We start from the raw sequence: 52,147 nt of genomic DNA on the forward strand, positions 1-52,147 counted from the left end.
AAAGTCAAGCCCCGCCTCACTGTTGCATCATTGCCACACTTGGTTTTATTCTATTGTCAAGCTATTTTTTATTATTCTCGTCATTTTTTTTATTTGTGTCGTCGCCTTGCCTGTATTAGCTATACTATGTTTTATTTAAGTATTACTTGGCTGCTGCAAGCCGTCGCATCTCTGCCGATTTCGCAATCCCCACATGCAAACCTGCATAGGTTGTGTAAATTAAATTGCCCTTGTTTTTATTTTAGTCTTGACTTCTCTCCGCCGCGCCCGTAGGCTGTTCCCATCAAACCGGAAACCACGCCTATGACCGATGCCCCTTCTCTCAATCCAAGCCGCTTCCCTGCCCTGCGCGCGGCAGCGCGCAAACCAACATCGGACAAAAGCATGTGCCCGGCTTGACTGGCCTCGGCTATGTGATCCCAAACCGCCCGTATCGGCAGGTCGAGTATTGGCAGCATGGCCAGCGCATAGACCCTGAAATTGGCAAGGCTATATCTGACAGGATTCTTTCTGACTTCATGCGAGAAAACCCATTGCCAACCTAGATTATAATAAACGCATCTTGTATTGTGTTTATTATATTTTAATGGCAGCCAGCTATTGAGCGCTTTGTGCGTTCGAATTGAGGTAAGTCACCATGAGCAACAACACCCCCGAAAAATCAGCTCCGAAGCGTATGGGACGCCCCTCTGTCGTCGCAGATGCTATCCCTCAGTTCGTTGAAGCAGTGAGGGTAATCGAAGATGGTTACGATGATCTGTGGCGGAAAGAATGGGATGAGCGCATCGCAGGCAAGGCGATCTCCACGCGAGCAGCTTATGTCTCCAAGTACAGGACAGCCGTCAAGGACGCCCTCGGAAGTCGTCACCCGTCTCTGCCGCACATCAAAGTGCTGGATCGCACCGAAAGCGAAGAGCAGCTTCGCACGTACACCGCCCGCTCTAATGCAGGGCGGCCGGGCACCCGTCGCGAAGCCATCGAAACATTCACCCTGCACACAAAGCTTTTGAATGACGCTCGCGAGCTAGCCGTCAAAGAAGGGAAAAAGACCCAGCGACAGGCTGACGCCATTTATAAGCGCTCGCTTAGCAAGCTGTGGGCCTCTGAAACCGAAGACTGGCGCGGGAATATCAAACCGACGACGATCCTTTCCACAACCACCCAATACCGCAACGCACTTCGGGAAGCCAACTTTGGCGATGATGTCACCCTCTCGGTCATCATCGCTCCCGAGGATGTTCAGAAGGCCGTCTCCACTGCCTACCGGGATTCCGTAATTGAGCAGCACAACGAGCTAATCGCTGTCCCCCACTGGTTCGAGATGGTCGAGGCCGCCAAGAAGGCGATGCCCGAAACAGACGCGAGTTGGTCAACGCTCCAGCAGGAAGCGCAAAAGGCTGCGGATTCCGCCAAGCGGGCCGATCTCGTTCGGTATGGCGTTGCCTTGGGCCTTTTAACCGGTCGGCGCCCTTATGAAATCTTTTGCCAAGGCTCTATTGCTCCTTTGCCGCTGGCTTTGGAGGGCGTTGCTGGACGCGGCTATGAGAGCTGGCGTGTCATGTTCACCGGACAGGCCAAGACGCGAGGTCGAGAAGGCACGCAGTTCGATCAGGCCTTTCCCATCGCCACGCTTGCCCATGCGAAGGACGTGATATTCACGTGGACCGTTCTGCGGTTGAGCAAAGAGGGGCAAGTCTGGCGAAAAATGTCCAATGAAGAGTTCAAGAATGACCTTCTTCGTGTCCCGAACCCAAATGCGATCTATCCAGCCATCAGGGATGAGCTGCTAGGCCCGCACTGGCCGAAGCCGTTGCCGGGCGATAGCAAGAACGCCATCGAGGGGAAGAGGCTGACCGCCAACAATGTTCGTTCCCTTTATGCGGAGATTGCCGACAATTTTTTCCGCCCGAAATCGAAGTCCAAAGCTGCCTTCTTCGCCGAAGTCCTCGGCCACACCGAGAAAGATATCGAGACGGCCTCGGCGTATATGAAATACTTCCTGCCGGACCAGAAGTCCGCAGGTCCGGGCAAGCGGGTCAAGGGGCGTCTATCGCAAAAGATCACCAACCGACTGGACGAGCTGGGCTTACCTCATGAAACGTCAGATGCGGATAGCGAAGAGGCATGAGCATGGCCAAGGATAAGAACCCCAAGGTTGCCGGACAAATTCTTGACGTAGGTGGCGAGCGGATAGCAATTATCAGGGGACCCCTCGCCGACGCTCTCGATATCAACAATTGGAATATCGTGTCCGATACGACCACCAAACGCTCCCCGGAGGAAGAGGCAGCGGCAAAGCAAAAGCTGGAAGATTGGGAGCGCCACGTCAAAGCGAACCCGCCCAAGCGCATTGTGTAGCGCAGGGTGAATCACGCATAGGATATTATTCCTCTTGACTCTTGCCCTCCGTTGGGTGTTCTCTTTTTGTTCTCATGACAGAAAGTGACCCCTCATGCGCAAGCCGGAGACGATTGAACGGCTCTATTTGGATTTTGATGGCTTCTTCGCCTCGGTTGAACAGCAGTGCGACAAGCGCTTGCGAGGGAGGCCGGTGGGCGTCGTGCCTTTCGAGGGCACAGACAGAACAGCGGTGATCGCCTGTAGCCGAGAGGCAAAGGCCTACGGCGTGAAAAACGTTATGCCCATCAGCGAGGCCAAGCGGCTTTGCCCGGAATTGGTTCTGGTGCCTCAGAAGCCGGACCTCTACCGACGCGCCCACAACGCGCTCTTGTCCGAGATCGAGACCATAATCCCTATCGATGCAGCGAAATCCATTGATGAGCTGACGTGCCGACTTGATGAAACAGGCCGCTCCGATCCGGTTGGTCTCGCAACAGCCATCAAAGACACGATTGCGGATAATATTGGGCCTTGGATTACCTGTTCCATAGGTTTTGCGGCCAATCGACAGCTCGCGAAAATTGCTTGCAAAGAAAGCAAACGGTCTGGTCGCCAGTACGGAAACGGACTGGCGATCTGGCGGCCCGAGGATCTACCCGCACCATTGTTCGCGGTTCAGATGGAAGACATACCGGGCGTCGGTGGGAATATGGCCAAGCGGCTCTATCGCGCCGGAATTTTCACAACCGAACAGCTCTATGCGGTCGAGCCAAAACACATGCGTAAGCTGTGGGGCAACGTTACCGGTGAACGTCTTTGGTATGCCTTGCACGGCTATGACATACAGGCTCCGGCATCTAGTCGAGGCATGTTCGGCCATGGCCGTGTACTGCCTCCCGAGTCGAGGTCTATCGACGGTGCTCATGAGATATCGCGCCTCTTGCTGATCAAGGCTGCGCGCCGCATGCGGCGTGAGGCCTTCTATGCCAACGGCTTATGGCTCTGGCTCTCCATCCGCGATGATTCTTGGATGGGAAAGCGCCGCCTCCCTGTCGTCAATGACGATCAGGCTATACTCGGGGCGCTATCTGAGTTGTGGAGTCAGGTCCGGCGCAAGTTTCCTCGCGGCGTAACCATTTTCAGAATAGGTGTCACCCTCTACGATTTGTCGCCTGCAAACGAAAGGCAGCTCGATCTTCTGCTAAACGATGATCGCTTGCGCCAGCGCTGGGAACGCGCCAGTTCGACCATAGACAGCCTGAATGCTCGGTACTCCAATACGGTTGTCAGCCTCGGCCACTGGAATCCGCCCAAGAGCGGCCATGTCGGCGGCAAAATCAGCTATACGCGCATACCCTCTGCGGAGGACTTCTGGTGACTGGATGGAAAAGTAAAATTCGCGTCAGCGATCTAGCTGATAATCAAAAGCTGGAGGTTCGCTGCCGGAAATGCGGACACGTCCACTACCTCGTGCGTGAGACGATCTGCACAACACCAGAGCGCGAATTTCTGTATCTCGATGAGCTTGAGCGGGAAACCTCTTGTCGGGCGCGAGGCTGTCGCGGCCCGGTGAGACTGTCGATGGTGCGCCTTGACGAGATGAGTGGTTTTGTTGGCGGCCTAGCTTAGCCACGCAAGCTGCTGACCAATCGAGAGTCCCTTCATCGGAACGATGGCACGCTCGCCTAACCAATCGGAGATCGGCTGTCGATATCGCACACCGGCCAGCATCACGATCTGCGCGTCATCACCATGCCCTCGTTCAATGAGTTGCGCCACGACGCGATCACCCCATGCGCGCCGTTGGTGAGCGCTCATGGTTGCCAGTGTTTGATCATAGGTGTAGCGGCTTGCCAACATAAGCGCCTCTGCTCGCAAACATCGGCATTTTCTGCTCGAATTATCTGACAATGGAGCGGGCGTCGTGCTCACGCTCTTTGCCAATGTGCTCGCAAACATCCGGGTCTGCTTGCAAACATCCGCCACGTGCTCAGATTAATTGCCAGCGACGGCATGGTCAAACCGGGACGCCTGCCTGTCGTAGTTGCTCGGTCAGCTGACGGGAATATTCGGGATCAAGGGTGCCCGCCAGGAAGGCGCGGATATCCGACGGCCGAGCATTGAGGTGCGTGACCAGAGCCGTCGCATCGTAACCATTTCGGGTCAACGTCGGTTCGAGATCGTCGATGGCGCGGGACAGGACCTGCTCGACGATTTCGGCGGTAACCGGCTTGGCGCCGAGGCGAAAGCCCTGCTCGAATGCGAGGGTGAGATGCATCTCGATCTGAAGCGGCGTGCGCAAACGTTCGGCGATGAGGTCGATGGCTTCTTCCTCGAGGAGTTCGCCAACCTTTACGCCTTCGGCCGCACAGGCGCCAAGCAGCCAGGCAACATAGTCGCGGCGCGCGGAGCCGATCCCCTCGTAGTCAAAAATGGTCGTGCGGTAGCCAATCTCCTCCATTTGCGGCCGGCGCAGATCATTGCGCAACCGGGGATGCCCGACAAGAAGTACGGAAAGGAGCACGCCGGCGTCGGCGACCACCTCCATCAGTCGCTTCAGGCCGGTTAAGGTCTTGTGGTGCAGGTCATGGGCCTCGTCGACCACGAGGACGATCGGCCGTTTGCCTTTTTTCATGATGTCGCGCAGGTCGCGCTCCCGGCGCTCGGCCTGCTTGGGGATCTTGACCTGCGCACGATCGCCGGGAGACAAGTCGTAGAACAGGGCTTCAATGAGCGATGGCAGCGAAGTGCGCCGCTTGTCGACCGCCAGCGATTTGGCGAGTGCGACCTTGCCGGCTTTGGTGAGTTCGGCCTCGATGCGGCGCAAAAGGTGGGTTTTCCCCGAACCGACCAGGCCGGAGACCACGACAAGCCGACCGGTCTGGACGGCCGCACACACCTCGCGGATGATCGTGCGCTGATGCTCGGTCTCAAAGTTGCCGGCCCCTTGGAAAGGCCGGTCGAGGCCGTAACTGGATTGAACGTCAGCGAGCATCATTCTTCCTTTCTTCGCGCCTGGAAGCGTTCGCGGATACGGGCCGCGATCATCTTTTTGTCGAGTGTTTCTCCAAGCAGTTCATTGATGAAGGCGCGGTCACCGGCATTCATCGCGCCGATCGGCCGGCCGAGCTGGTCGGCGATGGCCCCACGGGCTGCGAGGCCATTTGGATAAGCGGTCTCTATTGCGGGTTCCGGAAACGGTGTCCGCCGTACACTCAGCCCAGCCGTGGTCGGGGGCAGCGAAGGCAATGGACGATCCCCGCCGGTGACCGCGGCGCGGGGGAGCCCAAGTTGGTCTGCCAGGCGCACCACCTTGTCGAGCCGCTCTTCGAGCTTGCTCTTCTGGTATTTGCGATAGCGAAAGAGGGGAACCGCCCCGCGCGAAGGTTGGAATGGACCGAAGCGCTTGCCCTCATGCTCGACGAACAGTTCCTGATCGAACAGGCCCCAGAGCAAGGTCACCGTTTCGCCGGCAAGTTCGGGCTCGACCTCATAGGATGCGCCTTCGACCGATACGGTCGCGTCTCCAGCAACCGTCCGTCGTTCCGGTTCGCGCGCAAAGGCGCAGAACCGCTCCCAGGAGCACATCGCCCGCACCCCGTCAGGAGGAAGATGCCGCAGCCAATCCTCGATGCGTGCATGAGACTCTGTGCGATGGTCGCCGTTATTGTAGGTGACCAAGGCGCGCCTGAGCCAAAGGTTGGCTTCCTCTTCGTCCTTCGGCTTGTGGAAATGATAGAGGGTCTCGTGCACTTCCTTGATCGTGCGAAACGGCCGCTCGACCTTGCCTTTCGCTCGCGCCGGCGTGCGCCGCTCGCTGTCCGACGGGGGCATATGCGTGAGAACCCGGACACCAAGGCTACCCATGACGGACTGGAAAACGCGCGAGCGGCTCACCGGCCCGTTATCCATATGGATGGTCGTTGGAATCCCCTGAAGCGGCAGTTCCGGTTCAGGCTTGGCGGCGAAGGCATTGTAGAGAAAGCGCAAGGCGGACTCCGCGTCCTCGCCGTAGACGGAGCGGTATTCCTGATAGCTCGCGCCGGAGCGATCATCGACCACGGAGAACAGCATCAGCGTCGGCCGGCCGCGCCCTTCCTCGACCCAAAGCGGCGCTTCCACCTGCTTCAGGTCGGACGGGCTCATGTCGAAGTGCCAGAGTTCGTTGGAACGCCGCGCCTGGAATCGGACGGCAGCCACCGGGCGGGTGACGCGCGCATAATCCAGGCCGGAAACACGCAGCAGCCGATCGACCGTTGCGCGTTTCAAGATGCCGGGCGGTGCACGGACCAGGCCATCGGGCGTCACCACGCCGTCTTCCTCAAGCAGCTTGATGGCGCGCGCCGTGGAGATATGCCGCCCCTTCCGGTTCGCCGTTCTGATCTTCAGGGCCGCGATGATTTCGGCATAGGTTTCCATCTCCGGCTGCGGGGCGATCCGGGAGGTTCCGTGATCGGCGCGCCGTACGGATTTCGGGCGGTTCAACTCCCGCAGCGCCCGATACAGGGTCCAGATCGAGATGCCGTAGGCATCGGCGGCACGAGCAACAATCTCGGTACGGCCTGGATCACGGGGAGAAAGCAGCGACAATCGGCGTCGAAGATCGGTAAGCGCGATTTTCGATGCGCCTAGACGGCCTCTTCAGGCGTAATCGCGCACGGGTTCTAGCGGTACCTAGCTTTATTGGGCATTTGCCTTGGAGAAGTTGAACGGCAAAAGGTCGCCGATTTCGGCCGCTTGGCCCCGCTGCGGCAACTCAGTGAGCACGTGGCGTAGCCAGGTGAGCGGGTCGACGCCGCAGGCGCGGCAGGTCAGCATGAGACTGTAGATCACGGCGCTGGCCTTGGCTCCGTCGACGGTATCGCTGAACAGCCACGATTTCCTACCGGTGGCAAAAACTCTGATCTCGCGTTCCAGAATGTTGTTATCGATCGGCATCCTGCCGTCGCTGGTGTAACGTGTCAGGTAATCCCATTGGTTCAGGGTGTAGGACACCGCATCGCCGAGCTTGGTATCCGGCACGATCTTTGGCGCGATATTGTCGAGCCACGCCTTTAGGGCGTTTAGGACAGGCAGGCTGTGCTGCTGGCGGAAACGGCGAATGCAATCGGCCTTTGTCTCCCCTGGATCTGGGGTCTTGTCTCTCGCCTGCCTTTCGATCCGGTAGAGCTGTTCGAAGAACCGGAGTGCCTGCTCCGGCGGTCCGCCTCCATTCTTCCGGGCTTTGAGGGCCTCAACGAAGCGCCGCCGTGAATGGGCCATGCATCCGACATGGGTTGCGCCATTCAATGTGCGCCAGGCGGTGTAGCCATCAGTGACGAGTATGCCACGGTAATCACCAAGGAAGGTCTGCGGGTGGATCTGACCGCGGCCGGGCTGGTAGTCGAGGAGCACGATTGGCTCGTCACTGTCCTCGCTGCTGCGGTACGCCCACATGTACGACGTGCTGGTGGCTTCCTTGCCCTTTTCCTTCAGCACCTGAACCGTCGTCTCATCACCATGAATGAGAGGCTGCGATCGCAACCGCAGCTTCAAGGCATCGTAGATGCGATATAGATGCTTCTCGCTCGAGCCGATGACCCAATGCGCAAGAGCGCCACGGCTGATCGGAACGCCAGCACGCTCGAATGTTTGAGCCACGCGGTAGAGCGGCGTGCCATCGACGTATTTGTGGACGAGAGCAAAGGCGAGCGTCGACGCGGTGGCGATGCTGCCCGGCAGGGGTTGCGTGGGCATGGGCGCGATTACGACGGGCGTGTTAATCCCTGTACGGTCACAGTGCCGGCAGGCGTATTTGAACCGTACGTTCTGCAGGACCTTTGCCTTGATCTCGATATGGAGCTGCTCGCTAACGGCTTCTCCCATGCGATGCATTTGGCTTTTGCAGCACGGGCAAGCCTTCTGATCGTCAGCAAGGTCGTATTCGACACGCTCGCGCGGCAGGTCTGCCGGTAGAGGCCTGCGTCCCCGCTTTTTGCCCGTAGCGCCCCCGGCCGCATGCAAGCCAGTATCCGGAAGCTCGACGTCATCGTCTTCCTCGCTACCACCTTCGACCGCAGCCTCTTCGGCCTCGTTGAAGAGACGATCAATGTGCTTTTCACTGCGCGGGGCAAAGCGGTGCAGCTTTGCCAGTGCCAGTTCTTCTTCAAGCTTGACGACCCGCTGCGAGAGCGCTTCCTTCTCGGCTTTGAGCGCGGCGATTTCGGCAGCATTAGCTGCCAATTGCGCCATCAGTTCTGCAATGCTCGGTTCGCCGGTGCGCGTCATCAGATTCTTGAATCTGAACCGCCCCTGCGCGTCAATCGCAATTTGCCATCCTTAGCCAGCAATCTGATACTGCCGCACGGGATGGCGGACCATCGCATCGATATCGATGCCATCGAGGATCCAGTGAAGTTGCTCTGTCGTCAGCGACACCACCGCAGTTTCCCGGCGGGGCCACCTGAACCGATCTTCCGTTAGCTTCTTCAGGACCATAACAAACCCGGACCGATCAAAGAGCAAGAGCTTCACCCGGTCACGCCTGCGATTGCAGAAGGCAAACACCGATGGAGCAAACGGGTCCAGCTCCATCACCTCTTGCACAAGGACCGCGAGGCTGTTGATGCCCGCGCGGAAGTCGATGGGTTCCCGATGGAGGTAGACCTTCAGATCAGCGCCCAGTCTGAACATGGCTCAACGCTCCTATGATTGCCGCCAGACCATCGACATCGCTGCATTCCAGCGTCAGGCTGATCCCGTTCGGCAGCACCGCGCTCAGCTTGGATGCATGAGATCGCTTGCCGACCGGCTCCACATTCGTCGGTGGACCACTGGCAGAAGAAGACTGCATATCCGTAGCTATCTGAACCGGAACGAACGTAGATACCGCAGGTAAAGCACTAGCTTCTTTGGCTCTCTTTACCCACTTGCGAACGAGATTGGCGTTGACGCCGTGCTCCAGAGCTAGACGCGAAACCGAAACGCCGGGCTCTAAACACGCTGCGACAAGCCGATCTCGGGAGGCAGGGTCATATCGACGGCGGCCGTCGCGGCCAACAAGCCGCACCTGCAGTTTAAGAGTATCGTCCATGATTTGGTGTCCACCTGTTTTTGGTGGACACTTCATGCATCAGAGCACTGCGCTTCAGAAGGCGCATAGAAATTCGCGCTTACGAAGATCGACAAGAGCCTCTCCGGGCGGCCGCTTTCTCCGCTCAGCCATGGACGTCCTCGGATTCCACTGTTTTGGGAGAGCCACCCTTCTTGCCGATATGACGATAGAGGGTTGCAACAGAAACCCCCATGCGCTGCGCAATATTGCGTACCGGTATGCTGCCTTCCTTCATCAGGGCGCGCGCCGCGGCAATATCGCCCGGGCGCATCGCGGGCGGGCGGCCACCCTTGCGGCCACGTTGCCGCGCCTCGACCAGTCCAGCCGTCGTGCGTTCGCGGATCAGAGCACGTTCGAACTGGGCGATCGCACCGAAGACATGGAAGGTCAGCATGCCGCCCGGCGTCGTCGTATCAATGCTCTCGGTCAAGGACACGAGCCCGATCTTCGCGCGCTCCAACTCTTCCGCCGTCGCGATGAGCTTCTTTAGCGATCGCGCCAACCGATCGAGTTTCCAGACAACGAGCGTGTCACCAGTGCGAAGCACGTCGGAGAGAATTCGGCCCAATTCCGGGCGGTCATCGCGAGCGCCTGACCCGCGCTCGGTAAACACCTTCTCGCAACCGGCGCGTCTCAGCGCCTCAAGCTGAAGCTCCGGATTTTGATCGATCGTGCTGACCCTGGCGTACCCGACCCGCATAGCCATCCAAATGTTCTTGAAAGTCGTTGGACACATAGCATTTTGCGACAACCGTTTCTATAACAGTTTTGAGAAGATTCCATCGCGCCATTCAAGGGGCGTGACGGCATGCGCTATGGCATGCTCAAAAACCCTCGTTTATGACAAACGATCCATGGAAACCAACTATGTGTCTGACGGCCGAATATTCGCGACATGGAGCAGGGAACCTTACGCATCGAAAATCGGGCGGTCCCCGATCTTGTCCCCCTTGTATGGGATACTCCGGGAATTGAGGCGGCGATACCAAAGGATGCGGTCGGCCAGGCCGTTACCATGTTCGAGCCGCAGGAATGCGCCAACTACTTCAAATCTTGCGGATATGACCCCGAGTAATGTGGACGTGCTCTAGGTCACCCAGAGGGGCGCTCGCATCGAGTATAACCTTAAGCGCGATTGCTTCCGGTGAACCATCCTCCATATGTACGGGATGTACAGCCCACACAGACTTTTCGAGAACCACATTCTCAACAGAAACCTCATAAAGCCTACCCGACGCGAGCTCATCGAGGACAGTGCTCCTCATCACGATCGAAATGCCGAGACCAGCTCGAACTGCATGCTTCACAGCCTCAGTGCTCCCGACATTGAATGAGATTGGGAATTGCTCTGCCGCTTGGCCGAAGGCCTCGCGGAGCACGGATCCGGTACCGGTTCCACGTTCTCCGCCAATGAGGGACTCTTGAAATAACTCTGCCGCTTCAATTGTTTTTCGCGTCCTCCAATTATGCTGTGGGGATACGATTATTACCAGCTTTTCCTTCCGCCAAAGGCGGGCTTGATATCCTTTTCGATCGTCCCACCATTCGGTAAAGGCTAGATCAATCTCCTTCCTCAAGAGCTTTTCGATGATTTCAGGATTTGAGGCAACGGCCACCTCAGGTGGCCGGCCTTGAGCATCCTGTAAACGCTTCAAGTGGACTGGCAAAATATAGGTACCGATGTTAGTACTGGCACCCAACGTAATCCGGCCGCTGTGCAGGCGGTCCAGAGATCTCTTCGTGACGGTCAAAAGGCTGCGTGCGAATGGCAAGAATACGAGCCCTTGCCGAGTCGGCACACACTTGTCCTTCCTCCTCTCGACCAGCCGCACCCCTAGTATATCCTCCAATCGTTTCACATTATGTGAGACAGTCGGTTGGGATATCTGAAGCCGTCGCGACGCCTCGTGAAAGCTGCCAGTTTCGATTACCTCTATGAATGCTGCGACATGCGAAAGGCTAAACATTACTTTCTCTAATCAAGGAATTAGTTGAACCTCGTTAATTGCCGCACGAGGTCTTCGGCCTTGGACAAAATCTATAATGTTGTCAGCAGCCTCGTGCTCGATAGCCAAACGCGACTTCGCCACTGCTGAGCCTATGTGGGGTGTCAAGATCGAATCATGTTCGCGATTGAGGAGACCCCCGTGGACCTTGTCAGGCCGGTCGGGTCTGGCCCAGTCCTCCATCTCATAAACATCAGCGGCGTAGCCTCCCAAGCGCCCCGCCTGCAATGCAGCGACAACAGCCTCTTCATCAACCACGCTTCCGCGTGCAGGATTAATAAGAAGTGCTCCTTTGGGCATTTTGGCGAGTTGTTCAGCGCCGAGGAGATGCTTCGTTTCGGCCGAAAGCGGGAGTGCACACACAAGAAAGGTAGACGACGAGATCAACTGGTCAAATTCAAGAGGCTTTACGTTCAGTCTGATCTCATCGGCTTTGTCCAGGGATTGACGATCCCAGTACGACACAATGGCGCCGAAGGTACTTAGGCGCTGTGCTATAGCTTTTCCGATCGCTCCCATCCCTAAAATGCCGATTGCTGTGCCCTGCAGCCCAAGGCCGTAAAACCGAGGGCGCCAACCTTTGTAATCCCTCCTGACGCTCTTGTCGCCTGGCAGAATGTGCCGCCCAAGAGCAATCATCAGACCGATTGTAAGTTCGGCTGTCGGGTCAGTGAGAAGATCGGACACTATCGTGACGTGGACTCCACGCTGCGTGCAGGCTTCGATGTCGAAGTTATCGAAGCCTTTCAGCGCACATGCCACAAGTTGAAGATCGGGAGCGTGCGCGAGTACAGACGCGTCGATCATGTCCGGCATGAACGCCATCATCGCCTTGGCGTCGCTCAATTCTGCGAGCAGTTTCTCGCGGGGCCATGTATCATCAGTATCGTTGCAAACTAAACGAGCGTGGGGAGATAGCTTTGAGATAATCTCCTCGTGGACGCGATGGGTGATTACTACCTTTGGGAGCATTTAATTTATCCTTCTATTGCAGCTGGCGGCGGAGGAGAGCGCCGACCTGGTCAACGATGGTGACCATCAGAAGGACAACGAGCATGATCGCAAGAACCTCCTGATAATTCATGATCCGGAGGGATGTCATCAACTCGAAACCGATACCACCAGCTCCCACAGTGCCCAGGATTGTCGAGGCGCGGAAGTTGTACTCCCACCGATAGATGGTCACATCGGCCAATTGCGGTAGAACTTGTGGCAAGATCGCCCGCGTCACGATCTGGAACGGCGACGCACCAGCTGCGCGTGCGGCTTCTATAGGCGCATTATCGCAATGCTCGATCGCCTCCGCAAAGAACTTGCCCACCATGCCAACCGAGTGAAGACCAAGAGCCAGCACGCCTGGGAGCGCTCCAAATCCCACTGCCGCCACGAAGACGATGCCCATAATCAGCTCCGGGATCGACCGTAGACCATTCAACAATCCACGCGAGATCATATAGATGACAGCGTTGGGTGCTGTTTTCCCTGAGGCGAAAAAGCCAACTGGAAGTGATATCAGTACCGCGATCGCAGTCCCAGCTATACTCATCGCCAGAGTGTCGATGAGAGGGCTGATCCACTCCAAGCCTCGGTTGAAATCCGGGGGAAACATTTCCGTACCGAGCTGCCAGAGCGCAGGAAACCCAGATCCCAGACGCTCCAGATCAAGAAGACCGGAGTGATAACTGCTAACAATGATCACACACGCAATTGCCAACGCGATCACGCCAGCTCTGGTCCAAGCTTTGTTTTGATGTTGAAGGATAGAGTCGTAGTCGGCCGACGGCTGTGTCATCACATATCCTGGAAGAAAGGACGCAGGCCAGCGCCTGCGTCGAAAGGTGAGAAACTGTCTCGAACGCGCCTTACTGACTCAGGTCCAAGTTCAGCACTTTACCGAGCTCACGGACGACGTCGTAGGCTTTGTCATCGATCGGAGCGAACCCATCGGCTTTGAAGGATGCCAATACCTTTTCGTCTTTAAGGTCGATGAAGGCTTTGGTGATCGCCTCTTTCAACGAAGTGTCAAGATCCGACCGCATGGTCCAGGGGTACTGCGGGAACGGATCGGACTCGGCGAGGGCGATAACTTTCTTAGGATCAATGGTGCCACGAGCGACCATTGAATTGTAGATGGGCAACGAAAGTCCGCCAATCTGAGCATTGCCATTCTGCACTGCAATAGCCACGGCATCATGCGACCCTACGAAGTTCTCGCTATAGTCTTTTCCAGCCTCAACTCCGGCCTTAAGCAGCATAGATTTCGGGATAAGGTGGCTTGAGGTGGAAGCCACGTCCCCAAACGCGACCTTTTTCCCTTTTGCATCTTCAAGGCTTTCGATGCCAGCCTCTGCATTGGCGACAACTACAGCGCGATAGGTAGTTTCGCCATCCTTCATAAGTGCTGCGAAAGGCTCGATATCAGCCTTGGTTTTCGCGAGCGTGTAAGAGAGCGGCCCGAAATAAGCCAACTCAAGCCGGCCGAAACGCATCGCTTCGATCATTGACGAGTAGTCGGTCGTTACGATCAGTTCAATCTCCCGACCGAGTGTCTTCTCAAGATACTCCTCGAGAGGACGATTGTTTTTGATGACAGTGGCGGCGTTCTCGTCCGGTAGCAACGCGACGCGCAATGTCTCTGGATTTGAGCCAGCATGCGCCAACGAACTCCAGCCAAGAACGGCGAGGAATGCGAGGGACAGAAGCTTCTTCATAATGCGGCCTCCATGGCAGCTAAAGGTTGATCATACTCGTAGTTGGACAAATCTTGTGTTGTGGTCGGATTTCTTGGGGCGCTGCGGTAGATCGACGCACACATTTGATCGGTCAGTTCGTCGACAGCGGCGTCCGCAACCACTTCCCCGTCGCGCATAGCAATGACCCGGTCGCCGAACCGGCGAGCTAGATCGATCTGATGAAGGCTGATCACAGCAGTGATGCCGTCGGCTGTGCATATTTCGCGAAGCTGCGACAGGACCTCGACAGCCGTTTCAGGGTCCAGACTTGCAACGGGCTCATCTGCAAGGACCAGTTGGGGCTTCTGGACCAGCGCGCGCGCAATGCCCACCCGTTGCTGCTGACCGCCGGATAGTTGATCCGCCCTGACGAGAGCCTTATCAAGAAGGCCTACGCGTTCAAGGCATTCCAACCCCAGCCTTCGATCCGAACGCGGCATAGGGAACAACGTACGCCAGCCAGAGTGGTAGCCCAGGCGGCCCGTCATGACGTTGTCGAGCGCGCTCAAGCGCCCTATGAGTTGGTGCTGCTGGAATATCATCCCAGTTCGCCTTCGGTGAATGCGAAGCTTAGTTTCCGCATCCAGAGCACCAATATCGTTAGAAGTGATCGAACCAGACGTCGGCGCAACCAAGCCGTTGAGTGTCCGGATGAGGGTAGATTTGCCTGCGCCGGATCTACCGAGGAGCACGACGAACTGACCCTGGTTGAACGTCAATGTCGTTGTCTTCAAAGCTTGGGTGCCGTTGGCATAGGTCACGGCAACTCCGTTCAGAGCCAGCATCACAATAATCCTGATCGTTAGTGGTGCATCGATTGAATATTTGCATCACTATGGGCGACATATGACGTCCGTTTATCAGGCTCGTGAAACTTCAATGACAGCACTTAAACTCAGCTCTACCTCCTCGCGTAGCTGCGATGGAGAAATTTCACCCAGAGCCGCCTGATCATGACGGCCCGGTCCCAATTCTACACCACCTTGACGGATGCTATCCCATATTCGGCCAGATAAACCGGCCCTTCTCCAGCCGCCGGGTAAAAAGGCAGGCGCCCAGACCATCATGCCAGATGATCTTCAAAATATCCGATCTGCGGCCCCTGAAGACGAAGAGATGCCCTGACAACGGATCATGCTGCAGAACCTCCTGCACCCGAAGCGCCAAGGAGGGAAAGCCACAGCGCATGTCCGTATATCCGCGCCTTCCTGGCGGGCACCCTTGATCCCGAATATTCCCGTCAGCTGACCGAGCAACTACGACAGGCAGGCGTCCCGGTTTGACCATGCCGTCGCTGGCAATTAATCTGAGCACGTGGCGGATGTTTGCAAGCAGACCCGGATGTTTGCGAGCACATTGGCAAAGAGCGTGAGCACGACGCCCGCTCCATTGTCAGATAATTCGAGCAGAAAATGCCGATGTTTGCGAGCAGAGGCGCTTATGTTGGCAAGCCGCTACACATAGGGAGCGACAAGATCATCGGGATCGACAATCCCATGCAAAGCTGAGAGCACATACCAAGGCGCTTGTCGCGCCTCGACGTATGCCCGAGCTTTCCTGAACCAAACAGACTGATAGAGGTTGGCGGCTCGCATTGGCTCGCTCGCCTTTGCTTTAACACAAGCTACCAAATGCAACGGGACAGCCGTTTCGCCTAATGGCTCACCCTGTTTCCAATGATCGAGCATTCCAGTTCGCCCTTACATATTGCCATATCTTTAGTGCTTGACATTTAGCCCGCAATCATTCGTAATGTCAATCGACTGGTGAAATTCCGCCCGGAGGCAAACATGACGAAGAAATACGTTGTGGTCGAAAATGCAGGCTATGAACGTGAATGCGATGTTCATACTGCAAACAGCTATAGCGATGCCCTGAAATGGTGCGATAACCATTACGAAGAAGATGAGATCGAGACGCTTCACGTTGAAATCGCCCGCGAGTTGCCAGATGGCTCTCGGACCTACGAAATCTAATGCCGGATTTTCAGAATGACCGTCGCAAAGATCATTGCCGATGCTTTGGCCGTTCCGACCCGTAACGACAAGGCCCTGTTTAGCGCGGTGCGCGCCCTCGGACTCACAATCAGTAAGCAAGATGGCGAATATCGTATCTCTCGACCCAATCTTACTCGGGAGCGTGCTGAGGCAATCGCATACTACACGAACGACCGGTTCGATGCGTGGGGCACAGCAGAAGAGATGGCTCGCGATGCTGGTATTCTCGACGCCAAGCCGGAGGCAAAGATATGACCGATGAATTTCTGCTTGTTTGGTTGAGCAAGGAAGAAAGTTCCGCTTATGGCGAGTGCCGTGGCGAAGCCTTGGATCGTCTTATTGCAAAGGGCTTTGCCGAGGTCGGCCCTACACCGCCCGGCCGCGACAAGAATTATGCGCGTGTCAGATTGACCGACGCCGGGCGCGAAGCTCTTCCCGAAGCGGAGTCACTGTGATGACAGATTTCAACGGCCCTGCCTCCGTAACCGGGCAGCACGGCAAGGCAATGCAGAAGGGCAGTGGGGTTCTATACAACACTGGCAGCGCCGATGTTCGTGCCCGTATCGAGACAATGCACCGCGATGGCAGCGTAACGGTGCGGGCACTTTTCTATCACAGAGATGGCAAGGACGTGCCGGGCTATCTCGGCTTCAAATACCGCCTTTGGCCTGATGACCCACAAATCGGGCTACGGCCTCTCGACCCTATTTGACGGAGACCCATGTGCCTTGGAAGCTGAAACGAGTACGCCAGTGCGAAAAATGCCCGTGGAAGGTTTCGACCGACCCGCATGAAATCCCGCATGGATATTGTGAAACGAAACACCGCGCTCTTTCCTCCACCATCGCGGACAACACGGGCAACTTAGCTGCGGTGCTCGGCCAAGCTCCCTTGCGGGTGATGGCCTGTCACGAGCACCCAGCGGAACACGAGGCCCACTGTGTAGGCTGGCTGATGCACCAGCTCGGCCCCGGCAATAACATCGCCCTGCGGCTTGCTGTTCGTGACTGTGAAAACATCGGGAGCGTCGTCTTGGATGGCCCACAGCACGAACGGTTCGAAGACACCCTGCCGGAATAGAAGGCAACCAGCTCATGCCCCAGCTCGATGAAACCATCCTTGATTGCCTCGGACGCGCCGTTCACCGCGACCTTGAAAAGGGTGGCCACGGGATCAGGAGCACAAGCGAAATCGCCGAGTGGTGCGGAGTAGCCCTCCGGCGATGCCGGTCTCGCCTTGACGCGCTTTCAGCGCTGGGGCTGATCGACTGGTTCGGTCCTATTGAGGGGCTGGGAAGTGTTCACCATTGGCGGATTGCAGATCCCGCGCCTGATGATGGTGAGCGCGAAGCTCTGCCTCTAGCCGCATAACTCGAAGGGATCGCGATGCCTGTTCTCGGTAGTGTCGATTCAAAAGGGGTGCTTCGGTTTTCGGGCGACATCAATGATTGCCGCACATTCCTGAGATCGTTCGGTCTGGAGTGCACACACAAAGGCTGGGGCAAACCCGGCTGGAATGGAATGATAGAGTTCTGGAAAGGTGAATTTCACGCCGCAGCGTGGCGAGATGACACCGACAGATCAACGAACGTAGGGACACATGAAAAAGGGACAAATAGCCGGAGCAACGGCTGATGACGAAAGCATCTCAGCGCTCAACTATTGCGCTCACGCGATTGAGGATTTGAAGCGCCTGAACGCGCATACGCAGCCTGACTTTGTCCAATCCAAGCGGTCGGTCAGCGCAGTGATAGACCTGCTGCAAGCATCAGTGAAGTTCATCCTGCCAAACTGCGGCGCGCTCCTCGATGTGGATTCATTTTCACAGTCGCATCTCGATCTGCTCAAGCTTCCCTATCCTATCGTGGCTTTCGAGATACCATGGAAGACGGATACTTTGATCGAATCCATAGGCGGAATTAAACAAGTAGTGGCTTCACGCCGCATTGCCCTTTGCTGGGAACCAGAGGCTACGCCTCCAGCTCTGCGAGATTTTGGCCTCAATACTATTCTCGACCACTTCCCACAGGGTGGCGTCTTTGTCTTGCCTGTCACCTATTTCGACAATCACAAAATGTGGACCGTCGGGCTGGGCGGCGCATTCATCCCCTATGACAACAGCTTCACGCCGATAGACGATGGTCGCCTCAACTCGCTCTCTCACCGGTCGTACGAGGCGCTGAAAGAGGTAGGTCTGATCAGCAAGAAAGTCATGAAATTTGACAGCGAGCCGTTCATCATCCAGCCAGAACACTTCGAATCCATGTTTCGGCACAATCCCGAGGAAGGGTTCTACTCGATTTCCAGCGATACCCGCGACGAAGCGTTGGCTCTCCTCCAAGCCTGTGCCGTCTTGAATTGTGAGAACGTCGAGACCGCAGATGTCGAACCGAGCGCCAAGCTCAACAAGGCGCGAATCGCCAGCGGCAAGCAACCGTTCTTTTCCTACAAGGTGCTCACATTATCCGCAGAACGGCCGGGCGGCCGTGCCTCTGCCGATGGAGCTGGTGGCACGCATGCCTCGCCGAGAATGCACCTGCGGCGCGGGCACATCAGAAGGCTTGAGCACAAAAGCGTTTGGGTCCGTGCAGCTATTGTGGGATCGGCGGCGACCGGCGTTGCGCAGAAGGACTACGTTGTTCGGCCAGCTAAAACTGTCGAGTAAAAACCATGCAGTTCGAGTTTGACGATGGCGGCCGGGCAGCGGCAGGCTTCAAAGGTAGTGCGGGAGATTGTGTCTGCCGCTCAATAGCTATCGCAACAGGGCTTCCCTATCGCGAGGTCTACGACGCGCTCAACAACATGGCCGAGGGGGAACGTACCGGTAAGCGGAAGCGCGGCCGATCCTCGGCGCGCACAGGTGTCTATAAGGCCACCTATCGGCGCTATCTTGCCGATCTTGGATGGTGCTGGGTGCCAACCATGCAGATCGGGACTGGATGCACGACACACCTTCGATCTGACGAACTGCCCTCCTCCGGCCGACTGATCGTATGCGTCAGCAGGCACATGACCGCCGTGATCGACGGCGTTATCAGGGATACGCACGATCCATCCCGTGATGGTACACGATGCGTCTACGGCTATTTCAGGATGGAATAAAGGGTGCGCGGCTAGTCACCCTCTCCCGGCTTCCTATAGCTATCTGACAACCTCTTTCCATCATCCAGCAGAACACAGTCCCAAATTGCTTCCAGATCATCTTTGTGGACTGACGAGCATGAGGAAAGGCTGTTTTGGTCGATGGGAGCTACCGTAGCCAACCGGGAAGCAATTTTTTCCAGCCGCTCGATGCATTCGCTTGCGGTCTCATGCGGTGAGGGATGTGCGTGGCAGTAGCGTTGAGCCGCACCTTCCTTCGGCCAGTAAAATGCTACGAGGGAGACCAAAAAGAGCACCACCACTACCGTCCAGATGCGGTGAAGCCGCTTTTCCGGTTTGGAAACTGGCTGTCTAACGCCATAAAGGCTACCAAGGATAGCTTCCACTATGCTGCCAAGCGTCAAAGCCGTCCCCTACTTGGTATAGATGTGCGGCCGACGCTGCCTATCCTCACGAAGCAGGATCGCCCCGAAATTCCGGCGTGCTCGATCAACCTCGGCAAGCGCCATCGGTATAAGCTCACCCGTTGACGAACTCAGGGCTTTGATGGCGTCCTCATATTTGCGCTGTGCGATCCGCCGAGCCTTCGAAGCATCTGGCGGAAGGTAGAGATTGAAGCCGTTCGGCCTCGTGATCCTGCGGTCAAAATCTGAATAGCTCATCTCACAAACTTTGCCATTACCTTTATGTTTGACATTATGCCTTATGTCGTGTCATATTTTCAAGCCTATCGAATGGAAACCCCACGATGCTCAATCAAAACCCAAGTCCAGCAGATTACAAGCGCGCCGCAGATATGAACATCTGGGCCGCAAAGATGATGCGGTTACAAGGGAATGATCGCGCGGCCGAGGCGCACCTAAATTTGGCTGATCTGTATATCAAGCAGGAGTTGCGCCGTTCCGCCAACCCCAACGCCGGGAGAGATCGATGAAAGTCACCGTTGTAGATCGCGATTTGCAGAGAGACCTTTGGGGGAATGGCTACCAAGCCATTGATCAAGTTCTGACCACAGTCGAAATCGCAGATACTTGCCCCTGCTGCGGCGAAAAGCGCGGCAAACCTCACTTGGAACGGTTCTGCGAAGATGGGGAATGGTATTCCGTAAGCGTCTGGTCGAATCCCTGTGGGCACGTCGATAAGTATGGCGCAGTGATCGAGGAAGCGCGCAACCTCGAACTTTCGAACTTACCGGAGGCCTTGCTATGATCATGTACGAACGCGCAGCCGCCGTTATGGGCTGGAAATGGTCAGCAGCCCATGATGGCTACATCAGCGAAAGCCTCAAAGGCCGCAATGGTGCGCCCTTATGGAGCGACTATCATGTCGCGCCAGATGCGGAACAAGCTTGCTTTCTCGACGGCATCGAGAGCCAAGAGCAAGCGGCGCAATTCCTCAAAACTCGACAGGCCGCCTGATATTCCAACGCACGGAGGAAGAATGCGCTTCACCGAAGAAGAGATGGATAAATGCAGAGCCGCGATGGCAAAACCAGCGCCGCTTGATGCCTTGCGGTTGATCGCCTCTGGCCGCGTGCTGATTGAGCTGACCAAAGATAACCGTCATCAACTACGTATCCTTCTGCAACAGCGACTCACCGCACGATGAAAATATGGCGCTCGGACATATATACCGACCATCGGCCGGGCATAGAGTTTGCCCTCCAGCTGGCACTGATTCCAGTTCAGCGTCTCGGGCGGGGTCAGGCCGAGGATGCCGATCGTTACCGGCAGCACCCTGCCCCCGGCGCTGCGCAACTCACGGTTCAGCAGCACGAATGGCGCGACAAAGCCCCGATCCTGCAACGGGGTCTCGCCCAGCCGGGTCAGCATATTGGCCGAAACCACCGGAAAGCGCGCCGCCTGCAGCGCCTCGCTCAGATGCCGCAGCCCATAGTCGAATTCGTGATTGCCAAGCCCGACCGCATCATAGCCGAGCGTATTGAATGCGGATTACGAACGGATCTCGTTGGATATCCGGTTCAGCGATCTGCTGCGCTGAAGAGGTCAGGCTGCCACAACGCAGCGATTGCGCCCGTTCTTCTTGGCCGCATAGAGCGCGTCATCTGCCCGCGCCATCCAATCATCGCGGCTTTCACCCTCTCTGTGTCCAGCTATTCCGATGCTGAGAGTGATACTGCCGCCGGCAATTTCGGGCAAAGCGCGGGCCGCAACCTCGGCGCGAAGGCGGTCGGCAAACGCCAGCGCACCTTGCTCGTCCGTAGTGGGCAAGAGGACTGCGAACTCCTCCCCTCCAAGGCGCCCGAAAGCATCCGTTCGCCGCAGACTGGCCTGAACCGTCGCAGCTAAGCTTTTGAGCACAAGATCGCCAATCGGATGCCCGAAGGTATCATTGACCGATTTGAAGCGGTCAAGATCGATCAGAAGCAACGTTGCCGTCTGTTGCTTTTCAAGCAGGCGGTCCATGCGATCCACGAAAGCGCGGCGGGTCAGGCTGCCCGTCAGGCTGTCCTGTCGCGCAATCAGCCGCAATTCCAGCTGCGACATTACAACCTTGGCGAAACTCGCCAGTACGGCTTCGTCCGCAACGCTGTATTGGCGCGGTTCGGTGTCGAAAACGCAGATCGCGCCGATGTTATAGCCATCGGGGCTGGTCAGAGGCGCACCGAGATACGAGCGGATAGAGGCATCCCCCGTCACGAACGGGTTGTTCATGAAGCGGTGGTCTACGGTGGCATCCTCGACCGCGAGCGGTCTGGTGGCACGGATCGTATGGTCGCAAAAGGCATCTTCCCGGGCGCATTCGAAGACCTCCAGCCCCGCGGCTGCCTTCATCCACTGCCGGTCAACATCGATCAGGTTGATCGCAGCATATTTGGTTTTGAAGATGGACTTCACCAGAGTGACGATCTCGGCAAACTCGACTTCGGGCTTCGTATCGAGGACCTCATACCGGCGAAGAGCTGCAAGTCGTGCCGGTTCGTCGTTCAGATGGAACATATGCTTTATACTTATTGTCCTGACTCCAAGACCGCGACCAGATCTGCCTCGTAGCTGCGCAGTTCGGTCATCGTTCAGGCTTTCGGCAGCGGCCAGACGGCAGTGTCGTGGTCGGGATGCTGGTTGGAAACGACATCGGCGACGAACTCGGCACCTTCGAAGCCCTCGTCGGTACGAACGCGTTTCAGAGAAGCGAGGCCGCCGGTGAAGGGTAGTTCGGCCTCGACGCCATATTGGACGGTCGGAGGCAGAGCCGCCGGATCGTCAAAGGCGCCGCCGGCGATCGACGGCTCAAAGCCATCGGCCTCATAGGTGAGCGGCGTGCCGCAATCGGCGCAGAAGGCGCGCGAGACGTGGTTGGACGAGCGATAGAGCTTGCGACTCCCGCGCGTCCAGGTGACGCCCCCCACCTCGAAGGCCACGAAAGGGGCGAAATAGTTGCCGACGGCTTTCTGGCACATGCGGCAGTGGCAGATCGATACGGAAGAGACCTTGTCGCCATCGCAAGAGAAGCGGATGGCCCCACACTGGCAGCCGCCGGTCAGAATGGTCATGGCGTTTCCTCCCGATGCTTTGGACCGACATTCCCCAAGTGGCCTGCCGCTTGACTTCAAGATCGCCTGATTTTGCTCGCTGGGCAAGCGTTTTTCGCCCCGAGCGGTGTCTGTCGTCGCGCAAACGGCCGAAGTCGGGTGGATCAAGCCTCGAACCCGCAGCATTCTGGCCCGGCAGAGCCGCTTTTCCGCGCGGCAGACGGACCTGTCCTGCCGCTTTCGTTCAGCTTGGGCATGGATCGTGGTCATGCGCATGACGGAGGCGTTCGAAGACGGCGGATGGCGGCAAGGACGGCCCGCACCATCGGGCCGGTGACGGCGACCTCGGCCAACTGGAAGGTAATGGCGCGGGCGTGGCGGACGACGCGGGCGCCGATCTTGATCAGCTTGAGTTGCAGGCTGGTCAACGACCAGTCCGCCATGGCCTCGGGCAGTTCGATGCAGCGCAGGAAGGTTGCCAGGTTGTAGGCCAGCGCGTGCAGTTGCAGCCGCACCTCGTTGTGCCGGAACTTCCGGCATGACAGCCGCGTCCAGCGAAAGGCATATTTGCCTTCCTTGATGTGCTGCTCTGCGGTGCCGCGCTGGTTGTAGAACCTCACCACCCAGTCTGGCTCCATCGGCAGGTTGGTGACGATGAAGCCGACTTTGGGGAACAGCTCGCCCGGATGCCATTCGATCTTGGCGATGACGCGGCGCGGCTTGTCCCAGGACGCCGCCTGATACTCGAAGTCCTCGAAGAACCGTTTGACCTTGGTCAGCGAAGGCCGTCCCACGGGCCGTGTCAGCCGATGCGCGATCTTCTCGCGCAAGACGGCGTTGGCGGGCAGACGGATGGCGTAGAAGAACCTGGCTTCTTCCAGCCGCATATAGATCGCGGGGATCGCGTAGGCAGCGTCGGCCCGGAAGAAGCGTCCACCAAGGTCGCGGCCAGCATATCGGGCAATGACGGGATCAAGGACATCCCGCCAGCCATCGGCGCTGTGGACATTGCCGTTACGCAGGGCGCAGCGCTCCAGCATGCCAAACTGGTTGAACAAGAAGATGGGGTGATAGCAGGTGCAGTCGAAATGCCCGTTCCAGGCAGCACCTTCCTGATCGCCGTGGGTGGGGCTGACCGAGCTGTCCATGTCCAGCACGATGTATTTCAACCCGTTGCGGTCATGAAACCGGTCGATCCATTGGCCGTTCAGATCGGCCAGCGCCGCCCGGTTCGCGGCCAGAGCCAGCGTCTCGGTCTCGAACCGTCCCATCTGCGATGCCGAAGCAGCTTGCGCCTCGACGGCCCTGCCGCCAACGACCTGACGCATCACGGGATCGAGGGCCAAGCGGTCGGCATCGTTCACATCCTCGTATCCGGCCAGTCGTCCGAACACCGATTGCCGGAACAATCCGTCAAGCCGATGGAGCGTGTTCTTCCCGGTGCGGCTGTCTCGCAGCGCCTCCGACGCCAGATTGGACAGGCCGAGCACGTCATCAAGCTCGCGCATCACCAGCAGGCCACCGTCTGAACTGATCTGCGCACCACGGAACTCCAGACGCACACGGCGGTCGAAATCAACCCGATCTCCCCGCGCCAAGCCCGCACCCTCCAGGTGATCCATGAAACGCGCCCCTCGCAGCCGTCAACGCCATGATTTATATGCGAAATATCACGATTACGACAGCGAAATCAGCGACTTACTTGGAGAATGTGGGTTCATGACAGACGGGGCCGAGAGGTCGGGGCCGAGCTATTCGGGACCGATCCATCACGGCCGGTTCGCCAGTTCGCGCCGGGAAGCCGGGAGGATGCAGCCTTCCTGCTCGAAACGCAGCCGGGCACCACTTACACCGCTTCGCTGAAATATCAGGAAATCGTGCTGGTCAAGGATGCGATGGATGCCCTCGCCTACGCCGAGCAGCGCCGGGACATCGGCAGGATACCGGCGCTCGTTGCCTCTACCGGAGGCCTTCGCAGCTCCCTCGAAACTCACATTGTTTCTGATCTCGCCCGCCAGTCGGACAAAGAGACGGGCTTATATACCCGCTATGCTATCGCCTATGACGCCGACGAGGCAGGAGACCACGCGAGCGATGCATTGGCTGGCTGGTTCAGTGAAAGCCGCCGAGTGCATTGGGCAGTACGGCGGGAGAGACCGGCCGAGACAGACTGGACGCAATCGCTTGCCTCGCAGCAGGGGACCGAAATCAAGTTCCAGCAACAGCCGTCATCGCTATCCAGCTATACGATTGATTTCTAGCCGCCCTCCTCCGGGCTAGATGGCGGCATAAGCGGCGATCTTTCTCAATCGATCCGCCATCGCATGGGCGTCTAAATCCACGTCCGCGCCGGTCTCTTCAAGCTTGGCCTTCACATCCTCGGGAAGTTTCGTCCAAAGATCGGCGAGTTCGACACCAATCTCACCCCACAGGTCCGCCGCGTTGTTGAGAGCGGCGGCACCGGGATTCGCTGCATTACCTGACATGAAGGGCTTCTTTCTGCTTGTTAGAACGAGGGGCCGCCAAAGCTGTAGCTGCGGCTGGCCGAGGGCGCTTTCTTCTCTGCCTCGAAAGCTGCGTCGTCTTTCCGAAGGCGTTCCTCAAGTACCGCGTCGGCGACCATCTTGATCTGCTTCGACCAATAACCGGGGTCCATCTCATTCTTCGGATCAGCGCGGTCGATCAATTCGATAACGTCAGGCGTGAAATGCCGATAAGCACTCTGAAGAAGACGGTCTACCTCCTTCAGCTTTTCTGCAATGGCATTCAGCTTTTCAGCCGCTTCGTACTCATCGTATTTTTCTGGCATTTTCTGCCTCTTCTGGAGCCAAGCTCCATTTTGGACGTTCTAGCGTTTGATATCCTCGCCGCAGAACCACAAAACGTCAATATTTCGAGCTGCGCGCTTTGAACAGTTTGACATTCGAATGGAACGCGGCACCATTGTATAATTCGGGAGCCATAGGATGTCACTTGATCAGTTTTTAACGTTAGCACCAGTCATCGTAATCACGGCAACTTTCGGCTTTGTCGCCTTCATGGTGAACAAGCTGGTCAACAGCGGGTATGCAGCCAAAAAGCAGGAAAAGGGCAAGGCGGGCCAACAGCCAGTTCCACCGCCGATGGGAGAGGCCCGAGTAGTCGCGGAAATGTGGGATGTTATCCTCGTGGCCTTTTTGCTGGTCGCGGACGCCGTAATAATGGTCTACGCGCTCACGCTTGGGCCGTCTGATCCTCGCCAAGTCCACGGCTTGATGTGGACCACGGTCGCCTCGCTGGCGCTAGCCGCCTACGTAGTGTGGCGGGTGCACCTGATCGTCAACCGGACAAAGTAACCAACTGACATTCGCCTCGACCTACTCCACCGACATCGCAGTGCGGTGCGGTGCGGTGCGTCGGAGTGATTTATCTCGACATTAATTTTGTCATATGAGATCAATGTGTAATTTAGAAACCAGTCGAGGATTCCACCTTTGTCAGAGAACCCGAAGGAGCCAATTTCACGGTATCGGCTTTCGCTGATCATCTTCGTCAAGCCGATCCTCACCGCTTTAATCGGATTTGGCCTGCTGGTCTGGATATGGATAGGGCAGAAGGACACCCTTTATCGCCTTATGATCGATGTCGGCGGGCCAAACTTTACCAACTGGTACGCTGCCTTTTATCCGAAGCTGATTTTTTACGGCCGGATCGCAACCTCCCTCTTCTCGGTTTTCCTGTTTCTCGTGCTTTTCCAACGCCTCATCGTCTATCTTTCAACCGAGCTGCGCGTGTTTGACGATGCTGTGCTGTGGCGCACTGGTTTTATCCAGCGCAACGTTTTCACCATTGCCATGCCCGAAGTTATCGGCGCGAATTTCAAGCAGTCCGTCTTGGGCCGCCTGCTTGGTTATGGCTCGATCATGATCAGCTCTCGTGGCGATGACCAGATCGCGGCCCACATGATCAGCGGCGCTCCCGCAGCCTCGGCCGAGATCATGGCTCTCAAAGCCAAGGCGTAGTGCCTAGACCTTGACCACTCATCAGCGATCAATCCCGTCTATCGTGGCGTCCATACGCTGAGGAAATAGAGCACAAGTGATATCCCCACAGCCAGAACGATCACCCTGAGCGCTTCTTGCAGCCAACTCTTGCGATAGTACCGTGCACCGGCCTTCATCGTCTTAGAGATCAGCTCCTCGGTATTCCGATCAGCCATATCGTTTCATTCCATGCTTCCACAGTGCTACTCGTGCCAGAGTCGCATGCTTGCCGCACTTACAGACGAGATGCGGGGCAAGCTCCTCCAAGGGCTTATCGAGCGCGCGTTCAGGCAACTCCCTCAAAGGTTTCAGTACGACTCCGCAGCAGATGATTTGGAGATGCGTGTAGCCCTGATCCTTCATTGCACTTGAGACGGTTCCTGTATTCGCCATGGCTGTCATCACCGGTATATTGCCATTTCTTTTGTGCTTGACATCCTGCCCGCAAGCATGAAAATTGTCAATCAGAGAACAGCCCAAGGAGGCGAACAATGTCCGGAACCATGATTGTGATCGATGCAGATGGCCATCGCGACGAGCGTACCCTGAAAGCGGCTCCAAAGCTGGAAGAGCTTCAAAAGATGGTCGGCGGCTATATCCAGCTTGTGCCTTCCTTCAACCGGGTCGCCCATAGCAGCGGCATGCAGAAATGCGTCGTCCTTTGTAATGAGGATGGAAAAAACCTTGATATGCCGGTCAATCAAGAGGCCACTCGACTTTGGCAGTTATCGGCAGGCTCCCAGCGTATCTATGATGTTTTGGTCGGACCTATCGTGATCCTCTTCGGCGATCACGCCTTCATGGCCGAACTTTAGGGACAGGATCGAGATGACTGACATAGCGCCCTATCTCACGCGGCCCACGGCCATCGTCGGAACAACCGGCGCTGGAAAGACCTTTGCCGCAAAGGGAGCCGTAGAGACCCTGCTGAGAGAGAAGCACCGCGTCATCATTATCGATCCTACCGGTGTATGGTATGGGCTAAGGGCGGGGGCGAAAGGCTCGGTAAAAGGTGGCTATCCCGTTCTGATTTTCGGCGGTGAAAACGCCGACATAGAAATCACTCCCGACAGCGGGGACCATCTGGCATCGACGCTGGCCGTCCGTGACGTGCAGGCGATCATCGACGTGTCCGAGATGACCGGGAATGAAAAAACCCGCTTCCTCACCGACTTCCTTCACCGGCTCTACGCATCCAACAAAGCCGCTCTCCATCTGATTGTTGATGAAGCCGACGAGATTGCGCCACAAAATCCGATGCCCGACGAACGCCGCTTGTCGGGTGCGTTCGATAAGATCGTGCGGCGTGGCCGGGTTAGGGGCTTTCGGCCCCTCATGATCACCCAGCGCCCCGCCGTCTTGCATAAAAACGTGCTCTCGCAGATCGGTACGCTGATCGCGCTCAAGCTCACCAGTCCACAAGATCGGAAAGCCATTGAGGATTGGGTTCGCGGTAATGCCGATCTCGATCAGGCGCGTGCGGTCATGCAATCGCTGCCGTCCCTGAAACAAGGAGAAGGCTGGATTTGGTCACCAGAAAGCAATGTTTTGGAGCGCGTGCGGTTTCCCGCGATCAAGACCTTCGATTCCTCACGCACGCCGAACAGCGGCGAGAGCGTCGTTGCCCCCGCCCTCACTGATGTCGATGTCGCCGAATTGCGAGCAGCTATTGCCACGCTCTCTGAAACGCCTGCGCCATCCAAGGCCAAGCGCAGCTCGGCCGCTGATATCGAGGCGGCCGAAAAACGCGGTTATGAGCGAGGTCATGAAGCTGGATATGAGGCCGGTCTGGCGGCCGGTTGGCGACAGGCCATGGATCGCATCTCTGCCGCGATCTCCGCTATCGAAGCCCCCAAAACGACACTCAGCGTAGCGCCCTCACCCATGATCCTATCGGAAAAAGCTCCTCCGGCAGGCCGGAAGAAGGAGAAGGTTGTTCGAACTGATCAAGGGAACGGTCTGAAAGGTCCGCAGCAGATCGTATTGAATGCGTTGGCGTGGTGGAGCGCTGCCGGTAATGACGCGCCGACGAGGCCGATGCTGGCTGCGGTATGTGGATGGTCGATCCGTAGCGGCCACTTGAAAAATGTTCTAGGAGAGTGCCGCTCGTCTGGCCTACTGGATTATCCCTCAAAAGGCACTGTGGCACTCACCAAAGAGGGCCGGGCGCTTGCAACCGTGCCTAGCGGTAACTTGGAAGATCGGCTGCTCAATCTTCTGAATGGACCACAACGCTCGGTCTACTCCGCTTTACGGGGTAATGGCGCTCTCAGTCGCGCCGATCTGGCATCCGCTCTTGGCTGGTCTGCCGAGAGCGGGCATCTGAAAAACGTGCTCGGAAGTCTCCGAACTCTCGATGTCGTGCGATATCCGAAAACTGGCGAGGTAGACCTTACGGAATGGGTCAGGGGCGATGCGTGAGCAGCCTGTAATTCACTGGTCGAAGAAGCGTAGCCCCTTATCCGTCAGGTTGAGAGATCGAACACTGCCGGGCGTGATCACCGGATACGAGATTTCCGCCAACTCATGGTCAAGCAAGATTCGAAGCCTGCGCCACGGCAAGTCCAGCTCCTCGCCGCGAGCAATTAAGGTCAGATCCTCAAGCGCCTCACGCTTCTGCTCTTCGGACAGCGGCCGGGCTGTGTACCAATCGGCGTTGCCTGTCATCTACTTACCCGCCCGTCGAAGCTGGATTGGGCCATCCTCATCCGTCAGGATCAGTGTTGAGCCTTTTAGCTGCAATGTCGTGTCGGTCTGAAATCCGCCAGACGTATCGGCCACACCGCAAGAAAGCCGCATGCGCCAACGGTTGCTCCCATCGGAAATGAGTGACTTAATCGAGCAACCTGTATCTGGCCCTAGATCGACCGACAGGGCTTTAAAATTGATTTCAAACTCATCATCTTCGCTGCGCCAGATACCGGACAGTCCTGAATCAGCACTGGCCGTAGCTGAGAAAGCTGTGAGGATCAGTATCGAAAGGGCAGCGCCAGCGGTCCACGTTGATCTGCTCATTCTCATTTCCTTTTTAAAACAGTCTGATCTTCAAAAGTTGAACACTCTATGCTCCGCGAGCTGCACTGCCTTATCGAGCCGTAGATCGTAGACCTCCATAATCCGCTGCATATTCTTATCGTCATAGGCTGCGGCTACCTCGCGCGAGGACTGTTCCGGCGATACAAAGACCGGATAATCCTCATGATCGAAGGTGTCGCAGACGACGATCATGTGTGTTGCCCCCTGCGCCAGTCCGCGCTCGAACCACCCTTCAATGTCTGTTTTTGTCGCTGCCATGGCGCTATCTTTTGCCTCCTGCGGCTCGTTTCGTCCTTTTCGATCCCTTCAATGCCTTATCTATCCATGTTCTCAACTTGGTGGCGCTCGCCAGAACGTCCTCTGGCACAGCACTCCCCTTCTCGGCCGCAATCTTCTGCGCGAACTCTATTTGCTTATCGCTCGGCCGTGCGTTCGCCAACGCCGCATCGATCCAAGCCTTGAGTTTAGGGGCCGTTGCCAGCGCCGCCTCGGGAACGGTGCTATCCTGATCGGCCGCCAGTTTCCGGGCAAATTCGATCTGCTTCTCAGACGGCCGCGCATTAACGAGCGCCCCATCGATCCATTCGCGTAGCTTTCTGCTGTGCGACAATGCCTCATCGGGGATGCTAATCCCCTGCTCCGCAGCGAGCTTCCGAGCAAGTTCGAGCTGCTTTTCTGATGGTGTGAGCGCAATAATCGGGCCGGGTTGCCCGTTATTGTCCTCGCAAAGGACCTCGCACCCATCACGATAGCCGGTACACCCGAAATACGACCGTCCTTTTTTGCTCCGCGCCAAACGTAAAGGCTTGCCGCAACGCGGGCATGGATAAGAGGGAGTATCTGCTTCGAGCTTCCCCAGCTCTCCGTCGAGGCGTGTATTCAGATCATGCACAACGGGCACATACTGGCTCTTGCCGTCAGCAATGAGATCCAGTTGGGTTTCCAGCTCCTTTGTGAAATCATACTCGGCAAAACCGAAACGGCCGACGAGCTGGCGCACGATAGCTCTTCCCGCCGGCGTCGGAGCGAGAAAGCGTTTCTCGACCTTCACATACCCCTTTCCACAAATGTTCTGGACGATAGCTGCGAACGTGGACGGCCGTCCGATCCCCATCGCTTCCAGCTTTTTGATCAGGCTTGTCTCTGTGTAGCGAGCCGGAGGTTTGGTGACCTTCGGCACAACCTGGCCCCCGGTCGCTCTTACGCCCTGCCCGGCCTGCAGGACGGGCACCTTGCCCGACGAGGCCGCATTATCATCGTCTTCGTCATCGTCCTTGTCATCATCACTGGCAACGACCTTCCAGCCCGGCTTTACGAGAACCGCACTCTTTGCACGGAACTGGAAAGTCTCGGTGCCCTGACGCGCCGCGAGATCGAGCGTCACGCTGTTGTATTCCGCATCGGCGAGCTGTGAGGCAATCGCACGTCGCCATATGAGCCTATAGACTGCCTTCTCGTTATCGTTCTCGCCTGCGTCGAGAACTTCGGGATGTGTAGGCCGGATGGCTTCATGGGCCTCCTGCGCACCCTCCGGCAGCTTCCAGCGGCGTTTCTTTTCGGAGAGCGGCCATCCTCTTTGCTGCGCATAGGCCGCAATCAAGGCCATGCCATCATCCGAAAGGTTAGGATTATCGGTACGGTGATACGTTATATGGCCGTTCTCAAAGAGCTTTTGAGCGCAGGCCTGCGTGATGGCTGGCGGCAGCTTGAGGGTCGCCCCAGCGGCTTGCAAAAGGGCCGAAGTGGTGAAAGGCGCTCCCGGTGCCCTCATAGCTGGCTTCTGGTTTGAGGCAGAAACGGCGAAATCCCGGCAATTCGCCGCACGTTCAGCTAACCCTCTATCGAGGATATATTCGCTTTCCCCGGTCAGGAATGGTTTGGTTTGCCATTCGGCTGTCCATTCGCCATTGTCGAACTGGACCACGGCCGTGAAATGGTCCGTCACCTTGAAATTGTCGATCTCATCCTGCCGCTCGACAACGAGCCGTACGGCCGGAGACTGGCAGCGCCCGGCCGATAACGCCATGCCAGCGGCGTTGCTGATCGGATAGGAAACCCGGTAGCCAATCAGCCGGTCGGCTGCACGCCGTGCCTCTTGGGCATCGACAAGGCGCTTATCGATCTGGCGAGGAGACGACAGTGCGCCGCGAACGCCTGTCTCTGTGATTTCGTTGAAGGTCACACGCTTATAGCTGGTCAGACGCAGGTAATGGCGCAGGTGAGCGGAAATAGCTTCCCCTTCACGATCAGGGTCAGTCGCGAGATAGACCTCATGAGCCGAATCCGCCAAGCCCTTGAGCTTGCCAACCACGCTTTTCCCCCTATCGGAGAGCTGATATTCGAGCTTGTATGATCCCGGTTCTATTGCAATCTTGCCATTCGGCAGATCGGCTATATGGCCGACGCTAGCCTCAACAATCCAGCCGCCCCCTAATATCTGGCGGATTTTCGCAGCCTTCGTCGGGCTTTCAACAATCATGAGGTTGGCCAAAACGACCTCCGAGGATGGTGTTCAACAGAGAAGTTTGATATTGATTTGTCACTCTAAAATAATGTGTTTCTGATCGCAAGGAAGCTGGATAATGGCGCAAAATCAGAAGTCGGTGGGTTGGCTGGAAGTCGGAGTGGCGATGTTCTTCGTTCTCGCCATGCTGACGGTCATGTGGGTGGTGCTGCGCGCCCCTATTGGCTTTCTTTATCGCCATGCCCGGATCGCCGAGACGGGCGGCCTGTGGGGCTGGACCGCGTGGGGGCAATACTTCGCGGATGTTCTACCGCAGAACTATTCGGTGGAATCGATCTTCATCTCCTCAATCCCGTTCGGAGTTCTGTGCGCCGGTCTTATCATGGTGATCGGGCTGTTCATGCGCTACAAGGTCGAAAAGGACCACATCATCAGCCATATCCGGCCGGATAAGCCCATGGAATGGCGTGATCTGATGCTGCGCGTTGCTCCGCGCTATCCGCACAATGAGTTTTTCGTGCGTTTTCCGATGTATCGTTATTCAGCCTCAGACGGGCCTGCCTCCCAGCCGATGTCGGCGCTTGAGCTGCTCTACGCGGCGGGAGCTGTCAGCTTCGCCTCTGATACATCCAATGCAGATGCGGAAGAGACCAAGCCAGCCCAAAGGCGTCCTCTGAAAGAAGATGATACCGGTGAAATGCGCATCGATCTGGATAAGGTTCGAGCCGCATTGGAAGCGCCGTTCGGACCTCTCAACCCGTTTGTCGGCATCGCCGAGATGAAGAACGTCACCGATGTAACGAACGCGGTCAACGACCTGTCGTGGTATACGGCAACGATCCTCTATGCCGCTCTCGTGCGAGTGAACGCGCTCCACGATCCTGATGTCGAGCTTAAAGACGTGGTGGACCAGTCGGAGGAATATCTGCGGGATGTGTGGCGCTGCATCAATGCGGAGAAGCGCAAGCTGGGAGACCGACTGGTCATTGGACCCTACGACTACCCCGACCCTACAAAGAAAGAATCCCCGAAAAAGAAGTCGAAAAAGGGCGAGGCGTCTGCCGAGGCCTCGAAGCAAACCAAGGACACCATCCTGCTCAAAGACCATCTCGCAAAGGTAGGACCAACCTTCAAAACAACGCAGAAGGCGCGGGAGGAGCTGGTAAAGCTACTGGTCAATCCCGCAAAGGGACTCGATCCCAAGAAGCCGGTTAAGGTGCTGGAGCAAATCTGCAAGAGCCATGGATACGTTTTCGGGCTGCTGGCGTCATCGATGACAGATGGCAGAGATGGCATTACGCTTGAAGGTGCTCGCGCCTCCGGCGTCTTTGCACCGAACACCTTCCTATGGCTTCGGTTCGTTGATCGCCAACTCTGGCGCTTTCTGAATTATGTGGGGATGCAGACCCCCTGCCCGGAGGCCGCTGGCATGTACGATCACTGGCAGACCGAGCTTGCCTTGAAAGCGCCTCGCATGGAACCCGAGATCGCCGATACGACGATTACGGCTGTCGTCAATGAGGCGCGAAAACAGTCCCCGCGCTCGATGACGGCCCGCAATTTCGAGGAAATGCGCCAGCGGATCGAGACAAGTACGATTGAAGCAATGGAGCAGATGCAGGCGGCCTCGAAGGCGTGGAATGATGAAAGCATGCCGGTACCGTCCCTCGCCCCAAGAGAGCAATCTTGATGCGGTGATCTTCACACTTCCGTTTTCCACCCTGCCACCGGCTGGGCGAAGAGAAGCGAAGCAACCGCAGGCCGGAACGCGCTTACCCATAGCGCCGTAGTGCAGGCCGGAGGTTGTGGAAAACGGAACGGCAGAACTGCCGTTCGATGATCAACATCAGCAAACCCGCTAAATCCCCTTCGAGTAACGACAGGAAATGCAGCCTTGCCACCGCCCACCATCCAGACAAACAATGCTGGCGGCTATGCAGACCATCTCGGAGTATGGCTTTTAGCGCTGTTGGCTCTTTTTGTGCTGATGGCAGCCTTGCCGTATGTCATCCGCTTCTGCTCATATATATTCTGGCTATTCTCCCCCAGCGGGAGGGCACTAGCGGCCCGTCATGAGGCCGGTCATGCGCTCGTCGCCGTTTTGCTTGATCGAGACTTTACTGCGGCTCGTGTTAGTCTTTCTCGAAAATTCGGGGGCGCGTACGTTCGATTTCTCCCACCTACATGTGGCCCGCAAAACGATGTCGGCTACGTGAGGCGAACATTTATCAGCATAATCACTACTGACTTGGCCGGTGTGATCGCGGAACGAAGATGGAAGGATCGGGCGTCTATCCTTGCTAGATTTAGAACCCAAAAGGATTGGTTCGAAGCCGAACATTTAGCGTTTGTCTTTCAAGCAATCGAGCACAACCCTTTGATTCTGGATGAAATCATTTCGGCTCTGCAAAGCGATATGGCTAATCCCTCTTGGGAAGCTGCGATATTGGAAGCAGCGAATCTCCTTATTCGATCACCAAAAAAAGGGGTTGATCCGAAGTTGTTTTGCGAAATTGTGAAACGCAATACCTTGGAACTCCCGCAGATCAGTAAACATTTGGCAAATTCCGGTTCCATAGATAAGGCGAATAATTCAGCACTCGTCAAAGCGTCCTAACTTACTCAATCATCCCCTTACCTGCCGAAACTTCGACTACTGTCGGGCGTTTGGATGGGGAGGAAAAAGCCAATGGTACGCTCTCGTACAATCGAGCCATCGGCGCTGAAACCAATGGAAGCCGAAGCAGTCACGGAGCTGCCGAGAGGCCCACAATGGTTCTACGAGCCGAAGTATGACGGGTTCCGGTGCATCGCCTACGGGAACGGAAAAGGGGTCGATCTTCGATCCAAGGTACAAAAGCCCCTCGCCCGTTACTTTCCCGAGGTAGCCGCAGGCCTCGCCGATCTCGCAAGCCAGACATTTGTGCTCGATGGCGAGCTGGTGATTGCAGGAGAGCCATTCGAGACACTACAGCTACGGCTTCATCCGGCTGAATCTCGCATTGCAAAGCTTTCGCGCGAATATCCGGCCCGACTGATAGCGTTCGACCTCCTGATGCTCGACGGCCGCCCTTACATAGATCAGCCATTGGGAGAACGGCGAGAGGCCTTGGAAGCGTTCGCGAAGAACGTTGGACGGACATCATGGCTCACGATCTCCAAAGGCACACGGTCACTTCGCACCGCAGAAAGCTGGCTCGGCAAGCATGAGATCGAGGGGATCATGGCAAAAAGGCTGGATCTGACCTACAAGCCCGGCAAACGCGCGATGCGCAAGTTCAAGCTCTGGACGACAGTTGATTGTGTCGTCGGCGGCCTCTACTGGCAACGAGGATCACGCGCAGTCGATTCACTGCTACTCGGACTGTATGATGATGACGGACAGCTCAACTATGTTGGACATGCCCGCGTCGATCAGAAGGACAGCCGCGAGATGGGTGAGTTGCTACAGCCACTCATAGGCGGACAAGGATTTTCCGGCCGCTCGCCGGGAGGCAAGAACCGATGGACCGGCAAGGAGCAATCGGTTGTGCCGCTGCTGCCCAAGCTGGTGGCGGAAGTGAGCGCAGATCGCATCACAGGGCAGCATTTCCGGCATGGGGCGCGCATCTTGCGGTTCCGCGACGACAAGCGCCCACGCGACTGCACTATGGATCAACTACCAGAAACTTAGGTATCTCCAGCCAGCGCCTTCACAAGGCTGACAATTCGCCTGCGAAGGCTTTCATCCTTCACATGACAAAACGCCCGATTGAGAGCGATGCCTTCGGTGGAGCTGACAAACTCCATGAGCTGCCTTCTCTCGGTATCGACCTCGCCGCCCGGCTCTCCAACAGTATCCGACAAGTCGTCAAAGAAAAATGAGACAGGAACTTGCAGCAGATCGGCGATGGCTTGCAGGCGACTTGCGCCCACACGGTTCGTGCCTTTCTCGTACTTCTGTACCTGCTGGAATGTGATACCGAGACCTTCGGCAAGCGTTACCTGACTCATGCCGCGTAGCTGGCGCTGCATCCTGATCCGGCTTCCAACATGAATATCGGTCGGATTCGGTTTCTTGGCGGATGTCGGATGCAGGTACATGGTTACTCCTTCGGCAGCTAATATGATTCTCCCGGCTCTCGTGCTTATCCCATCGACCTCAGTCCAAAATAGGGGCGAAGAGCATGAGTAGTCCGACGAGCGCTAGGGGGCCTCCCGGAAAAGCCAGAACCTTGTTAAGTGCTTCATTAAGTCTTTCTCGGCGCTCGAAGTCCTTTTTTTCCTCGTATGAGTCGAAGATTAGAACTCCTGATGAATTAGTTCGTTCGAAACGCTCTCTATCAATACGATTGTGTTGACGGGTTGCCGTGACAATACCCCATCCCCATACTCCAATGATGATTACGCCAAGAAAGAACATGCTTCAAAACACCTAATACACCAACTCACTCCCCTGCCCTGCCATAAAGCGAGAGCAACTGTGCGGTGGCTGCATCGAACCGGGCTTGCATCTGCGCGGCCGAGGACGATGCCGCCCGGACGTCGAGAGCGCTTTGTCGAGCGATGTCGATCACGATTGAACGCAGCTCTTTATCCGCGTTGGCAACGCCGGACCCCTCGCCTGACAGATAATTGCCGAAGCCTCCTGCAAGCGACGCAGCAGGATCGCTATCGCCGGTACTGATCGGGGTTTCGGCGGGAGATGTTCCCGGCGTGCAGGAATTGGGAAGAGACTGCGAACGCCCGGTTCGAGCGGCGGCATTGCCGACCACTGGAACGCGCTCTTTCAGATACCGCTCCGGGTTCACATAGAACCACGTGTTCGGCGAAGCTGACGCGAGCGATTGCGACGTGGCATAGCCGTTTGGATCGCGCTTGCCGCCACCCACCGGGAAAGCGCAATCATTCGTATCCTGTCCCACGATGCACTTCGTCGATGTGACGGCGCTTTTTGGAACCTGAACCTCAAAATGAAGGTGCGGTTTTCCTGCTGCCCTCTTGTCGCCGATCTTGCCGATCTCTTCACCGGCCTTCACGTCACGAGATTCCGGCATCGAGCTAGAATGCAGGTACAGGGTTCGGAACTGGCTACCATCGACCCGGAGACCCATGCTGCCGACGCCGAGCTTGCCGTCATGCGCGGCATAGAGCGGCTGGCCCATAGAAGCGCCGCCCTGCGCGCCCTGCGGGTAGATATCCGCGCCACGGTGCCAACCGTTATTTCCGCCCGAGACACCCGGTCGATTGAACGCGCCATATTCCGAAAAGATCACCGGGCTTTGAACGGGCTGAGCCACCAAGCAGGAGCCACCGGTTGCGTTGCTGCCATCCGGGCTGCATTGTTGGTTGACCTGATTTTCCGCAACATAGGTTCCGGCGCAGGTGCCGTTTCCATCCACGGCGTCCGAGCCAGTACCGCGATTGGTGCAGTCGCCGCCACTTGTAAGCCAATAGCGCATACCGCCCGCACCTACGAGATGGGAGCCAGCTATCAGGCCAGCGCGCGTAACCTGCACGCCGCCAATGGTCTGGCCGATATATTGCTGCCAGTTGCCGAGATAGCCGAGGTTCTTTTCGCCATAGGACAGAAATGCATCATCCTGCGCCGTGGGGTTATTTAGGTAATCCTCAAGGGAATTGACGCCGTTCTTACCCGTCCAGCTCCCGTCCCGGTTCATATAGCCTGCATCAATCAATGCTGGCTTGCCCATCTGATAGGCCCCATAGAAGCCGTTACCGGTATTGGTCTGGTAATTGCCGGAACCTTCGGACATGCGGATGTTCCGCAGGAAATCCGCGCAGTTGGTCGCCGTCTGTTGCGCTTGGCGCGCAAGGGTGAAAGACGTGGACGCAAGCAGGCCAGCCGATGTAACGGCAATCAGGGCGGCCGTGCCTATGCCGTACCAGCGCGTTCTCATGGGAGCACGACCTTCTTGCCGCAAATCGTCAGTTCGTCGCCTTTGGTTTCGACCTTGTTGATTTCACCGCAGGCCTCGAACGGCTTGCCGCTGGCTTCCACACGATAACCGGATGAAAGCCGGTCAATGCGCCACGTGCAAGAATTGGGAACGCAGCTTGCTCCTCTGAGCGAGGACACGAGAAAAACCTTCCCGCTGATGGTGATCAGCCCGTAGGCGAAGCCATAGGAGCCGAACTCCTGTTTTGCCTCCTCGGCCCACTCGTCCACGAGGATATTCCCGATTGCGTTCTTGGGATCGCGCCACTCGTCCGGCTCATAGGTTTCAGTCAAGGTCAACGACTTGGCCCAAGCTGCACCGGTAAATACGGAGCTGCCGACCGCGACAGCGGCGGCAAGGGCTATGAACTTGCGCAATGCGGGCATGAATCGGCCTCCCCGTCACACGGCTTGGATATTCCGATCTTTGTGCCAGATGCACGAGAGAAAGACAATAATTTGTCACGCAAAAATACTGTGAAACCATCATGGAGTTTGATATGTCTCTCGAAACTGTTTCTCGAAACTGTTTCTCGAAATTGCTAGCGCATTGCAGCAGATCATACGGAAGCGATGGAAGGATCGAAAAACGCATGAAAGCCTTTCGAAAGTGGACCGGAGCCATGCTGTTCCTTCTGACGATTCATGGAGCCGTACATGCGCAGGAAACCAGATCGGGATCTGATCTGGTGGCTCCACCGCCCCCCGTGGTCCTGAAACCGGGAGGCGACGGGAACGTCTCTCAGTATGAATATGCGCCAGAGCAACAGCCAACATGGCAGTATGCCGCCCCCGGATCGGCTGAGGATGCGTGCTCAGCCGAGAACGCGCTTTTGCGGGATCAGGTGCGGGATTTACAGTCGCAAACCATGCAGTTGCAGGCCGAGATAGCCAACCTCAAAGCACGCAATCAGGCTTTGCAGAAAGCCGCCAGTGCGAACCAGTGAGATAGTCGATGACTGACCTTACCCAAATCATCATCAACATATTCTCGTTCAACTCCATCGTCTTCTCGATCATGATCCTTTCGATCACGCTCTTTGGGGTGATTGTCGGGGGTATGGGGTTGATCGAAGGTTATGCATACACCACCGGCAATTCACGGTTCTCCACCCGTCAGGCGAGCTTTTCCGGCGCGTTGATGAAGCTGGCCATCGGAAGTGCTGCTGCTGTTGGTGCGGTGATTTTCTATCAGATCGGTGGAACTTTCTCGCTGGGGCAGAATGAGACGACGAGAAACGTTCTCGACTATGCGCAGAATGGCTCGATCTCCGGCACCTATTGCCAGCAGTTTCATTATTCCGTGACCATTATCTGGATGTTGATCGGGACCGTTGCCTTGTTCAATGCAGCCCGTACTGCCTATAGGAAATCGAACGGTGAAATGATCACATGGGGCCAGCCGATCCTCTACCTGCTCGGCGGGATTATGTGCTATTTCGTCAACGATATCACGTCGATGGCCGCAAACACAATCGGGCTGCAAGTAGGCCTCGACAACCTCTGCAAAGCCTTCGGGATGGCCGGAGCCGGTTAAACCAGAGGGGACGCAAGCGCCCCCTCCCCTCGTCAGTCCACATGTAAGGGCTTCATCGGAACACCGTCATCACCTACGCCTGCGGCGTCCAGCAGGACCTCAATGGTGCGGTCATATGGAAGTCGCAAGTGCTGGGACAGCCGAACCATCCTGTTATAGTCGCGGATCGATAGACGGGCACTGAGCTGCTTGGAGGGGCCTTTAGCCTGAAACTTCTTGGCGACCTCCAGCGGCGTTTGCCGTATCGTATCATTCCTTTCCTCGGCCGCCTTCCGCAGTGCTCGTTCAGCGGCCGGGTCGTCGTCCACTGGCTGTGGCGCAAGCTGGGCGGCGGCTTCCAGCTTCTTGTTGATGTCGTCCATATCCTGCGGAACACGAGCGGATTTTTTCGCGGCTCCGAACCCAAATGTATTGCCGGTCATGCTGCCTGCTCCTTCTTACGCGCCTGAATCTCCATAACGGCCTCGATCATTTCAGCGGCGAGCAGATCGGCGTTGATAATTGCCTTATCGATGCCGTTGTATTCTTCGGGGTCCAATTCTGAGAGTGTCGTTCCCACCATCATTGCTTTGTAAGCCGAGCGCTCGTGGAGATGTGTCTTGAAGGCCGGAATGTCATTTTCCTCGACCTCATCACGAATCTTTCGCTCCACGCGGGTGACAAAATTCGGGGTCGTGCGCGCCCAAAGAACGCGGCGTTCGATTGGACGACCAAGGGTTTCTTCGTCGGTCGCAATGTAGGCAAATGCTGCTGCCGCAAGACGTGCATCTTCCGGGCTTGGCTGCATCGGGATGATAACCAGATCAGCCTTGCTGATGATGGGGGTGCGCATGTCCGAAGTAAAACCGGCCATGTCGATGAATACCCATGTCGAGCGTGCCGTTTCCTCGCGAATGAGACGATGAATATTGGCGCTGTTGGTTTCTTCCACGACACGGATAGCCGAATTGACGGCCTTCTCTCGCCAATTCGCAATCGTGCGCTGAGGGTCGGTATCAATAATTGAGACAGTTGCATTCCGGCGTGCGAGCGCATCGCCGAGCGTGATTAGCGCAGTGCTCTTCGCGGAACCACCTTTTGAATTGAAAGCTGCGATGATTGGCATGGCCATCCCCTCTAAAAGTGCAAATATGTCGCCTTATACCATCGCAAGCTCGCACATGCAAGCGCCTGCCTGCACTATCCATCACATGCCTGTAACTGCATTTGTATGCCTTCCCATGCTTTCAATAGCATTCGCTAGCTATCACATGCAGTTGTTAGCTATCGTATGCATGCGCTGTGTATCTCTGGATGTCATTTGCTAGCGTTTGCTAGCACGCTGAAGGCGCATCGAATCGACCGCCATAGATGCCCGCTGACAGCAAAGAAAAGCCTCGGATGAGGAATTGATCATCCGAGGCGTAAATCGGCTCTCTACGGCCTCCTATGGCCGTTTTAGCATTTTACCGTTTCTTTCTGTTCCGGTGCTTCTCCCAAACCCGGCTTTCAGAAATGATCTCAGATCGAGCCTGCTTCACCTTTTCAGTCCAGAGCATGTAATCCTCCGGAAGGCCGAAAAGGCGACGGTAATCGGCGGCCGTGATCCCATAGTGACGCAAGCTGCGGGTCATGACCTGAAAGCGACCACCGTCCAGCATCGAGACAACATAATCCTCGGTGCTCGCATTCTCGACGGAAACAAGCGGCTTCATGCGCGGCTTAGTCTCCATGCCATCCATCTGCTTCAACAGGCCTTCAAACTCCATGAGCATATAGCCCATGTGAGATAGAAGCGCCTGATATTCCGGTAAGACCAATGGAGTGTCGGGAGGGGAGGGGAGTTCGTTAGATTCTCGCGCAGCAATACGGCTCTCATGCTGTTCCAACTTGGCGACGAGCGCCTGATCGGCTTGAATGAGATTTGCGAACACAGACAGATCTTCCCTCAGAGCGAGCAGAGCATCCGCCATCCTCTGGCGAGTGCGCTGCTCAGCTCTCCTATCGCTTCCGGGCTTCGGACGAGTTTTTCGCTTAGAGCTGACGGTCTCCCCGGCAGCCATCTTCTCGGCACGCTTAGCTTCCGCTTTCTGCGAACGCTTAACGCGGGCACGCTCCTTGCGCTCTTTAACCTTCATGCCGAAGGAAGCCACACGAGCACGGCTCGTATCATTTGAGTCAGCGGACAAGTTATGCCCCATCTGGCCGGTAAGCGTCATTGGTGTTGCAGTCATCGGCTCGGTTAATTTCATCGAGTGCGGGTCCTTCTCTCGCACCCAAACAGGTACAGGTGTAATTTTGTTGCATGATGCGGCTCTCCATCCCCTTGGGGTTGTTTGTTATCGTTGTTCATTGCTTGAAAATAAGCTCCGCAGCTCATCTCTCACGAAATCTCCCAATGGAGCCACGGTCTCATAGAAGCGGCCAGTAACAGCCTGCCACGCCCGATAGCGCATGGCGAAAACGGTCATGAACAAGGGGGCCGAAAGGAGAAGGCCGCCGATGAACATCATGACCGACCCACGAAAGGCGCTGTAAAGCGCTGCGGCGGATACCAGAACGCAGGCGATCACAAACATCATGGTTGCCTGCCGGAGGAAATAATCACGCCTTTTCTCGGGCGAGTAGTGCAGGGTAGGCGCGTTCGCCTGCGCCAATGTGTTCAGAGTAATCACCGTCCCGCATTCAGGATGCGAACAACGGCGGCTCATAGGATCGTCAGCTACGGGTAACAGAACGCCGTCCCTGCCATGGAGCTGGCAATCGGGGCAGGCGGGGCGATCCGTTTTGAAAGCTTCGAGCGCCAGCTTGAGCGAATCAACGTGCTGGCGCTTTACCGGATTATTTGGTGCGAGAAAGCGGGCAAAACGATAAGTCCTGCGACCGGCGCGACGAATCCAGCCGTCCTTAGTTACATAGATTTCATCGGCCTCGTCGGCTTTTTCCGCGCGTTTGCGCCGGAGAGGATTCCACATTGTCATCTCGCCAGCTTATGAATGTGAAAGCGCACTATTGCAGAACAATCAATTCACTCCAAGTGTCGAGGCGGGAACCATCTAAAATTTCCTCGGGAGGAATGGTCCAATTAGCCGTCTCACCCGCATTGGAGATCGTGAGATTCAAGCCATTCGCGCTGAGAGAGAGCGTATTCCGGTCCCCGAGCGCATTGACGAACTCCGTCGAAACTGAGGGATCGTCAGGCTGTACATCGAATGTCAGCCCTTCGGTGCTTATAGCCCCGGCCTGCCTGCCCCAAAGAGAGAATAGGGTCTTAACCGGCTGAGGTGCAAAGGAATCATTCACCAAGGATATCAACCGTGGTGGCAGTGGTTCCCATTCAAGAAGCGGGCTAACGGCCGCCATCGCGCTATCCCTTCGTGTCGCAAAAGTCATCTAAACCCCTTATAGCATAATACTTTTCTAAAGCGTTCACAAGGCATGCAATATTGCTATTGCATGCGCATGCTATCTATATCATGCGCATGATCACAACAGCGTGTGCAAGGCTATACAATCAATCGCTGTACGTGTAATGCTTTTGGGTGATATAAATAGCTTGCAAATTGAACGAACGACATAGAAAAGATAGCGACACGAAATGCGATTTAAGAGCACGTTGGGGTTGAATACGGCGTAAGTCGTAGCATTGGAGGGATGATGGCTCGACGGCCGAAAGCAACGGCGGACGAGACAAACGTTCGAGAGGGGTTTGAGAATTTCACCCTGAGATTGCCTGTTGGGCAATCAGAGAGGATGACGCGATTTACAACCCGTCATCGACTATCCGTGGGTGAACTCTTCACGTTCGGACTGAACGTGGCGAATGTGAAGCCTGACGGATCAGATCGGCGTATGATCGACTACGCGCGGTTGAATAACGAGTTATCGAACGGGGAGGGGGGTGTAATCGCTCATTCAGGGCGCTTCACGCTCACCGAAGCAAATCGGATACGAACGTTCCGCACTCTACACAATCTGTCGATGCCGTATCTTCTCGTGTATCTGATGAACGAAATCGACATAGGCCCTGCTGGAGAAGGCCGTCTCTGGATCGATTTCGAGACGATGACGATCATTCAAAGAGGCACTGACGCGGAAGTGCGCCGCCTACGCAACGGTTAGGCTGTGCGCACCATGCGAGCCTCAAAAGCTGCACGCCTAACGCTCTTGGGCGCATCCAGCTTCGGCAGCATGGACTGTGACGGCATATAGATCAGACCCGCATCCTCAATCACGTTATTCGACCGCATCCGACCGGCGAACTGGATAAGACCGGCTCGACCATGCTGGGCGAGATCGTCACGGATCAAGAGCAGGATTTTGCGGACGGTTGAACCTTTCAGTTTGGCGGTAGCGAATACTTCCCCTTCACCGTCAATCGCAATTGCGATTTCTACGTCAGGCTGGGGCCTGTCCGCCCTGACGATTTCGATACCATCGAGGACATCGGCCGGGCATGTGAACCGGATTGGCATTGTGTTGAGCTTAACGATACGCCGACCCTCGACGTTCTCCGCTCCCATGTTCTTGTGGACTACCATTCGGTTATCCTGCTCAACGATCAAATTGCCTTTCATCATAACCCTCACTTTCGAAGGCTGTAAGATGGTCTGGACTCGTCAGTCTTATCAATCTTTCCGGCCTCAATAAGATCGGCCATAGCGTCTCGAACCCGTTGCCCTGCCCGCTTGCGGTCAATGCCGAAAAGCTCCGCAAATGTCTCAGCAAAAACAGCCGATCTTGCTGCCCCGCCGTCCGACAAGAGATGCACAATCATATCCGCATCACGCCTGCGTTGGGAATTGGGATTCTTCCCGTCACGATAATCACCTTTAACACGCTCAAAAATTGCTTTCGCCTTTTCAAGCTCATGCGCTTCGCCGGTGTGCTTTACCGATTTTGCTGCCATTCTTTCCTGCCATACCAATGTTAAAAACACATGATGGCGAGCATACAAATCGCTGCATAGAATGGCAATGAGAAATGCTCCTATATGCGGCGATTAGGAGGTATTTGGCCCCCCATTATATCGCCCATTCTTGATTCCATTCAGCGGCCTTGGACTATCAATATTCCCCGACTTAGACGGCGCTGGGGCTACCATTTTTCCGTGACTGCTCTCAGCCTTTGATGCACCAAGCTCAAGCTTAAATGCGGCAGCTTTTGCGAGCGCTGATGCGAGCTTCATAACCGATTTTGGAGAGACAGCAGCAACGCTTTCACTACTGGGCTTAACAGGCAATGAGCCTCTGGCTTTACTCCTATTGCCGTATGCGACATGCGCAGTGGTCGCAGCCCTATGGCCCATCGCTCCGGCAACCTCGCCACGGGCATAATCAAGCGTTTTCTTTGCGTCGGCAGAAAACTGATGTCTCGCCTCATAAATACGAGTTCGAGACTGACCCTTGGTGATCGATCCAGCGGCCTTCAATTGTTTCTTTGCGTTATTGAAAGCGCGCCTGATATTCCCCCCGATCCGCTCCCAATCCGCGCCCATTAGATCGTTCAAGAGGCGGCGAATTGACTGAATCTGCTCCTGCGTCAAAATCTCCCAATTTATAATCAATTCGCGGTAAGGACCGTTGCCCGAAATTCCCGGTCGATACTTAGCGTTTTGAACGCGCAGAACATCCCCGTGAAGTTCTGCGCGCGCCCATTCGCACGGCCTTAATCCTACTATTGGACCCGCAATCAGCATGTCCGCAGCGATGCGTTTATTGCGCCCTTTTGGCGTGTTTCTTAACGCATCAACTAGACGCTTGGCCAGCGGTTGCGGCAGCTTCTTTGGAGGTCGTTTTGTTTTCAGTGGTGTGGGCTTGGTAGCGGCGAATAATCGAGTGAATAGCTCTGCTTCCTCGGAGCCATGATGCACGCCAATCCACCACTTGATTGCCGCGCGTAGGAAACGCCAACTCGACGCTGATAATTGACGACCACTGGCTGTCAAGACGCGGACGTATTCCGTCGCACTCGGAGAAACATTTTCCTCCGCTAGAACCCGGTCAAAACGCAGGCCAGCACGACGGTATGCGCGTTCTGTCCTAACTGCGAGTTCCATTCTATCCCCTACGTTTACGTATCGATGCAATAATGCACATATCATCCACAAGGCGGTTAATGCAAGCGCTGTTCGTTCATTGCGCGTGCAATATCATTATTGCATGTGGCTTTTTCGCGCTTTTCATTTTGAAAAATTGTGTGCATAACAATGTGTAATGCAGCTCATGGAGAGGTTTGAGAAATGCGATTTTCAGCAGCTATCGCTTTACTGGCGCTGGCACTTGCCGGATGCCAGACCACCGGGCAAACCAGCACAGATTCGTTCGTGAAGAAGACACTGGAAGAGAACCGCACGACACTTTCGGTTCCCAAGGTCGCCCCTCCCTCCGAAGAATACCCGCCTGCACCGGCAGACACCGCCAATTCCTGATGGGGCAGCTACATGGCTGACCGTCTGGTAACGGTCGCGGTCGATATCGGTTCACTCAGCACAAAGGCGATGGTAAGTGGAAAAGGTCACGCGCGGCGTGTCACGTTTCCAACCCGAATATCGCTGGGTGAGAGAGCACATAGCAGCGGCAGCGAATTGCCCTGTTATGTGGTTATCGGTGACGATATCGCCCGCGTCGGAGATCGATCAGAATATCGCGGTTTTGTGACGGGCGAGCTTGCCGGGGCATTGTCACCGCAGGAGAAGTTAGGCGCACTTCTATCCGCCGCCTTTTCCAAACTAGGCGAGCCTCAATGCGACGTTCTGATGGTGAATGTTTCAGAGCCAACGCTTACCCCATTTGCCGACAGCGTGCGGTATGCTCTTGAGACAGCCCGACCTCGTGCTAGCAACGTGATAAGCGCTGGCCGTATTGGGGTAATGGGGTCTGCAACAGCGCTTGCAGCGGATGTCCTTTTGGATATGCGTGGGGAGCCTGACGACAAATCGGTGCCCCCCGACGGTTTTCTGGCGTGTGTCGATTGTGGGGCGCGTGAATGGCGATATGCGCGTCTGAACTTATCAAAAGGATATCCTCTGCCAGAGGCTTCCGTCGCAGCAGATTTTTATGTCGAGCGCGCAGCCATCAGTGCCATTGAGGAACAGTTTGAAGAACCGGTAGTGGGCGTTTCGGAGACGATGGGATCACGTACCACCTTAGTCAGTGGAATCGAGCGTGACGTGACTGGTCTCATTGATGCCGCCCGCCATAAGGCATGGCGAGAGTTCGGGGCTTCATTCGTACAAAAAGCGCTCGGCGAGGAATGCAAACGTATCTATGCCGGAGGCGGACATGCGACGGCGCTTTCGACAGGAATGATTTCTAAGAAACACATTGATACGCGCGTTGCGAAACAATGTGAAATGAGTATAGTGCGAGGACTTCTCAAAAGCGGGAATCGTTGGGGCAGAGTAGTGGACTGATGGCGGCCGAGCAGGACAGCGAACCAATCGTGGTGACGATCTCTCCGGGTTATCTCGGTGAAACACTCCACGATTATGTCATGGGGCTTCCGCCTCTGCTGAGAGGCACAGAGATCGCGCGGCTGGCATTCGCCGGGTACAAGCGAGAGCATGCAAACGCACAGCGCCGTAAGAAGCCGAGCTTCGTCGCCGGTTCGGCGGTTATCGAGATGGTCGGAAGGAAGATTAAATGGGTCGGTTAGGCATTGTGATGGCGCTGGCGGCGAGCATTTCGGCGACGGCCTTGTCAGCAGCCAGAGCACAAGAAGAACAGTCGCCGGTTCGGCAGAACGTCTACTCCAACGTGCCGAATGCCGGAGCTGCGGCTTATCCCGCATATCCCGCTTATCCTACCTATCCGCCCGTCTACCCCGGATACCCGCCGATGGGCTATCCGCCCGTCTATCCCGGTTATCCTCCGATGGGCTACCCACCGGGCTATCCGCAGATGGATCAGGGGCCAACTGCACTTGGTCCCGGCATGCCGGGTCAAAGTGTTGTTCGCGATCCTTCTACCGGAGAAATGATCACCGCAGGGCAGGGGGCAGACAAACGGATCGAGGTTGATCCGGCGGTCAATCTTCGCGGTCAAACGCCGACATGGCGAGGGCCGCAGGTGCCTCCCGGTTCCGGTCTGGCGGGCCAAGGTCCAGCGCGTGACGAACTGGTGGAAAGGACGGCACGCACGGCCGGAATAAGGGATGGCTATGCGCAGGAAGCCGAGCGGATCAATGCGGCGCTCCTAAAACAGAGTGCATGGCTCGATAGCACGTATCCATTCGCACAGCTTATGATCAACAAGTATGTTGTGCCGCCTGTGGTGGTACTTACCGGAGATCGCGTCGAGAGAAACGGGCCGAATGTTCTCGACCTTACGCTCGGTAGGTTCGAGATCTATTCGCAGGCCCGGCTTACTGCACAACCCCCATCATGGCGCACCTATCTGCATATGCAGTCCGATCCCTACAACGGCATCGCCCTGCGGCCCCGCACTGAAAAGGATCAGAAGGTGTGGGACGGCTCTTACAAGAGCGGTCAGGCTGTTGGGATCAAGGAGGCGCGGGCTTATTTCGAGGAAGCCGAGCGCCGCATGCGCCGCGATTTTGAAGGAATGGTGCGCTTTCACGATCTAGCTCGGAAAGGCGCAATATCCCTTCCACAGACTGTTATGAACGGTAAGGCGCTCGTTGTGAGCCGGGACGGTCAGGTCGCTTTGCGCGGCTTGAAGCGCATTCAGCTCACCGTGTCACCCCGTTTCAAAGCTGGAGCTGGCGCAGATGCCTTCCCGGTGGGTTCGGCTGATGTGACAGTTCGGGGACTGGCACAAGCACCCCGAGCAACCAAATCATCGACCAAATAGGGGACCGGACATGGACCAGTATAATCCTGACGTTTCTCCTCTGGGCCTGTGGACTGGTGCACGTGACTTGTCGCAGGCCTACCGGATGACGGAATCGTCAGAGGACATCATGCGGGTCCTCGCCTATGCGGCCAAAAAGGGCTGTCAGGATGTGATCTTCCAGACTGGTTTGCCCATCATGATGAACCTGCGCGGTTCTTACATCGCGCTGACAGAGTGGACTTACGACAACTCCGATTTCATTCGAGCCGCAAAGCAGATCACGGGCGGCGGCGGTGATATCGAAATTCGCCTTGCAGGAGGCCGCGCGTTCAACAGGCGCATTGATGTCCGCGACCGCAGTGATCGAGACGAATATGGTGAGCCGAAGGTCTATCGCTTTCGCGTGAACGTCTCGGCTTGCTCTTATGGTGCCGGACAAGGCGGTCAGATGGTCTGCCGATACATTCCGGCTAACCCTCCTACCGTATCCGATATCCAGCTCGAAGAAGATATTATTGCGGAATCGACGCCTGAGATGGGGGCGGTGATTCTGTCCGGCCCAACTGGATCAGGAAAGACGACGACATTCGCGGCTCTCCTGCGCCGGGTAATGGAGGAAGACACCGCGATTGAAGGCAACGTTGTGACGCTGGAAGAGCCGATTGAGTTCCTTTTCGACTCGATTTCGTCACATCGATGCGTGATTGCCCAATCTGAAATTCCAACGCATTTTGAAAGCTTCGAAAAAGGCATTCAAGAGGCTATGCGCCGCGTGCCTCGGCTAATCGTGATTGGCGAGCAGCGAGATTACCACACGATGGCAGCAGCACAGGAGGCGGCCAATACTGGCCATGCCGTCTATACGACCGTCCACTCAAACACTGCCGCGTTGTCGATTCAGCGTATCGTCGGAAAGTTTCCGCGCGAACAGCAGAGTCAGGCTTTCGAGATGGCAGTGGCGACGACGCACATGGTTGTCTCTCAGGTGCTCGTCCGCAACCGGTCAGGCGGGCGCGTCTGCATGCGCGAGTGGGTGATCTTGGACGACGAAATTCGTCAAGAGCTGATCAAGGTAGGCTTCCTCGGATCATCTGGATATCTGTCGGAACTGATGCGATCCCGCAAAAGCGGAAAGTCGATGCGCGACAGCGTGCGCGAACGTTTCAAAGCCGGTGAGATTGATGAAGACGTGGCGCAGAAGGTGTTGCGGCGCTATGGCGTACCGCGCACTGACAGGGTGCTCTCATGATCAGCCTCACGCGGCGAGCATTTGTGGTCGGCGGGATCGGCACTGTCACGGTGGGTAGCATGCCATCTATGATAGCAGCCAATCCGCTCCCGCAGACGAGTGAAGAGCAGAAACTCGCTGCTGAAAAAGTAAACCGACTGTCGCCCGAAAGTGGGACAGACCAGATCCCCGAAACCGAAGAGTCATCAGAGTTATCGGCCGATGACAAGCGGCTACACGAGGAAGCAAAGAAGGCTGCACGGGAAGCCTCCGACCCGAGAACTCACGGTTTCGGCACCCTCCAGCTCTACCGGCAGGCGACCGGCGAGAGCATGGCGGTGAAATATCGGACGGAGGAAGGCTATTATCGAGATGCCCTTGCCGAGCTGTCATGGTTCTGGCGAGACGTGGCCGATGCAGATCAAGCGGTATGGATTGATCCTGCGCTGCTTGATTTTGTGTCATCGGTGCAGTCGACGATGGCGACGATCCACGGCTCCATGCTGCCCTTTATCCTGACCAGTGGGTATCGGACGCCAGTGCACAATTCCAGCATAGAGGGAGCGGCGCGAAATTCGCAACATCTCTACGGCCGAGCCGGTGACTTCAAGGTGCCGGGCTATCCCGCGCGCTCCATCGGGATAGCTGGACTTGCTTTCAAAGGTGGTGGAGTGGGGTTCTATTCGACTTTCACCCATCTCGACGTAGGAGAGCTGCGCTGCTGGCCGCGCGGCTGCAACAACATGGTGGCGCACAATGGCTGATGAGATCGTTAGTTACACGAGTGACAATTGGCGGTTCACTGGTGAGCCGCTGAATGGGATTCTCGGTTTGCATGGTACGGTGATGTTGATCGGGCCGACATTCATACTGTTCGGGATGATCTGGCAGTTCACCAAAATCAATTTATGGATGTTCTTTATCGCCTTTTGGGTGATTTACATTCTGCTCGCGATATATGCGAAAATTACCGGGTTCACACCGCGAGATACGCTGATGCGGTTGATTATCAGGCTCGGATTTCGGGGGAGATACCGCGTCTGATGCAGGCCTTGTCTCGTGAAGAGTTCGCTTGCTCGAATTTGTCGAGGCTCGTGGTTGAAGAAACCATAGGGAGTATCCTTGCCGCGCGTCAGCCCCCGTCACGGCCGGAGGATGAACCGGTGCATCTGCAAGAAGAGATGTTCAAGCGGATGATGCAAGGAGTTCTCGATAAATGCGAACCGGAAGTGCAGAAGGCGTCTGCGCTGGCGACCACGAGGCCGCCTTTCGGTAACACGTGCTCTGCCGTCTGGTGCAGTCCTGAATTTGCGCTACCGATCTTTATAGGCTTGGCGGCGGACGCGGCGCAGCAGCTCGGTGCCAATGGCCCGTCAAAGACGCTTTTCCGTTTCGAGATCGGTCTACAGCGGGGAGCACTCTTTGGAGTGGTTTTCCGTAAGGCTTCCTTCTTCGCAGCTTCCCGTGAACGGGATGCCGTGGCGCTCGCCTTCGCGCAGATTCTGGCCCACTCAGTTCGTTCGGCCTTAATGATGCCGGGAGAGGCTGCTCGCGGGCTGCGGTACGCATTGTCGCTTGCTGGTCGCCTTCCTTAACGTCAGTTCATCGGAAGGAACCGGCTCACTATGGAGTATCCACAGTAGGAGATTTTATATGCGAAGATTTAAAGCGGAATGGGTTGAAGCTCCACAGGTCACGAAGACTGAGAATAACCTATTTTCATCTAAAACAATAAAATTGCCTCAAGTTAATATGAGACTATTCCTCAATGCTATTGAAGATTGCTATGGCGATTTTGATGAAGCAGGATATGATATTGTGAATACGATGGTAGCCGGTAATGGCGCTATTATAATTGGCAAGCGTCGCGACAGGTCATGACCTACGGCAGACTAGAAATATCCGTTTCGCGAAGCAATTGGTCCATGGTGAGTAATGGTGCCCGCATCGCCTTCGCATAGGCGTAGTGAAAGCAGTCGAAATTGCTGAGATGGCGCTTGCCGATGCCGTGTTGCTCGGCGACCGCGACCGCGTATTGCAGGACACGGCGCGGCGATCCGGGTTCCCGCAGCCGGATATTACGGGCTTCCAGCCATTCGACCACCGCCCCCTCGGCCGCGCTGTAGGGGCAATCGAGCTGATCGGGGCGTGAAAGAACGATAATGGCTTCCCATGCTGCGAGGACGGACGTGAACGGGGCCTTTGCCTCGATCAAGGCGGTTTCATATGCGTCGGCGCTGTCCTCGCCAGCCATCATTGAAACTATAGCGCAGGCATCAACGAACATTACTTGCCCTCGCTGAGATCATGGTCAAGATCGTGATAGGCTTCCGGTGGCACCGGTTTGCGGTTAGGCTGGAAAGACAAGCCGCGTTTTGCGAGAATT

General features: G+C 56.4%; 72 protein-coding genes and 1 pseudogene (1 of these 73 cut by a window edge). 36 read left to right on the forward strand and 37 right to left on the reverse strand.

The window, feature by feature from the left end; all coding sequences use genetic code 11:
• The 4 genes from KWJ32_RS21700 to KWJ32_RS21715 form a co-directional block, all read left to right on the forward strand.
• Positions 1-273, forward strand: a 273-nt coding sequence (locus KWJ32_RS21700) for a hypothetical protein (RefSeq protein WP_256886243.1), incomplete at its 5' end; no start/stop codon positions are given.
• Between the two features lie 364 nt (positions 274-637).
• Positions 638-2,128 carry a protelomerase family protein gene (locus tag KWJ32_RS21705; protein WP_256886244.1) on the forward strand — a complete coding sequence of 497 codons (1,491 nt, stop codon included), beginning with the start codon at positions 638-640 and terminating at the stop codon, positions 2,126-2,128.
• 2 nt (positions 2,129-2,130) lie between these two features.
• Complete coding sequence (locus KWJ32_RS21710) at positions 2,131-2,358, forward strand: hypothetical protein (protein ID WP_256886245.1); 228 nt, start codon at positions 2,131-2,133, stop codon at positions 2,356-2,358.
• A gap of 94 nt (positions 2,359-2,452) precedes the next feature.
• The gene (locus KWJ32_RS21715) at positions 2,453-3,718 is read left to right on the forward strand and encodes a type VI secretion protein ImpB (protein ID WP_256886246.1); all 1,266 of its coding nucleotides are present in this window, start codon (positions 2,453-2,455) and stop codon (positions 3,716-3,718) included.
• Positions 3,719-3,960: 242 nt separating this feature from the next.
• Here the strand turns inward: KWJ32_RS21715 and KWJ32_RS21720 are convergent, their stop codons facing one another.
• The 13 genes and pseudogenes from KWJ32_RS21720 to tnpB (KWJ32_RS28305) form a co-directional block, all read right to left on the reverse strand.
• Positions 3,961-4,197, reverse strand: coding sequence for a DUF6884 domain-containing protein (locus KWJ32_RS21720; RefSeq protein ID WP_256886247.1), 237 nt, complete (start codon positions 4,195-4,197; stop codon positions 3,961-3,963).
• 160 nt (positions 4,198-4,357) lie between these two features.
• Positions 4,358-5,338 carry an AAA family ATPase gene (locus KWJ32_RS21725; RefSeq protein ID WP_003501092.1) on the reverse strand — a complete coding sequence of 327 codons (981 nt, stop codon included), beginning with the start codon at positions 5,336-5,338 and terminating at the stop codon, positions 4,358-4,360.
• On the reverse strand, positions 5,335-6,957 hold the full coding sequence (locus KWJ32_RS21730) for a DDE-type integrase/transposase/recombinase (RefSeq protein WP_256886280.1): 1,623 nt from the start codon (positions 6,955-6,957) through the stop codon (positions 5,335-5,337). The genes KWJ32_RS21725 and KWJ32_RS21730 overlap by 4 nt, the downstream gene beginning before the upstream one ends.
• A gap of 63 nt (positions 6,958-7,020) precedes the next feature.
• Entirely contained in the window at positions 7,021-8,607 is a 1,587-nt protein-coding gene (locus KWJ32_RS21735; RefSeq protein ID WP_172873289.1) for an IS66 family transposase, read from the reverse strand.
• 51 nt (positions 8,608-8,658) lie between these two features.
• Positions 8,659-9,012, reverse strand: coding sequence for an IS66 family insertion sequence element accessory protein TnpB (tnpB, locus tag KWJ32_RS21740; protein WP_107341957.1), 354 nt, complete (start codon positions 9,010-9,012; stop codon positions 8,659-8,661).
• 193 nt (positions 9,013-9,205) lie between these two features.
• Positions 9,206-9,316 (reverse strand): annotated as a pseudogene (locus KWJ32_RS21745) (transposase); the annotation flags it as partial.
• Between the two features lie 220 nt (positions 9,317-9,536).
• The gene (locus tag KWJ32_RS21750) at positions 9,537-10,133 is read right to left on the reverse strand and encodes a recombinase family protein (protein ID WP_024710158.1); all 597 of its coding nucleotides are present in this window, start codon (positions 10,131-10,133) and stop codon (positions 9,537-9,539) included.
• Positions 10,134-10,479: 346 nt separating this feature from the next.
• Positions 10,480-11,400, reverse strand: coding sequence for a LysR family transcriptional regulator (locus KWJ32_RS21755; RefSeq protein WP_003501100.1), 921 nt, complete (start codon positions 11,398-11,400; stop codon positions 10,480-10,482).
• A gap of 12 nt (positions 11,401-11,412) precedes the next feature.
• Complete coding sequence (locus KWJ32_RS21760) at positions 11,413-12,411, reverse strand: phosphonate dehydrogenase (RefSeq protein WP_003501101.1); 999 nt, start codon at positions 12,409-12,411, stop codon at positions 11,413-11,415.
• A gap of 13 nt (positions 12,412-12,424) precedes the next feature.
• Complete coding sequence (gene phnE / locus KWJ32_RS21765; protein WP_006473411.1) at positions 12,425-13,231, reverse strand: phosphonate ABC transporter, permease protein PhnE; 807 nt, start codon at positions 13,229-13,231, stop codon at positions 12,425-12,427.
• A 70-nt stretch (positions 13,232-13,301) separates the two neighbouring features.
• Complete coding sequence (gene phnD / locus KWJ32_RS21770; RefSeq protein WP_003501103.1) at positions 13,302-14,150, reverse strand: phosphate/phosphite/phosphonate ABC transporter substrate-binding protein; 849 nt, start codon at positions 14,148-14,150, stop codon at positions 13,302-13,304.
• On the reverse strand, positions 14,147-14,956 hold the full coding sequence (gene phnC, locus KWJ32_RS21775) for a phosphonate ABC transporter ATP-binding protein (RefSeq protein WP_006473175.1): 810 nt from the start codon (positions 14,954-14,956) through the stop codon (positions 14,147-14,149). The genes phnD and phnC overlap by 4 nt, the downstream gene beginning before the upstream one ends.
• A gap of 208 nt (positions 14,957-15,164) precedes the next feature.
• Positions 15,165-15,458 carry an IS66 family insertion sequence element accessory protein TnpB gene (gene tnpB / locus KWJ32_RS28305; protein ID WP_080600525.1) on the reverse strand — a complete coding sequence of 98 codons (294 nt, stop codon included), beginning with the start codon at positions 15,456-15,458 and terminating at the stop codon, positions 15,165-15,167.
• 503 nt (positions 15,459-15,961) lie between these two features.
• Here tnpB (KWJ32_RS28305) and KWJ32_RS21785 point away from each other — a divergent pair.
• The 8 genes from KWJ32_RS21785 to KWJ32_RS21820 all read left to right on the forward strand — a co-directional run bounded on the left by KWJ32_RS21785 (position 15,962) and on the right by KWJ32_RS21820 (position 19,269).
• Positions 15,962-16,147, forward strand: a complete 186-nt coding sequence (locus KWJ32_RS21785; protein WP_125271577.1) for a hypothetical protein — start codon at positions 15,962-15,964, stop codon at positions 16,145-16,147.
• A gap of 15 nt (positions 16,148-16,162) precedes the next feature.
• Positions 16,163-16,423 (forward strand): hypothetical protein, encoded by a 261-nt coding sequence (locus KWJ32_RS21790; RefSeq protein ID WP_125271578.1) that lies wholly within the window; start codon positions 16,163-16,165, stop codon positions 16,421-16,423.
• Positions 16,420-16,623 (forward strand): hypothetical protein, encoded by a 204-nt coding sequence (locus KWJ32_RS21795; protein WP_125271579.1) that lies wholly within the window; start codon positions 16,420-16,422, stop codon positions 16,621-16,623. The genes KWJ32_RS21790 and KWJ32_RS21795 overlap by 4 nt, the downstream gene beginning before the upstream one ends.
• On the forward strand, positions 16,623-16,880 hold the full coding sequence (locus KWJ32_RS21800) for a hypothetical protein (protein ID WP_125271580.1): 258 nt from the start codon (positions 16,623-16,625) through the stop codon (positions 16,878-16,880). Before KWJ32_RS21795 ends, KWJ32_RS21800 begins: the two co-directional genes overlap by 1 nt.
• 11 nt (positions 16,881-16,891) lie before the next feature.
• The gene (locus KWJ32_RS21805) at positions 16,892-17,248 is read left to right on the forward strand and encodes a DUF6283 family protein (RefSeq protein WP_125271581.1); all 357 of its coding nucleotides are present in this window, start codon (positions 16,892-16,894) and stop codon (positions 17,246-17,248) included.
• Between the two features lie 14 nt (positions 17,249-17,262).
• The gene (locus tag KWJ32_RS21810; protein ID WP_125271582.1) at positions 17,263-17,538 is read left to right on the forward strand and encodes a hypothetical protein; all 276 of its coding nucleotides are present in this window, start codon (positions 17,263-17,265) and stop codon (positions 17,536-17,538) included.
• Between the two features lie 229 nt (positions 17,539-17,767).
• On the forward strand, positions 17,768-18,832 hold the full coding sequence (locus KWJ32_RS21815; protein WP_125271583.1) for a hypothetical protein: 1,065 nt from the start codon (positions 17,768-17,770) through the stop codon (positions 18,830-18,832).
• 5 nt (positions 18,833-18,837) lie between these two features.
• Positions 18,838-19,269, forward strand: a complete 432-nt coding sequence (locus KWJ32_RS21820; protein ID WP_256886248.1) for a hypothetical protein — start codon at positions 18,838-18,840, stop codon at positions 19,267-19,269.
• 11 nt (positions 19,270-19,280) lie between these two features.
• Here the strand turns inward: KWJ32_RS21820 and KWJ32_RS21825 are convergent, their stop codons facing one another.
• Both KWJ32_RS21825 and KWJ32_RS21830 read right to left on the reverse strand, forming a co-directional pair.
• Complete coding sequence (locus KWJ32_RS21825) at positions 19,281-19,673, reverse strand: hypothetical protein (RefSeq protein WP_256886249.1); 393 nt, start codon at positions 19,671-19,673, stop codon at positions 19,281-19,283.
• Between the two features lie 9 nt (positions 19,674-19,682).
• The gene (locus KWJ32_RS21830; protein ID WP_256886250.1) at positions 19,683-19,931 is read right to left on the reverse strand and encodes a hypothetical protein; all 249 of its coding nucleotides are present in this window, start codon (positions 19,929-19,931) and stop codon (positions 19,683-19,685) included.
• Positions 19,932-20,017: 86 nt separating this feature from the next.
• Between KWJ32_RS21830 and KWJ32_RS21835 the strand changes: the two genes are divergently transcribed.
• From KWJ32_RS21835 to KWJ32_RS21850, 4 genes are read left to right on the forward strand one after another with little or no spacing between them, the layout of a single operon-like run.
• Positions 20,018-20,203, forward strand: a complete 186-nt coding sequence (locus tag KWJ32_RS21835; protein ID WP_256886251.1) for a hypothetical protein — start codon at positions 20,018-20,020, stop codon at positions 20,201-20,203.
• Positions 20,200-20,478 carry a hypothetical protein gene (locus tag KWJ32_RS21840; RefSeq protein WP_256886252.1) on the forward strand — a complete coding sequence of 93 codons (279 nt, stop codon included), beginning with the start codon at positions 20,200-20,202 and terminating at the stop codon, positions 20,476-20,478. Before KWJ32_RS21835 ends, KWJ32_RS21840 begins: the two co-directional genes overlap by 4 nt.
• Complete coding sequence (locus KWJ32_RS21845) at positions 20,475-20,687, forward strand: hypothetical protein (protein WP_256886253.1); 213 nt, start codon at positions 20,475-20,477, stop codon at positions 20,685-20,687. The genes KWJ32_RS21840 and KWJ32_RS21845 overlap by 4 nt, the downstream gene beginning before the upstream one ends.
• A 22-nt stretch (positions 20,688-20,709) precedes the next feature.
• Positions 20,710-20,877, forward strand: a complete 168-nt coding sequence (locus KWJ32_RS21850; RefSeq protein WP_256886254.1) for a hypothetical protein — start codon at positions 20,710-20,712, stop codon at positions 20,875-20,877.
• Positions 20,878-21,275: 398 nt separating this feature from the next.
• Here KWJ32_RS21850 and KWJ32_RS21855 read toward each other — a convergent pair whose 3' ends face one another.
• The 3 genes from KWJ32_RS21855 to KWJ32_RS21865 form a co-directional block, all read right to left on the reverse strand.
• Entirely contained in the window at positions 21,276-22,229 is a 954-nt protein-coding gene (locus KWJ32_RS21855) for a sensor domain-containing diguanylate cyclase (protein ID WP_256886255.1), read from the reverse strand.
• A gap of 74 nt (positions 22,230-22,303) precedes the next feature.
• Complete coding sequence (locus KWJ32_RS21860; protein ID WP_256886281.1) at positions 22,304-22,783, reverse strand: GFA family protein; 480 nt, start codon at positions 22,781-22,783, stop codon at positions 22,304-22,306.
• A gap of 245 nt (positions 22,784-23,028) precedes the next feature.
• Positions 23,029-24,384 (reverse strand): IS1380-like element ISPme1 family transposase, encoded by a 1,356-nt coding sequence (locus KWJ32_RS21865; protein ID WP_012112698.1) that lies wholly within the window; start codon positions 24,382-24,384, stop codon positions 23,029-23,031.
• An 87-nt stretch (positions 24,385-24,471) separates the two neighbouring features.
• On the opposite strand from KWJ32_RS21865, the gene KWJ32_RS21870 reads away from it, so the two are divergent.
• Positions 24,472-25,023, forward strand: a complete 552-nt coding sequence (locus tag KWJ32_RS21870) for a toprim domain-containing protein (protein WP_256886256.1) — start codon at positions 24,472-24,474, stop codon at positions 25,021-25,023.
• A 15-nt stretch (positions 25,024-25,038) separates the two neighbouring features.
• On the opposite strand, the gene KWJ32_RS21875 is transcribed toward KWJ32_RS21870, so the two are convergent.
• Positions 25,039-25,248: a hypothetical protein gene (locus tag KWJ32_RS21875; RefSeq protein WP_256886257.1), complete on the reverse strand. Its 210-nt coding sequence runs from the start codon at positions 25,246-25,248 to the stop codon at positions 25,039-25,041.
• A 20-nt stretch (positions 25,249-25,268) separates the two neighbouring features.
• On the reverse strand, positions 25,269-25,571 hold the full coding sequence (locus tag KWJ32_RS21880) for a hypothetical protein (protein WP_256886258.1): 303 nt from the start codon (positions 25,569-25,571) through the stop codon (positions 25,269-25,271).
• 157 nt (positions 25,572-25,728) lie between these two features.
• Here KWJ32_RS21880 and KWJ32_RS21885 point away from each other — a divergent pair, with 157 nt between their 5' ends.
• From KWJ32_RS21885 to KWJ32_RS21900, 4 genes are all read left to right on the forward strand, one after another.
• Positions 25,729-26,097 carry a hypothetical protein gene (locus KWJ32_RS21885; RefSeq protein WP_256886259.1) on the forward strand — a complete coding sequence of 123 codons (369 nt, stop codon included), beginning with the start codon at positions 25,729-25,731 and terminating at the stop codon, positions 26,095-26,097.
• A gap of 138 nt (positions 26,098-26,235) precedes the next feature.
• Positions 26,236-26,763, forward strand: a complete 528-nt coding sequence (locus tag KWJ32_RS21890) for a PH domain-containing protein (protein ID WP_256886260.1) — start codon at positions 26,236-26,238, stop codon at positions 26,761-26,763.
• Between the two features lie 512 nt (positions 26,764-27,275).
• Complete coding sequence (locus KWJ32_RS21895) at positions 27,276-27,599, forward strand: DUF3846 domain-containing protein (RefSeq protein ID WP_256886261.1); 324 nt, start codon at positions 27,276-27,278, stop codon at positions 27,597-27,599.
• A 13-nt stretch (positions 27,600-27,612) separates the two neighbouring features.
• Complete coding sequence (locus tag KWJ32_RS21900) at positions 27,613-29,205, forward strand: DUF87 domain-containing protein (protein WP_256886262.1); 1,593 nt, start codon at positions 27,613-27,615, stop codon at positions 29,203-29,205.
• A 12-nt stretch (positions 29,206-29,217) separates the two neighbouring features.
• On the opposite strand, the gene KWJ32_RS21905 is transcribed toward KWJ32_RS21900, so the two are convergent.
• From KWJ32_RS21905 to KWJ32_RS21920, 4 genes are read right to left on the reverse strand one after another with little or no spacing between them, the layout of a single operon-like run.
• Positions 29,218-29,451 (reverse strand): hypothetical protein, encoded by a 234-nt coding sequence (locus KWJ32_RS21905; RefSeq protein WP_256886263.1) that lies wholly within the window; start codon positions 29,449-29,451, stop codon positions 29,218-29,220.
• Complete coding sequence (locus KWJ32_RS21910; protein WP_256886264.1) at positions 29,452-29,799, reverse strand: hypothetical protein; 348 nt, start codon at positions 29,797-29,799, stop codon at positions 29,452-29,454.
• A gap of 30 nt (positions 29,800-29,829) precedes the next feature.
• Positions 29,830-30,078, reverse strand: a complete 249-nt coding sequence (locus KWJ32_RS21915) for a hypothetical protein (protein WP_256886265.1) — start codon at positions 30,076-30,078, stop codon at positions 29,830-29,832.
• A gap of 4 nt (positions 30,079-30,082) precedes the next feature.
• Entirely contained in the window at positions 30,083-32,311 is a 2,229-nt protein-coding gene (locus KWJ32_RS21920; protein ID WP_256886266.1) for a DNA topoisomerase, read from the reverse strand.
• A 91-nt stretch (positions 32,312-32,402) separates the two neighbouring features.
• Between KWJ32_RS21920 and KWJ32_RS21925 the strand changes: the two genes are divergently transcribed.
• The 3 genes from KWJ32_RS21925 (at position 32,403) to KWJ32_RS21935 (ending at position 35,957) form a co-directional block, all read left to right on the forward strand.
• On the forward strand, positions 32,403-33,974 hold the full coding sequence (locus KWJ32_RS21925) for a hypothetical protein (protein ID WP_256886267.1): 1,572 nt from the start codon (positions 32,403-32,405) through the stop codon (positions 33,972-33,974).
• A gap of 204 nt (positions 33,975-34,178) precedes the next feature.
• On the forward strand, positions 34,179-34,901 hold the full coding sequence (locus KWJ32_RS21930; protein WP_256886268.1) for a hypothetical protein: 723 nt from the start codon (positions 34,179-34,181) through the stop codon (positions 34,899-34,901).
• A gap of 72 nt (positions 34,902-34,973) precedes the next feature.
• Positions 34,974-35,957: an ATP-dependent DNA ligase gene (locus tag KWJ32_RS21935; protein WP_256886269.1), complete on the forward strand. Its 984-nt coding sequence runs from the start codon at positions 34,974-34,976 to the stop codon at positions 35,955-35,957.
• Here KWJ32_RS21935 and KWJ32_RS21940 read toward each other — a convergent pair.
• The 3 genes from KWJ32_RS21940 to KWJ32_RS21950 form a co-directional block, all read right to left on the reverse strand.
• On the reverse strand, positions 35,954-36,367 hold the full coding sequence (locus KWJ32_RS21940) for a helix-turn-helix transcriptional regulator (protein WP_125271586.1): 414 nt from the start codon (positions 36,365-36,367) through the stop codon (positions 35,954-35,956). The genes KWJ32_RS21935 and KWJ32_RS21940 overlap by 4 nt on opposite strands.
• 344 nt (positions 36,368-36,711) lie before the next feature.
• Positions 36,712-38,184: a M23 family metallopeptidase gene (locus KWJ32_RS21945; RefSeq protein WP_125271587.1), complete on the reverse strand. Its 1,473-nt coding sequence runs from the start codon at positions 38,182-38,184 to the stop codon at positions 36,712-36,714.
• Positions 38,181-38,609: a hypothetical protein gene (locus KWJ32_RS21950; RefSeq protein ID WP_125271588.1), complete on the reverse strand. Its 429-nt coding sequence runs from the start codon at positions 38,607-38,609 to the stop codon at positions 38,181-38,183. Before KWJ32_RS21950 ends, KWJ32_RS21945 begins: the two co-directional genes overlap by 4 nt.
• 206 nt (positions 38,610-38,815) lie before the next feature.
• Between KWJ32_RS21950 and KWJ32_RS21955 the strand changes: the two genes are divergently transcribed.
• Complete coding sequence (locus KWJ32_RS21955; protein WP_256886270.1) at positions 38,816-39,169, forward strand: hypothetical protein; 354 nt, start codon at positions 38,816-38,818, stop codon at positions 39,167-39,169.
• Between the two features lie 8 nt (positions 39,170-39,177).
• Positions 39,178-39,759, forward strand: a complete 582-nt coding sequence (locus tag KWJ32_RS21960) for a hypothetical protein (protein WP_125271590.1) — start codon at positions 39,178-39,180, stop codon at positions 39,757-39,759.
• Positions 39,760-39,791: 32 nt separating this feature from the next.
• Here the strand turns inward: KWJ32_RS21960 and KWJ32_RS21965 are convergent, their stop codons facing one another.
• The 5 genes from KWJ32_RS21965 to KWJ32_RS21985 form a co-directional block, all read right to left on the reverse strand.
• Positions 39,792-40,181 carry a hypothetical protein gene (locus tag KWJ32_RS21965; protein ID WP_125271591.1) on the reverse strand — a complete coding sequence of 130 codons (390 nt, stop codon included), beginning with the start codon at positions 40,179-40,181 and terminating at the stop codon, positions 39,792-39,794.
• Positions 40,178-40,864: an AAA family ATPase gene (locus KWJ32_RS21970; RefSeq protein WP_172965737.1), complete on the reverse strand. Its 687-nt coding sequence runs from the start codon at positions 40,862-40,864 to the stop codon at positions 40,178-40,180. The genes KWJ32_RS21965 and KWJ32_RS21970 overlap by 4 nt, the downstream gene beginning before the upstream one ends.
• 340 nt (positions 40,865-41,204) lie before the next feature.
• Positions 41,205-41,957, reverse strand: a complete 753-nt coding sequence (locus KWJ32_RS21975) for a MucR family transcriptional regulator (protein WP_256886271.1) — start codon at positions 41,955-41,957, stop codon at positions 41,205-41,207.
• Between the two features lie 120 nt (positions 41,958-42,077).
• Positions 42,078-42,713 (reverse strand): hypothetical protein, encoded by a 636-nt coding sequence (locus tag KWJ32_RS21980; protein WP_125271594.1) that lies wholly within the window; start codon positions 42,711-42,713, stop codon positions 42,078-42,080.
• A 34-nt stretch (positions 42,714-42,747) separates the two neighbouring features.
• Positions 42,748-43,131, reverse strand: coding sequence for a hypothetical protein (locus KWJ32_RS21985; RefSeq protein WP_210211246.1), 384 nt, complete (start codon positions 43,129-43,131; stop codon positions 42,748-42,750).
• A 360-nt stretch (positions 43,132-43,491) separates the two neighbouring features.
• Between KWJ32_RS21985 and KWJ32_RS21990 the strand changes: the two genes are divergently transcribed.
• Positions 43,492-43,860, forward strand: coding sequence for a hypothetical protein (locus KWJ32_RS21990; RefSeq protein WP_256886272.1), 369 nt, complete (start codon positions 43,492-43,494; stop codon positions 43,858-43,860).
• Here the strand turns inward: KWJ32_RS21990 and KWJ32_RS21995 are convergent.
• The 3 genes from KWJ32_RS21995 to KWJ32_RS22005 all read right to left on the reverse strand — a co-directional run bounded on the left by KWJ32_RS21995 (position 43,857) and on the right by KWJ32_RS22005 (position 45,796).
• Entirely contained in the window at positions 43,857-44,279 is a 423-nt protein-coding gene (locus KWJ32_RS21995; protein WP_125271597.1) for a hypothetical protein, read from the reverse strand. The two genes, KWJ32_RS21990 and KWJ32_RS21995, sit on opposite strands and share 4 nt — an antisense overlap.
• Before the next feature lie 44 nt (positions 44,280-44,323).
• The gene (locus KWJ32_RS22000; RefSeq protein ID WP_125271598.1) at positions 44,324-44,647 is read right to left on the reverse strand and encodes a hypothetical protein; all 324 of its coding nucleotides are present in this window, start codon (positions 44,645-44,647) and stop codon (positions 44,324-44,326) included.
• A 93-nt stretch (positions 44,648-44,740) separates the two neighbouring features.
• On the reverse strand, positions 44,741-45,796 hold the full coding sequence (locus KWJ32_RS22005; RefSeq protein ID WP_125271599.1) for a hypothetical protein: 1,056 nt from the start codon (positions 45,794-45,796) through the stop codon (positions 44,741-44,743).
• A gap of 183 nt (positions 45,797-45,979) precedes the next feature.
• On the opposite strand from KWJ32_RS22005, the gene KWJ32_RS22010 reads away from it, so the two are divergent.
• The 9 genes from KWJ32_RS22010 to KWJ32_RS22050 all read left to right on the forward strand — a co-directional run bounded on the left by KWJ32_RS22010 (position 45,980) and on the right by KWJ32_RS22050 (position 51,642).
• Positions 45,980-46,168 (forward strand): hypothetical protein, encoded by a 189-nt coding sequence (locus KWJ32_RS22010; protein ID WP_125271600.1) that lies wholly within the window; start codon positions 45,980-45,982, stop codon positions 46,166-46,168.
• 12 nt (positions 46,169-46,180) lie between these two features.
• Entirely contained in the window at positions 46,181-47,152 is a 972-nt protein-coding gene (locus KWJ32_RS22015; protein ID WP_125271601.1) for a hypothetical protein, read from the forward strand.
• A complete protein-coding gene (locus KWJ32_RS22020) occupies positions 47,152-47,394 on the forward strand; it encodes a hypothetical protein (RefSeq protein ID WP_125271602.1) in 243 nt (80 codons plus the stop codon). Before KWJ32_RS22015 ends, KWJ32_RS22020 begins: the two co-directional genes overlap by 1 nt.
• Complete coding sequence (locus KWJ32_RS22025; RefSeq protein ID WP_172965738.1) at positions 47,382-48,551, forward strand: type IV secretory system conjugative DNA transfer family protein; 1,170 nt, start codon at positions 47,382-47,384, stop codon at positions 48,549-48,551. Before KWJ32_RS22020 ends, KWJ32_RS22025 begins: the two co-directional genes overlap by 13 nt.
• Before the next feature lie 10 nt (positions 48,552-48,561).
• On the forward strand, positions 48,562-49,782 hold the full coding sequence (locus KWJ32_RS22030; RefSeq protein ID WP_125271603.1) for an ATPase, T2SS/T4P/T4SS family: 1,221 nt from the start codon (positions 48,562-48,564) through the stop codon (positions 49,780-49,782).
• Positions 49,779-50,525: a DUF882 domain-containing protein gene (locus KWJ32_RS22035; protein ID WP_125271604.1), complete on the forward strand. Its 747-nt coding sequence runs from the start codon at positions 49,779-49,781 to the stop codon at positions 50,523-50,525. Before KWJ32_RS22030 ends, KWJ32_RS22035 begins: the two co-directional genes overlap by 4 nt.
• A complete protein-coding gene (locus KWJ32_RS22040) occupies positions 50,518-50,805 on the forward strand; it encodes a hypothetical protein (protein WP_125271605.1) in 288 nt (95 codons plus the stop codon). The genes KWJ32_RS22035 and KWJ32_RS22040 overlap by 8 nt, the downstream gene beginning before the upstream one ends.
• A gap of 119 nt (positions 50,806-50,924) precedes the next feature.
• On the forward strand, positions 50,925-51,356 hold the full coding sequence (locus KWJ32_RS22045; protein WP_256886273.1) for a hypothetical protein: 432 nt from the start codon (positions 50,925-50,927) through the stop codon (positions 51,354-51,356).
• 58 nt (positions 51,357-51,414) lie between these two features.
• A complete protein-coding gene (locus KWJ32_RS22050) occupies positions 51,415-51,642 on the forward strand; it encodes a hypothetical protein (protein ID WP_256886274.1) in 228 nt (75 codons plus the stop codon).
• Between the two features lies 1 nt (position 51,643).
• Here the strand turns inward: KWJ32_RS22050 and KWJ32_RS22055 are convergent, their stop codons facing one another.
• Positions 51,644-52,048 carry a type II toxin-antitoxin system VapC family toxin gene (locus tag KWJ32_RS22055; protein ID WP_125271607.1) on the reverse strand — a complete coding sequence of 135 codons (405 nt, stop codon included), beginning with the start codon at positions 52,046-52,048 and terminating at the stop codon, positions 51,644-51,646.
• A protein-coding gene (locus KWJ32_RS22060; RefSeq protein WP_172965739.1) for a type II toxin-antitoxin system VapB family antitoxin crosses the window boundary here: on the reverse strand, positions 52,048-52,147 show its final stretch. 155 nt of this gene lie beyond the right edge of the window; the window shows 100 of its 255 coding nt (coding positions 156-255); the start codon falls outside the window, past its right edge; its stop codon occupies positions 52,048-52,050. Before KWJ32_RS22060 ends, KWJ32_RS22055 begins: the two co-directional genes overlap by 1 nt.

Source organism: Ochrobactrum sp. BTU2 (genome assembly GCF_024539785.1).
Lineage (GTDB): Bacteria > Pseudomonadota > Alphaproteobacteria > Rhizobiales > Rhizobiaceae > Brucella > Brucella anthropi.

Bases quoted from the DNA above. Each gene is read 5' to 3' on its own strand.
- KWJ32_RS21725 (WP_003501092.1), bottom strand. From the start codon at position 5,338: ATGATGCTCGCTGACGTTCAATCCAGTTACGGCCTCGACCGGCCTTTC.
- KWJ32_RS21955 (WP_256886270.1), top strand. From the start codon at position 38,816: ATGAAAGCCTTTCGAAAGTGGACCGGAGCCATGCTGTTCCTTCTGACG.
- KWJ32_RS22020 (WP_125271602.1), top strand. From the start codon at position 47,152: ATGGCGGCCGAGCAGGACAGCGAACCAATCGTGGTGACGATCTCTCCG.
- tnpB (WP_107341957.1), bottom strand. From the start codon at position 9,012: ATGTTCAGACTGGGCGCTGATCTGAAGGTCTACCTCCATCGGGAACCC.
- KWJ32_RS21945 (WP_125271587.1), bottom strand. From the start codon at position 38,184: ATGAGAACGCGCTGGTACGGCATAGGCACGGCCGCCCTGATTGCCGTT.
- KWJ32_RS22050 (WP_256886274.1), top strand. From the start codon at position 51,415: ATGCGAAGATTTAAAGCGGAATGGGTTGAAGCTCCACAGGTCACGAAG.
- KWJ32_RS21965 (WP_125271591.1), bottom strand. From the start codon at position 40,181: ATGACCGGCAATACATTTGGGTTCGGAGCCGCGAAAAAATCCGCTCGT.
- KWJ32_RS22030 (WP_125271603.1), top strand. From the start codon at position 48,562: ATGGACCAGTATAATCCTGACGTTTCTCCTCTGGGCCTGTGGACTGGT.
- KWJ32_RS21885 (WP_256886259.1), top strand. From the start codon at position 25,729: ATGTCACTTGATCAGTTTTTAACGTTAGCACCAGTCATCGTAATCACG.
- KWJ32_RS21940 (WP_125271586.1), bottom strand. From the start codon at position 36,367: ATGTACCTGCATCCGACATCCGCCAAGAAACCGAATCCGACCGATATT.
- KWJ32_RS22055 (WP_125271607.1), bottom strand. From the start codon at position 52,048: ATGTTCGTTGATGCCTGCGCTATAGTTTCAATGATGGCTGGCGAGGAC.
- KWJ32_RS21735 (WP_172873289.1), bottom strand. From the start codon at position 8,607: ATGACGCGCACCGGCGAACCGAGCATTGCAGAACTGATGGCGCAATTG.
- KWJ32_RS21870 (WP_256886256.1), top strand. From the start codon at position 24,472: ATGTGGGTTCATGACAGACGGGGCCGAGAGGTCGGGGCCGAGCTATTC.
- KWJ32_RS22010 (WP_125271600.1), top strand. From the start codon at position 45,980: ATGCGATTTTCAGCAGCTATCGCTTTACTGGCGCTGGCACTTGCCGGA.
- KWJ32_RS21710 (WP_256886245.1), top strand. From the start codon at position 2,131: ATGGCCAAGGATAAGAACCCCAAGGTTGCCGGACAAATTCTTGACGTA.
- KWJ32_RS21810 (WP_125271582.1), top strand. From the start codon at position 17,263: ATGCCCCAGCTCGATGAAACCATCCTTGATTGCCTCGGACGCGCCGTT.
- KWJ32_RS21950 (WP_125271588.1), bottom strand. From the start codon at position 38,609: ATGCCCGCATTGCGCAAGTTCATAGCCCTTGCCGCCGCTGTCGCGGTC.
- KWJ32_RS21905 (WP_256886263.1), bottom strand. From the start codon at position 29,451: ATGACAGGCAACGCCGATTGGTACACAGCCCGGCCGCTGTCCGAAGAG.
- KWJ32_RS21895 (WP_256886261.1), top strand. From the start codon at position 27,276: ATGTCCGGAACCATGATTGTGATCGATGCAGATGGCCATCGCGACGAG.
- KWJ32_RS21815 (WP_125271583.1), top strand. From the start codon at position 17,768: ATGAAAAAGGGACAAATAGCCGGAGCAACGGCTGATGACGAAAGCATC.
- KWJ32_RS21855 (WP_256886255.1), bottom strand. From the start codon at position 22,229: ATGTTCCATCTGAACGACGAACCGGCACGACTTGCAGCTCTTCGCCGG.
- KWJ32_RS21880 (WP_256886258.1), bottom strand. From the start codon at position 25,571: ATGCCAGAAAAATACGATGAGTACGAAGCGGCTGAAAAGCTGAATGCC.
- KWJ32_RS22000 (WP_125271598.1), bottom strand. From the start codon at position 44,647: ATGGCAGCAAAATCGGTAAAGCACACCGGCGAAGCGCATGAGCTTGAA.
- KWJ32_RS22005 (WP_125271599.1), bottom strand. From the start codon at position 45,796: ATGGAACTCGCAGTTAGGACAGAACGCGCATACCGTCGTGCTGGCCTG.
- KWJ32_RS21865 (WP_012112698.1), bottom strand. From the start codon at position 24,384: ATGGATCACCTGGAGGGTGCGGGCTTGGCGCGGGGAGATCGGGTTGAT.
- KWJ32_RS21985 (WP_210211246.1), bottom strand. From the start codon at position 43,131: ATGACTTTTGCGACACGAAGGGATAGCGCGATGGCGGCCGTTAGCCCG.
- KWJ32_RS21750 (WP_024710158.1), bottom strand. From the start codon at position 10,133: ATGCGGGTCGGGTACGCCAGGGTCAGCACGATCGATCAAAATCCGGAG.
- KWJ32_RS22025 (WP_172965738.1), top strand. From the start codon at position 47,382: ATGGGTCGGTTAGGCATTGTGATGGCGCTGGCGGCGAGCATTTCGGCG.
- tnpB (WP_080600525.1), bottom strand. From the start codon at position 15,458: ATGGTCAAACCGGGACGCCTGCCTGTCGTAGTTGCTCGGTCAGCTGAC.
- KWJ32_RS21800 (WP_125271580.1), top strand. From the start codon at position 16,623: ATGACAGATTTCAACGGCCCTGCCTCCGTAACCGGGCAGCACGGCAAG.
- KWJ32_RS21990 (WP_256886272.1), top strand. From the start codon at position 43,492: ATGACGCGATTTACAACCCGTCATCGACTATCCGTGGGTGAACTCTTC.
- phnC (WP_006473175.1), bottom strand. From the start codon at position 14,956: ATGCTGGCTCTGAACGGAGTTGCCGTGACCTATGCCAACGGCACCCAA.
- KWJ32_RS22015 (WP_125271601.1), top strand. From the start codon at position 46,181: ATGGCTGACCGTCTGGTAACGGTCGCGGTCGATATCGGTTCACTCAGC.
- KWJ32_RS21785 (WP_125271577.1), top strand. From the start codon at position 15,962: ATGACGAAGAAATACGTTGTGGTCGAAAATGCAGGCTATGAACGTGAA.
- KWJ32_RS21760 (WP_003501101.1), bottom strand. From the start codon at position 12,411: ATGCTCCCAAAGGTAGTAATCACCCATCGCGTCCACGAGGAGATTATC.
- KWJ32_RS21755 (WP_003501100.1), bottom strand. From the start codon at position 11,400: ATGTTTAGCCTTTCGCATGTCGCAGCATTCATAGAGGTAATCGAAACT.
- KWJ32_RS21875 (WP_256886257.1), bottom strand. From the start codon at position 25,248: ATGTCAGGTAATGCAGCGAATCCCGGTGCCGCCGCTCTCAACAACGCG.
- KWJ32_RS21900 (WP_256886262.1), top strand. From the start codon at position 27,613: ATGACTGACATAGCGCCCTATCTCACGCGGCCCACGGCCATCGTCGGA.
- KWJ32_RS21840 (WP_256886252.1), top strand. From the start codon at position 20,200: ATGAAAGTCACCGTTGTAGATCGCGATTTGCAGAGAGACCTTTGGGGG.
- KWJ32_RS21850 (WP_256886254.1), top strand. From the start codon at position 20,710: ATGCGCTTCACCGAAGAAGAGATGGATAAATGCAGAGCCGCGATGGCA.
- KWJ32_RS21910 (WP_256886264.1), bottom strand. From the start codon at position 29,799: ATGAGCAGATCAACGTGGACCGCTGGCGCTGCCCTTTCGATACTGATC.
- KWJ32_RS21860 (WP_256886281.1), bottom strand. From the start codon at position 22,783: ATGACCATTCTGACCGGCGGCTGCCAGTGTGGGGCCATCCGCTTCTCT.
- KWJ32_RS21705 (WP_256886244.1), top strand. From the start codon at position 638: ATGAGCAACAACACCCCCGAAAAATCAGCTCCGAAGCGTATGGGACGC.
- KWJ32_RS21820 (WP_256886248.1), top strand. From the start codon at position 18,838: ATGCAGTTCGAGTTTGACGATGGCGGCCGGGCAGCGGCAGGCTTCAAA.
- KWJ32_RS21830 (WP_256886250.1), bottom strand. From the start codon at position 19,931: ATGAGCTATTCAGATTTTGACCGCAGGATCACGAGGCCGAACGGCTTC.
- KWJ32_RS22040 (WP_125271605.1), top strand. From the start codon at position 50,518: ATGGCTGATGAGATCGTTAGTTACACGAGTGACAATTGGCGGTTCACT.
- KWJ32_RS21935 (WP_256886269.1), top strand. From the start codon at position 34,974: ATGGTACGCTCTCGTACAATCGAGCCATCGGCGCTGAAACCAATGGAA.
- KWJ32_RS21975 (WP_256886271.1), bottom strand. From the start codon at position 41,957: ATGACGCTTACCGGCCAGATGGGGCATAACTTGTCCGCTGACTCAAAT.
- KWJ32_RS21915 (WP_256886265.1), bottom strand. From the start codon at position 30,078: ATGGCAGCGACAAAAACAGACATTGAAGGGTGGTTCGAGCGCGGACTG.
- KWJ32_RS21715 (WP_256886246.1), top strand. From the start codon at position 2,453: ATGCGCAAGCCGGAGACGATTGAACGGCTCTATTTGGATTTTGATGGC.
- KWJ32_RS22035 (WP_125271604.1), top strand. From the start codon at position 49,779: ATGATCAGCCTCACGCGGCGAGCATTTGTGGTCGGCGGGATCGGCACT.
- KWJ32_RS21980 (WP_125271594.1), bottom strand. From the start codon at position 42,713: ATGTGGAATCCTCTCCGGCGCAAACGCGCGGAAAAAGCCGACGAGGCC.
- phnD (WP_003501103.1), bottom strand. From the start codon at position 14,150: ATGAAGAAGCTTCTGTCCCTCGCATTCCTCGCCGTTCTTGGCTGGAGT.
- KWJ32_RS21925 (WP_256886267.1), top strand. From the start codon at position 32,403: ATGGCGCAAAATCAGAAGTCGGTGGGTTGGCTGGAAGTCGGAGTGGCG.
- KWJ32_RS21995 (WP_125271597.1), bottom strand. From the start codon at position 44,279: ATGGTAGTCCACAAGAACATGGGAGCGGAGAACGTCGAGGGTCGGCGT.
- KWJ32_RS21970 (WP_172965737.1), bottom strand. From the start codon at position 40,864: ATGCCAATCATCGCAGCTTTCAATTCAAAAGGTGGTTCCGCGAAGAGC.
- KWJ32_RS21845 (WP_256886253.1), top strand. From the start codon at position 20,475: ATGATCATGTACGAACGCGCAGCCGCCGTTATGGGCTGGAAATGGTCA.
- KWJ32_RS21795 (WP_125271579.1), top strand. From the start codon at position 16,420: ATGACCGATGAATTTCTGCTTGTTTGGTTGAGCAAGGAAGAAAGTTCC.
- phnE (WP_006473411.1), bottom strand. From the start codon at position 13,231: ATGACACAGCCGTCGGCCGACTACGACTCTATCCTTCAACATCAAAAC.
- KWJ32_RS21790 (WP_125271578.1), top strand. From the start codon at position 16,163: ATGACCGTCGCAAAGATCATTGCCGATGCTTTGGCCGTTCCGACCCGT.
- KWJ32_RS21960 (WP_125271590.1), top strand. From the start codon at position 39,178: ATGACTGACCTTACCCAAATCATCATCAACATATTCTCGTTCAACTCC.
- KWJ32_RS21835 (WP_256886251.1), top strand. From the start codon at position 20,018: ATGCTCAATCAAAACCCAAGTCCAGCAGATTACAAGCGCGCCGCAGAT.